Origin of the sequence: Mesorhizobium calcicola (genome assembly GCF_042682105.1) — a bacterium.
Taxonomy (GTDB): Bacteria; Pseudomonadota; Alphaproteobacteria; order Rhizobiales; family Rhizobiaceae; genus Mesorhizobium; species Mesorhizobium calcicola.
Window position 1 is genome coordinate 169075 of the sequence record NZ_JBHUGY010000080.1, and the last position, 54301, is coordinate 223375.

Sequence of the window (54301 nt, forward strand, 5' to 3'; positions counted from 1 at the left end):
GCGTGACGATGCAGGCCTGGGTGATGTCGGCTTCGACGCGACCGCTGACCTTCACGCCATTGCGCTTCCATGACGTCACCAGAAGCTCGGCGCGATAGGCTTCGACCGAAAGCAGCCCGTGCTCCGCCGCCAGCGCCGCGCGCTGCGCGGCGTCGGCCTCGATCACCACCGGCAGACCCTTGTGCGGCAGACGGGCGACGTTTGCGCGAAACGATACCGGGCTTTGCGGGTCAATGTGTTTCATCGATCAACCTCCGTTGGCAACGGGAAACGCCACCGTGCCGGAGACAATCGATTCGGTTGGCTGCGCGGCCAGCTGATTGCAGGCGTCGGTGACATAGTTGGCCAGCAGCGACGCTTCCGGCCAGGCGCCGGCGTCGGGCCGGACATTGCGAGCAAGGGCAGCGGTGAGCCCGTCATGGTCGTTTCTTGCCAGGGCATCGTCATAGGCGGCGGTTCGGCCATAAAACATCTTTGCCAGCTTTTTCATGCGTTTGGGAACGCCAACGTCGCCAATGCCCAACTCCCGCAGCGAATGATCGACGTCGAGGAAGAACTCGTCGATCAGCACCTGGGCAACCTCTTGCGCCGCTCCGTCTTGCCCGCGCAACCGGTGCTGCAGCAGGAACATATGCAGCGACAGCATCTCGAAACGGCCAAGCGGCGTATCGGGCACATTCCAGTGGGAATAAAACACAGTCTGCCGCGCCGCCGCCACGATTTGTGCGTAAAGCGCCTCGGTGATAGCGCGGTTGGCTTGGCGTTCGCGGCCAAAAAAGCGCTGGAACATTGGGGATGGTCTCCCGGGGACCGTTTGTTGAAGTGGCCTTGTTGCATCGGCCGGCAAGCTGGTTTACCGGTTTTGCGGCCCAGCGCAAGTTGCGGCCAGCTAATGGAGTTGTTGTTGCGCGCGCTGAATTTCAAGTCGACCTTCTCGTCCAGGCCTGCCGGCGCGATCTCGCTGCTGGTCATCATTTCGGCGCTCTCCGCCTGCCACACCTCCAAGATGATCGGTGACCTCAGCCCGAGCGAGACCCTGACGCAAGGCTACGTCATCGACCAGCAGGCGATCGACCTGGTGCCGGTCGGCTCGAGCCGCGAGCAGGTGCTTCTGGCGCTCGGCACGCCATCGACGACGGCGACCTTCGACAACGAGGCGTTCTATTACATCTCGCAGACGCGCAAGCGCTACGTTGCCTTCGACAAGCCAAGGCTTGTCGACCAGAAGGTCCTGGCGGTCTATTTCGGCGCCGACGGTCGCGTCACCCAGATCGCCAAATACGGCTTGAAGGACGGCAAGGTGTTCGACTTCATCTCGCGCACCACGCCGACCGGCGGCAAGGACCAGAACTTCCTCAGCCAGATCATCAACGGCGCCAGCAAGCTGGCCCCCGGCATCCCGGGCGGCGGCACTCCCTGATCTCAGACCTGCCTTCCTCCCTGAAGGCGGCAGCACCATCTCAGGCGACCAAAAGCCCGCGGGAGCAATCCTGCGGGTTTTTGTTGCGGGGATCAGTGGGGCAAGGCTAGCGGCGAGAGCCTCGCCAAAGGGGCGAACTGAAGCGCGGCCGGTCATCGCCGCAACAAAAAACCGCGGGAATCGCTCCCCGCGGGTTTTGTCTTGGGGCCGATGGCTTAGCCGTGCGCGAGCACCGCCAGCAGCAGGAGCGCGACGATGTTGGTGATCTTGATCGCCGGGTTGACGGCCGGACCGGCGGTGTCCTTGTAGGGATCGCCGACCGTGTCGCCGGTCACCGAGGCCTTGTGCGCTTCGGAACCCTTGAGGTGCTTGACGCCGTTCTTGTCGACAAAGCCGTCTTCGAAGGACTTCTTGGCGTTGTCCCAGGCGCCGCCGCCAGAGGTCATCGAGATGGCGACGAAGAGGCCATTGACGATGACGCCGAGCAGCGAGGCGCCGAGGGCGGCAAAGGCGGACGCCTTCGAGCCCGAGATCAGCAGCACGCCGAAATAGACGACGAGCGGCGCCAGCACCGGCAGCAGCGACGGGATGATCATCTCGCGGATCGCCGCCTTGGTCAGAAGATCTACCGCGCGGGCATAGTTCGGCTTGGAGGTGCCGGCCATGATGCCCGGATCCTCGCGGAACTGCTTGCGCACCTCCTCGACGATGGCGCCCGCCGCACGGCCGACGGCCGTCATGGCGATGCCGCCGAACAGATACGGGATCAGGCCGCCGAAGATCAGGCCCGCGACGACATAGGGGTTGGAGAGATCGAAGGAGACTTCGCCCATGCCCTGGAAGTACGGAAATTTGTCGCCATTGGCGGCAAAGAACTTCAGGTCGTTCGAGTAGGCGGCAAACAGCACCAATGCGCCGAGACCGGCCGAACCGATGGCGTAGCCCTTGGTCACCGCCTTGGTGGTGTTGCCGACCGCGTCGAGCGCGTCGGTGGACTGGCGCACTTCCTTGGGCAGGCCTGCCATTTCGGCAATGCCGCCGGCATTGTCGGTGACCGGGCCGAAAGCGTCGAGCGCAACGATCATGCCGGCAAGGCCGAGCATCGTCGTGACCGCGATCGCCGTGCCGTAGAGGCCGGCGAGCTGATAGGTCGAGATGATGCCGGCGACGATGACGATCGCCGGCAGCGCGGTCGATTCCAGCGAGACCGCAAGGCCCTGGATGACGTTGGTGCCGTGGCCGGTGACCGACGCCTGGGCGATGGAGTTGACCGGACGCTTGCCGGTGCCGGTGTAGTATTCGGTGATCACCACGATCAGACCGGTCACCACGAGGCCGACCAGGCCGCAGATGAACAGGTTCTTGCCGGTGACAGCCATGCCGGCAACGGTGCCGATCTCGCCCCAGCCCAGGGTAACCGAGGTGGCGACGCCGAGGCCGACGATGGACAACAGGCCGGTGACGATCAGGCCCTTGTAGAGTGCGCCCATGATCGAGCCGTTGGAGCCGAGCTTGACGAAGAAGGTGCCGACGATCGAGGTCAGGATGCAGGCGCCGCAGATGGCGAGCGGATAAAGCATCGCCGCACCCAGGACGGCGGTGCCGCCGAAGAAGATGGCGCCGAGGACCATGGTGGCGACGACCGTCACAGCATAGGTCTCGAACAGGTCGGCGGCCATGCCGGCGCAGTCGCCGACATTGTCGCCGACATTATCGGCGATGGTTGCCGGGTTGCGCGGATCGTCTTCGGGAATACCGGCCTCGACCTTGCCGACCAGATCTCCGCCGACGTCGGCGCCCTTGGTGAAGATGCCGCCGCCGAGACGGGCGAAGATCGAGATCAGCGACGCGCCGAAGCCGAGCGAAACAAGCGAGTCGATGACGATGCGGTCATTGGGCTGAAGGCCCATGAAGTGGGTGAGGATGAGGTAGTAGATCGACACGCCGAGCAACGCCAGGCCCGCGACCAGCATGCCGGTGATGGCGCCCGACTTGAAGGCGATGTCGAGACCGGCGGCGAGGCTGTTGGATGCGGCCTGCGCGGTGCGCACATTGGCCCGCACCGAAACGTGCATGCCGATGAAGCCGGCGGCGCCCGACAGGACGGCGCCGATCAGGAAGCCGATCGCGGCGGTGATGGAAAGCAACCACCAGGCGAGCACGAGCACGACCAAGCCGACGAAGGCGATGGTGGTGTATTGGCGCGCCAGATAGGCCTGCGCGCCTTCGCGGATGGCCGCGGATATTTCCTGCATGCGTGCATTGCCCTGATCGGACGCGAGAACCGAACGTGTCGCCCAGATGGCGTAAAGGACAGAAAGCAGACCGCAGGCGATGACGGCGGAAATAATTGTCATTGCCGGATTTTCCTCGATTGATGGCCCAAAAGAACCCCTCCCTGGGCCGTTGAGACAAAGAACGGATCCCGTGCACGGAATCCGCCTCTTCGCAGCGGTGTATGCGAAACAGGGCTGCGAACGTCAAGATATTGTTCGGTTTTTGCCCGGCTTTCGCCCAAAAGGCATAGGGCCACGAGACCGCCGCACCGGCATTGTCCTATTAGATCGATTGAAATCGTCCTTGACGCAGCACGTGGGCTACTCGGCTTCGCGGCCCATGCGGCGCGCCGTGTAGCGTTCGACCGCCGAAAGACCGTCATAGATCAGCACGGCAAGCGCGGCCACGATCAGGCCGCCCTGCAGGACGAAGGCGAGGTTGTTGGACAACAGCCCGGCGATGATCACCTCGCCCAGCGTCTTGGCGGCAACGGTCGAGCCGATGGTGGCGGTGGCGAGGCCGATGACAACCGACAGCCTGATACCGCCAAGGATGATCGGCGCACTGAGCGGCAGCTCGACCTTGGTGAGCCGTTGCCAGCCGGTCATGCCGGCGCCACGCGCCGCCTCCATCACACTGGCCGGCAGCGTCGTCAGGCCCGTCAGCGCATTCTCGAAGATCGGCAGCAGGCCATAGAGAAACAGCGCGATCAGTGTCGGTTTTTCGCCAAAGCCGACCGCCGGAACGGCAAGCGCCAGCACCGCCACCGGCGGAAAGGTCTGGCCGATATTGACCAGGCTGCGCGACAGCGGCAGGAATTCGGCACCGGCCGGCCTTGTGACCAGGATGGCCAGCGCCACCGCGACGATGGTTGCTGCGACAGTGGCGATCAGGACGGTGCGCAAATGCAGCAAGGTCAGCGTCAGCAGGCTGCCCTGATTGTAGATCACCGGCGCATTGTTCTCGGTCAGCGGCCTCAGCAGCGGTTCGAACCAGCCGGGATTGGTGAGGAAGGCGACGAGCAGCACCACAAGGGCAAGCCGCAGCAGCGCCGGCAGCCAGGCTTTCATGCCGGCCTCGCCGCGCGTCTGACCAGCCCGTCCACCGTGACGCGGCCGATCGGACTGCCATCGGCACCGCTTACCGGCAATGCCGGCCGACCCGACCACAGCAACTCGGCCAGCGCATCGCGCTGGCTGGCATCGCCTGATATCGCCTCGCCTTCGGCCGAACCCTTTTCCACCGCATCGCTTACCCGGCCGAGCGAAAGCAATCGGAACGGCCTTTCGCTGGCGCCGACCAGGGTCTCGACGAAGGCGCTGGCCGGCTTTGCCAGGATCTCCGCGGGTTTGGCGTATTGCACGAGCTTGCCGGCATCCATGACGGCGATCTTGTCGCCCATGTGCACGGCCTCTTCCATGTCATGGGTGACGAGGATGATGGTGGTGCCGAAGCGCTTCTGGATCGCCAGCAGATCCTCCTGCGCCTTGGTGCGGATGATCGGGTCGAGCGCGCCGAACGGTTCGTCCATCAACAGCACGTTCGGCTCGGCGGCGAGCGCGCGGGCAACACCGACACGCTGCTGCTGGCCGCCCGACAATTCATGCGGATAGCGCGGCCCGAACGCTTCGGGATCAAGCTGGTAGAGCATCATCAACTCGTCGACCCGCGCCTTGATGCGGGCCTTGTCCCAGCCGAGCAGCACCGGCACGGTGGCGATGTTCTGCGCCACCGTGCGATGCGGAAACAGGCCGTGGCCCTGGATGGCATAGCCGATGCTGCGGCGCAGCTCGTAGCCGGGCAGCGAGCGATTGTCGGCACCATCGAGCTTGATGATTCCGGCGGTCGGCTCGACCAGCCGGTTTATCATCCTGAGCAGCGTCGTCTTGCCGGAACCGGAAGTGCCGACGATGACGGCGATGGTGCGCGGCTCGATGACCATCGAAACATCATCGACCACCGTTGTTGCGTCATAGCGCTTGGTAATGCCTTCGATCTCGATCATGCCGTTTCAACCCTGCGCCTGGTGGCGGTCATTTCGATCACCGCATCGAGGATGATGGCGGCGGCGAAGGCGAGTGCGACCGTCGGCACGGCGCCGAGCAGCACCAGATCCATCGCCGTCTGGCCAACGCCCTGGAAGACAAACACGCCAAAGCCGCCACCGCCGATCAGCGCGGCGATGGTGGCAAGGCCGATGTTCTGCACGAGCACGATGCGGATGCCGGTGAGGATCACCGGGAAGGCCAGCGGAAACTCGACGCCGAACAGGCGCTGCCTGTCGGTCATGCCCATGCCGCGCGCCGCGTCGTTGGCGGCCCTCGGCACGCCGGCGAGACCGACCACGGTGTTGGCCACCACCGGCAGCAAGGAATAAAGGAACAAGGCGACGAAAGCCGGCGCCGTGCCGATGCCGCGAATGCCGAGCGTGGCGGCTACCGGCACATGCGTGGCGACCCAGCCGAGCGGCGCGATCAGCAGGCCGAACAGCGCGATCGAGGGAATGGTCTGGATGATGTTGAGCACGTTAAGAACGCCGGCACGGAGCCTTTCGACGCGATGGCAGAGAATGCCGAGCGGCAGGCCGACGATCACCGCGGCAGCCAGCGAGCCGAGCGCCAGCGTCACATGCTTGGAGCCTTCGGCCCAGAAACTGTCGGCGCGGTTGGCGTATTCCTTGAGGATGGAAAGGTCGTTCCAGCTTCCCGAAATCAACAGAAGACCGACCGCCGCCGCGGCAAGTGCCAGCACGCCGACGCGCATCCAGGGCGACAGGTTCAGCCTAGTCAGCACGTCGGCCAGCAAAAGCGTGAACGCAAAGATGAGTATCCAGAAGCCGGAGGCCGGTGAAACCCGGGCAAAAGTGTTGCCGGCCGGCGTGAGGAATGTGCCGGCGACGCCGATCAGCACCGCGAGCGCGGCAAGCGCCACCGCGCTGGCTGCAAGGCGCAGCGCAAGCGGTGTCCTGAACAGCGCAACGAGCGCGGCGGCGACAACGATGGCGAGTAGCAACGGCCCGGTCGCCGTCGGCAACGCCTCGAGAATCGAGCGCGCCTGGCCGGGAACGATGCGGTTGGCGCGGAACGTGGCAAAGGGCGCGGCAAAAGCCGCGTAGGCCACGATCGCAGCGATGACCACGCCGAGCTTGTCGAACCGGATGGTCATGAAGCACGCCTGTGCGAAGCGACAGACGCTGGGAGGGATATAGCGCGATTGTAACGTCTGCGCTCGCACCGGTTCTCCACGGTCTCGGGCTGACTACTTCAAAAACCCGTTCTTTTTCAGGAAGTCCTCGGCGACGCCCTTGACGGGCTCGCCGCCGACCTGCACGCGACCGTTCAGCTCCTGCAGCGTGACGAGGTCGAGCTTGGCGAAGACCGGCTTCAGCAGCGTCTCGATCTCCGGATGCTCCTTCAGCACCTTTTCGCGGATGATCGGCGCCGGCTGGTAGACCGGCTGCACGCCCTTGTCGTCGTCGAGCACGACGAGCCCGGACGGTGCGATGCCGCCATCGGTACCATAGACCATGGCGGCGTTCGCTCCGCTGGTCTGGTTGGCGGCTGCTGCGATGGTCGCCGCGGTGTCGCCGCCGGAGAGCGTGATCAGCTGGTCCGGCTTCAGCGTGAAGCGATAGGTGGTCTGGAAAGCCGGCAGTGCTGCCGCCGAATTGACGAACTCGGCGGACGCCGCCAGCACCACCTGGCCACCACCGGTGACATATTTGCCGAAGTCGGTGAGCGTGGCGAGCTTGTTGGTCTCGGCGACCTCCTTGCGCAGCGCGATCGCCCAAGTGTTGTTGGCCGGCGACGGCGACAGCCAGACGATCTTGTTGGCGTCGTAGTCGAGCTTCTTGGCCGTCTCATAGGCCTTGGCGGCATCCTTCCAGACCGGGTCGTCGGCCTTCTCGAAGAAGAAGGCGGCGTTGCCCGTATATTCCGGATAGATGTCGATCTCGCCGGCGGTGATCGCCTTGCGGACAACCGGTGTCCCGCCGAGCTGGATACGGTCTGATGTCTTGATGTTGTTGGCGTTGAGAACGAGCTGGATGATGTTGCCGAGCACGCCGCCCTCGGTGTCGATCTTCGAGGAAACAACCACCTGGGCACTGGCGGAAGCCGCCGCGATGCCGAGCGCCAACGCCGCGCCGGCTAGAACTTTGACTGAAAACATTTGTGAAACCTCTTGCTGTGAACCGGAATGCGGCGGCCGCATATGAGCATGGCTTCAACGACCAGTCGGGGCACACGGTTTCATAACAATAGGCACAGGCGCAATAATTTTGTTTGGGCGCTGTGAATTCGGCCTGCACCATACTGACAGTGCGTGACAGGCAAGCGGCGACTGGATCAGGCGTCGGCTTTGCGCAGACCGGTCAGTTTGAGCGCACCGAGTGCGACGAAGCACAGAACGGTGACCGGAAAGACCATCCAGTTCAGCATCTCCCAACCCCAGGCATTGTAGACCATGCCCGACATCAGCGAAGCGCAGGCGACGGCGCCGAACAGGACGAAGTCGTGGAAGCCCTGCACCTTGCCCTTTTCCGACGGCCGATAGCTGGCGGCGACCATTGCCGTTGCGCCGATGAAGCCGAAATTCCAGCCAAGGCCGAGCAGGATCAGCGACGTCCAGAATTGCCACAGTGCCAGACCCGACAAAGCGACGGTGGCGCAGCCTATGAGCAGGACCAGGCCGGTGGCCACGATGCGTTCGGCGCCGAAGCGATGGATCAGCGAGCCGGTGAAGAAGCTCGGCGCGAACATCGCCATGACGTGCCAGGAAATGCCGAGCGTCGCATCGTCCTCCGACAGGCCACAGCCAACCATCGCCAGCGGAGCGCCAGTCATGACGAAGCTCATCAGCGCATAGCTGCCGACGGCGCAGAACAGCGCGGCGACAAAGCGCGGCTTCGTGACGATTTCCGCCAAGGGCCTGGCGTCGCCGTCGGCAATCTCCACCGTGCCGGCTGCCTTCGCCGGCAGGCGCAGGAACGACAGGATAATGGCGCCGACCGCGGCCAGCGGCAGAATGGAGGCGAACGAACCGGCAAACATCACCGGCGCGAACGATTCGCGGGTGAAGATGACGATCTGCGGCCCGAGGATGGCGGTGACGATGCCGCCGGCCAGCACGAAGGAGATGGCGCGCGCCTTGAACGCCGGCGGTGCGTTGTCCGCGGCGGCGAAACGGAACTGCTGCACGAAGGCGCCGCCGATGCCGATCACCAACAGACCGAAGGCGAACAGCCAGAAGCTGCCATGGAAAAGCGCTGATGTGGCGACCAGGCCGCCAAGCGCGGTGACGATGGTGCCGGTCATGAAGCCCCCACGCTGGCCCATGCTGCGGATGATGGCCGCCGCCGGCAGCGCGCCGAGCGCCACGCCGATGTTGAAGCCGGTGATCGGCGCCGTTGCCAGCGATTTGTCGGGACCAAGCAGATATTGCCCGGCCAGCGCCCCCATGGAAATGGCGATGGGTGCGGCCGAGCCGATGATCGCCTGCGAGGCGGCGAGGATCAAAGCGGTGCGACGCGCCTCCCTGCCCGCCGCTACGGCGATTGCTGTCATGATGCGTCCTTGCCGCGCCCCTCGCCACGCACCCGGCGAGACACACGGTCAAGCACGGCATTGACCAGCTTCGGCTCATCTTCCTCGTAGAAGGCCTTGGCGATGTCGACATATTCGGAGACGATGACGGCGACGGGGACATCCTCGCGCTTCATCAGCTCGTAGACGCCGGCGCGCAGAATGGCGCGCAGCGTCGAATCGAGCCTCGACAGCGGCCAATCCTCGGTCAGTGCCTGGCGGATGATCGGATCGACGGTCTTCTGGTTCTCGACGACACCCGTGAGGATGGCGCGAAACCATTGCGCATCGGCCTCGCGATAGAGTGCGCCGTCGACTTCCTTGCCGAGACGAAAGGCCTCGTATTCGGCGGTGATCTCGAAGACGCCGCTGCCGGCGACATCCATCTGATAGAGTGCCTGCACGGCGGCCAGCCGGGCGGCGCCGCGCTTGTTGGCCTGGCGCACCGGTGGTCGGTCATTGTCTCCGGATTGCGTCACGCCGGTGAGGCTCCAAGCCGTTTCTTCACGGCGATCATGGTGAGTGCGGCACGCGCTGCAAAGCCACCCTTGTCGCCTTCCTTGCGCCGGGCGCGTGTCCAGGCCTGTTCGTCATTCTCAGTGGTCAGGATGCCGTTGCCGATGCAAATCGATTCCTGCACCGACATATCCATCAGGGCACGTGCGGATTCGTTGGCGACGATGTCGAAATGATGCGTCTCGCCGCGGATGACGGTGCCAAGCGCGACATAACCATCATAGTCAGTGCCCTCACCCTCGGCGGCATCGAGCGCGAAGGAGATCACGGCCGGAATTTCCAGCGCGCCCGGCACGGTGACGACGTCGTATTTGGCGCCGGCTTCGTCGAGCGCAGCCTTGGCGCCGTCGAGCAGCGCGTCCGCCAGATCATCATAGAAGCGGGCTTCGATGATCAGCAGCTTGAGTTTCTCGTTCCTGGGCATTTTGCGTCACGTCTCCGGCGGAGCCGGTGACTTAGGCCGAAGCCGGCGAGTTCGCAAGCTTTGTCCGAAGGACAGGTCCAATTTCCGAACTGCGGCTCAATGTCCTATCGATCCTCTCGTGTGTGCCATAGACGCAGCACGTAGATAGTCGATTTCTGGATCTCATAGCGCATTTCGTAATTGCCCGCCAAAAGACGGCGGACTTCACGTGGCTCGAACTCTTCCAGTCTCTCGCCGATCCGCGGATGTTCGATCAGTCGGGCGGGCGCAGCAGTCAGAGATTGTACCGTACGTGCCGCTGCCCGGTCATTTACCAGTGCAAGAAAATCGTGAAGGCGCACCAGATTGGACAAGGCCTTGCTGGTCCACTTCAGCTTCATCAGCGTGGTGACGGAAGTGGTTTTTCATTGTCCAGGCTGTCTGCCCATGCCTGCACTGCCTGATGGTCGATAACGCGGCCAGCATCCACATCAGCAAGTGCTTCGAGTGTCAGTTGCCGGCGCTCTTCCTCCTGGTCAACCCAAGCGGCAAGGGCTTGCTTGACGATCCAGCCTCGTGGCCGCTCAAGGCGGGCCGCCAATTGGTCTACCTTTTGCGCGAGCAATAGAGGCACATGCGCGGTGATCACTTTGGTGTCCATCAGAACCTCCTAATCGGCACTAATCATAGTGATTAAAACTGATTAAGTCGAGGACGAAGGAAATTTGCGCGTCAAAGCCCCTCTTTCGCGGCCTCCACCAGCCGCGCCGCGTAGCGGGCCATGGTGTCGATCTCGAGATTGACGCGGTCGCCGACCTGGCGCCCGCCCCAGGTGGTCACGGTCAGCGAATGATGGATCAAGAGCACGTCGAAGCGCGTGCCTTCCACCTTGTTGACCGTGAGCGAGGTGCCGTCGAGCGCGACCGAGCCCTTGGGTGCAATGAACTTCGCCAGGTCGCGCGGCGCCTCCAGTGTGAAGCGCACCGCGTCGCCTTCGTCCTTGCGCTCGACGATCTGGGCCATGCCATCGACATGGCCCGAAACGATGTGACCGCCGAGTTCGTCGCCGACCTTCAGCGCCCGCTCCAGATTGATCCGCGTGCCCGATTTCCAGCCCATCGCCGTCGTCAGCCTGAGCGCCTCTTCCCAGGCCTCGACCTCGAACCAGCGCGCGTTCGAGCCGCTGTCGGGCAAGGCGGTGACCGTCAGGCAGACGCCGCCACAGGAAATCGAGGCGCCAATGGCGATCGTCCCGGGATCATAGGCGGTGTCGATGCGCAGCCCCACCCCTTCCCTCAGCGGCTTGACGGCCGCGACAGTGCCGACATCGGTGACAATCCCGGTAAACATCAGATGTTCCTTATCCACTCGGCGTAGCTGTCTTCGCCAAAACGCATGTCGCGAAGCTTGCGAAATCCTGCCGGGATATGGTCGGCGTCGATGGGCGATGCAATGCCGTCAGCGCCGATCGCTTCCGGCCCCTGGAACAGCACGATGCGGTCGACCAGCTCCTCGGCCAGGAAAGCACTCGCCACCTTGGCGCCGCCCTCGACCAGAACGCTGGCCATGCCGAGCGCGGCCAGGTCCTCGAGCAATTCCGGCAGTGCGACGCCGCCCTCATGCGTTTCGGTGCCGATGAAGCGCACGCCGGCGCGTTCCAGCACGGTCCGCCGCTGCGGATCGGCCTCCAGGCAAGCGGCGACATAGAGCGGCACCCGGTCCACGCCCGAAACCAGCTTCGAGGCCTCCGGCAACCTGATCTGGCGGTCGAGCACGATGCGCGCCGGCGACCGGTTCTCCAACCCCGGCAGGCGCACCGTCAGAGCCGGATCATCCTCAAGTGCCGTGCCGATGCCGACCAGTATGCCATCGGCCTCGGCCCGCATCAGATACACTTCGCGACGGGCGACATCGCCGGTGATCGACACTTGCCCTTGGCCTTCCCTGCCGATCTTGCCATCGCTGGAAAGCGCAAGCTTGAGAATCACTTCGGGGCGTTTTCTCAACGACCTGATCAAATAGCCGGCCATCTGTTCGGCTGCTTCCGCCGCCAACACCTTCTCGACCACTTCGATCCCGGCGGCACGCAGGATCTCATAACCCTTGCCGGACACGCGCGGATCGGGATCGCTGGCAGCGCCGACGACGCGCGCGACACCGGCGTTGACCAAGGCATTCGCGCAAGGCGGCGTACGGCCATGATGGGCGCAAGGTTCGAGCGTGACATAGGCGGTGGCGCCGTGCGCCAGCGCGCCTGCCTCGGCCAGCGCCTCGGTCTCGGCATGCGGGCGGCCGCCGACAGCGGTGACGCCGGTGCCGACGATCATCGGTCCGGCGCCGTCGTCGCGCACGATCAGCGTGCCTACGGAAGGATTGGTCGCGGTGCGCCCGGCATGCTTCCGCGAAAGGCGGAGCGCCGCGGCCATGAAACGGCGATCAAGGGCGGGCTGCCCGGTCTTGTCGCTTGCGGCCATGCTCAGCTGGCGTCCTCTTCATTCTTGATTTCGTCGCCCTTGAGCTCGCCGAGCAATTCGTGGAAATCCTTGGCCTCGCGAAAATTGCGGTAGACCGAGGCGAAGCGGACATAGGCGACGTCGTCGAGCGACTTCAGCGCGTCCATGACCAGCCGGCCGACCTCGCCGGAGGCCACTTCGGTTTCCCCCGAGCTTTCGAGCTGGCGCACGATGCCGGTCACCGCGCGGTCGATGCGCTCGGGATCGACATTGCGCTTGCGAACGGCGATCTCCACCGAACGCAGCAGCTTGTCGCGGTCAAAGGGTACTTTGCGACCCGATTTCTTGACCACGACGAGATCGCGCAATTGCACGCGCTCGAAGGTGGTGAAGCGGCCGCCGCAATCGGGGCAGACGCGGCGCCTGCGGATCGCGGCGCCATCCTCGGCGGGGCGCGAATCCTTCACCTGCGTATCTTCTGACTGGCAATAGGGACAGCGCATGGAGAAGCCTTTGGTTGGCGAATCTGGTGAGGCGAAAGGCTTAGAGGTTTTTGCAACGATGGCAAAGTATCGGCAACAGCCCCTCGCCCCTCAGAGCCTCGCCCCTGAGAGATAGCGAGGCGCAAGCAAGATTGCCAGCACCGCAGAGCCGGAGAGCGTACCAATGCCGTCAGGGGGCGACGTCGGTGGTCGGAAACCCGCATGATGCGCCGAGACTGCGGTAGGCCTTGGTGAAGCCGTCCATGGATATGCTTCCAACAGGCGCGTCGCCAAAGGAGACATCGAGCGCCGATGCGCGGCGCATGACGCGCAAGAGCGCCAGGCTGGTCTTGGCCTGATTGTCCGCGGTCCAGCTGAGCCGGCCGTTGATGGCGGCGTCGGAATGGAACTTGGCAGTGACGTGGCCCTTCTCATCGCCGAAGGTCGCGGCGACCGACTTGCCGGTCGGCAAAGCCTTGTTGTCGACCGCGACGGTCAGGGACGGGTAAGCATCCGGCGGCAGTGCATCGCCATTCGAGATGATGAGCGTCAGGGTGCCGCTCTCGCCGCCGGCGCCGATAAAGGCGGTCGAGGCAGCGCAGGTCTTGCGGATATCCTGACCAGTGTCGATCTCGTCGACCAGGATCGACCATCTGCCGAAGGTTTCAAGCTTGGGCGCCGCGGGCGCGGCCTGGGCAGGAGCGGGTTGCGTGGGCTCGGCCTGAGCGGGGGCGGTTTGCGCCAAGGCGATGCTGGAGAGCCGCAAGGCGATCAAAGCGGCCAGGACGCCAGCGGCGGCAAGACGAACAATTCGCATCATCAAGGCTCCTGTCGCAGCCTTGCCGCGACGATGCTTATCGCCGCGGCAAGGTGATGAGACGTCCTATCTCGTCAGCCGAGATAAGGATAGAGCGGGAAACGGTCGGTCAGCGCCACCACCTTGGCCTTGACCGCCGCTTCGACAGTGGCATTGCCCTCGTCGGAATTGGCGACTTTCAGACCATCCAGCACTTCGGCGATCAACTTGCCGATCTCACGGAACTCGGCCTGGCCGAAGCCGCGCGTGGTGCCGGCCGGGGTGCCGAGGCGTACGCCCGAGGTGACGAAAGGCTTTTCCGGGTCGAACGGGATGCCGTTCTTGTTGCAGGTGATGTTGGCGCGGCCGAGCGCGGCCTCGGCGCGCTTGCCGGTGGCGTTCTTGGGGCGCAGGTCGACCAGCATCAGATGGTTGTCGGTGCCGCCGGAGACGATATCGAGACCGGTTTCCTTGAGGCTGGAGGCGAGCGCCTTGGCGTTGGCGGCGACGCTCTCGGCGTAGACCTTGAAGCTCGGCTTCAGTGCTTCGCCCAAGGCCACGGCCTTGGCGGCGATGACATGCATCAGCGGGCCACCCTGCAGGCCGGGGAACACGGCGGAATTCATCTTCTTGGCGATGTCCTCGTCATTGCACAGGATCATGCCGCCGCGCGGGCCGCGCAGCGACTTGTGCGTCGTGGTCGTCACCACATGGGCGTGCGGCAGCGGCGACGGATGCACGCCACCCGCCACCAGGCCGGCGATGTGCGCCATGTCGACCATCAGATAAGCGCCAACTGCGTCGGCGATCTCGCGAAAACGCTTCCAGTCCCAGACGCGCGAATAGGCGGTGCCGCCGGCCAGGATCAGCTTTGGCTTGGTCTCGTGGGCGGTCTTCTCGATGGCGTCCATGTCAAGCAGATGGTCCTCCTGGCGCACGCCATAGGACACGACCTTGAACCATTTGCCGCTCATGTTGACAGGCGAGCCGTGGGTCAGATGGCCGCCCGAATTGAGGTCGAGGCCCATGAATGTGTCGCCGGGCTGCAAGAGCGCCAGGAACACCGCCTGATTCATCTGGCTGCCGGAGTTCGGCTGGACGTTGGCGAAGTTGCAGCCGAACAGCTTCTTGGCCCGCTCGATGGCCAGTTCCTCGGCGACGTCGACGAACTGGCAGCCGCCATAGTAGCGCTTGCCGGGATAGCCCTCGGCATATTTGTTGGTCATGATCGAGCCTTGAGCTTCCAGCACGGCGCGCGAGACGATGTTTTCGGAGGCGATCAACTCGATCTCGTGGCGCTGGCGACCAAGTTCGTTGCGGATGGCGCCGAAGATCTCCGGATCGGCATCTTCCAGCGTGGTTTCGAAGAAGGATTCGAATTTGTTCGACACTGCCGCTGCTGTTGCCATGGCCTGAAATCCTTGGGTTCGGGGGGCATTTTTTGATTTATGCATATCGTTGTCCCAAAACCGCTGCACACTTTTGGGCGACATGCATTCGCCGCGCCATTAACACAGTTGTTTTCGCCCCGCCACGTTTGCAGCGCGAAATTTGCTGGCCGGTTTGCGGCAGCGACGCAAAGACGGCGCTATTTCCGCGCCTGCCCGCCCTTCAGCAGGGCCTCTGTGAGCGTGATTTCGGTGAACAGCGCCCGGCCCGCGCAGGAAAGCGTCGTCCACAGCGACATCGACCGCATGCAGGCCGAGACGCTGGGGAAACGAAACACGCCGGAACCGCCGGTGAGCAGGCCGGCGGTGACCGCCGCCAGGATTACGGAAGCTCCGATGTGCTCGGCGCCGAGGTAGGCGATGAAGGGCAGCAGGATCATCACCAGCACCTTCGTCTCTCTGAAACGAAAAGGCCGCCCTGATCGGCGGCCTTTTCTTATAAAAAATCAGATACTTAAAGCGATGACGTGATCTGCAGCTCGTTGGCGCCGTCGAGCGCGTAGACGTCGTCGCGGAACTGCACGACGCCCGGCGCCGTCGACCATGCCGAGAGATAGAGGAAGTGGACCGGAACCGGGTTGGTAATCTGGATCGGCGTGTTTTCGCCGGTCTTGATCGCCGCCTCGAAATGCTGACGGTCCCAGCCCGGCGTGTCGCGCAGGATCCAGGTGACGAGGTCGCGCACATTCTGCACGCGCACGCAGCCCGAGGAATCGAAACGCATCATCTTGCCGAAAAGGCTCTGCTGCGGCGTATCGTGCATGTAGACGCCGTCGGGGCTGGGGAAATTGATCTTGACCGAGGCCATCGCGTTGCCCGCGCCAGGATCCTGGCGGAAGCGATACTTGGCGGCGTCGTCGGTCGACCAGTCGACAGTGAGCGGATCGACCTCGCTGCCGTCCGGCGCGAACAGGCGGATATGGCTGTCCTTCAGATAATCGGGATTCTTGCGCATCAGCGGAATGATGTCCTTGCGCACAATCGAGACCGGCGCGTTCCAGTACGGATTGACGATGATCTCGTTGATCTTGGAATTGACGATCGGCGTCTGGCGATCGATTTTGCCGACGATCGCGGTGTGGCGAAGCACGACCCGGTCGTTCTCGACCGCTTCGATCTGCGCCGCCGGAATGTCGACCAGCACATAGCGGCTGCCCAGCGTGCCGGCCTTTTCGCGCAGCCGCTGCAGATTGGTCTGCAACTGGCCAAGCCGGATCTGCGCCGAAACATTCATCGCCGCGTACGTGTATTTGCCCATGGAGCCGTCAGCGGGCAGGCCGTGACGCAACTGGAAGCGCTTGACCGCCGAGTCGACATAGGAATCGAACGCCGTCGAAATGCCGGCGCTCTGCGACAGGTCGCCAGAGACCATCAGCCGCTTGCGCAACGGCACGACATCGGGATCATCGACGCCGAGCTGCAATTTCTTGGTCGCGGGGACCTCCACCCAGCCGCCCTGGCCGACGATGTTCTGATATTGCGCCACCGCCTGCTCGGTAAAGGCGACGGTCTGCAGGCTGAAGATCGGCAGCGTCGAAGCCACCTTGCCGCCCTCGCTGGCGCGGGCATCGAACTGGTCGTCCCAATTGCCTCGCGCCGAGGATTTCAGGATATCACCGATGACATCCTGCGCATTGGCGCCGCCGGCGACCATCGCGGCTGCGAGCGCTGAGGCTCCGGAGAGGAAAAGACGGCGGCTGGTTCTCATGGACGTTCCAGACATTCTTGTAGCGTTCGATCTGCTGCATTCGGTTATAGGGCGATCTTGCCTGCACTCTAGGGTTGGCAATCTTAACAATTAGCCAACCATGTCCGTATCAGTTCGGCGACAAACGCGCGAAGCGCGACACGGGTTCCGGGTGAACGCACGGCCTTCACCACAGCCTCACCGGCATCCTCGGTTCCATTGGAATATGGCGGCAACGTGGCCTTGGCCCGCGATTTGCATCGGGCGACGCAGCGAAATGAAGAGCCCGTGCTTTTTCGGTACCGATGCGCGATCGGCGGCCCGACATCGACCGATGAACCGCAGGCCGATGATGATACACTGACAAGCCAGTCCAACGCGAGGAACGAGACCATGCCTGGTGTCCTTTCAGTCGTCGCGGCCTTCGCTTTGGCCGGAGGTCCAAACGGCAGCAGCCCAACGCCGGAGGAGACGGTCGCCTATTTCGTGCACGGCCTGGAACAGGGCGCGATCCCCAAATACGGGCAGCAGGCCGACGAACCGATGAAGCAGGTGTCCCGATCGCCGGCTATCTTCACCAGCACAGGCCCGAACGAGGTCGGCGACAAAACCGAAACGCTCAGGTTCATCGTCACCAGGCTGGACGATTGCACCTACAAGGCAGAACAGCAGTTCGAGGAGGACGGCGCCATCTACTACCGCCTGACCTACGAAGTGCGGCTTGGTAACGTGACCGCCCTGTCGTTCGACAGTCCGCCTTTAACCATCTCGCTGAAGGGACTGGTGAAATCCTGCTCAACCGACACCGAGGGCAGCTGCGACCTGACGCGAGAACCCGAAACAATCGGCCCGTTCTTCGGCGAACCAGGCCAGGCCTAACAGGCGCTTGCCTATTTCCACGAGAAATTCTGTCCGCTGAAGCCGTGATCCTATCTGGCTGACTATCGCACGATCCCTCAGCGTGGAGTTGCAACATTTGGGTCCGGACTTGGCTGCGCCCTCAATTCCGAACATCTTTGCAACACCTCATGCTGAGGATAGCGCAGGACCTTGTTATCCTCCAGTTTGAGCAACAGTTCCCGTCTCTTGTCCGTGCTTTCACCATCCGTACACGACATGTCCAGGATGACGACATCCAGGCGGTTGATCTTCTGGACCTTGTCCAACGTGCAGCCCACCTCCCACATCTCCACTGCCTTGTCGGTAAACGTCACGATCGAGTCATTGTTGTCACATGGGGAACTGCCTTCCGCGGCGAAAGAATCCTTCCACCACTCCTCGGCGAAGGCCGTTTGCGGGACCAGCAAAAGCACTGCGGCAACCGAGCAAGTCCTCGAGCGTTTTCTCAGACCCATCATGCGCGCGCCTCCCAGCCGTGACATTAGGCACTGCTGCAGCGAAAGCAAACCTGGCGGGATAGTGCCGACCAGGCGCCTGGGCTTCGGGATCAGGAAAAGAAAAAGGGCCGATGCCTTTCGGCACCAGCCTTGACCAGAGGTCGACATTTCGGCCGCGCTTCTGTGGCGCGGGCCAGATCCGATGCGCCGGCTTACATCCGGTAGGCGATGGTGTCGTTCCAGAAGCGGTCGAGCCGCTGCAGGGCACGGTTCATCTGCTTGAATTCCTCGGTGTTGATGCCGCCGACCTGCTCGATCGAGCCGACATGGCGCTCATAGAGACCGGCGACGACGTCCGCCACTTCGTTGCCCTTCGGGGTCAGCGAGACACGAACCGAACGGCGGTCGATGCGCGAGCGCTGGTGGTTGATGAAGCCGAGATCGACCAGCTTCTTCAGATTGTAGGAAACGTTCGAGCCGAGATAGTAGCCGCGCGAGCGCAGCTCGCCGGCGGTCAGCTCCGAATTGCCGATGTTGAACAGCAACAGCGCCTGGATGGCATTGATGTCGGAACGGCCGTTGCGGTCGAATTCGTCCTTGATCACGTCAAGCAGGCGGCGGTGCAGCCGCTCCACAAGCTGCAGCGATTCCATGTACAGCGAGCGGATAGCCTCGCGGCGGTCGTCGGATACGTTGGCGGTCTTCGCCGCCGGACGCGAATTGATCATTGTCTTTGCCTCTCGTTTGTCGCCCTGGTGATTTTTTGTTTTTCACCTTGATCGCGACACTATCGAATACTCATAAAATTCGACTTAAACGCTAGGGCTAACAAGAGCTTACCGGTAAGAGGTTTCGAAAGACGCTTAACGAACGGTCACCCGAGCAAGGATAATTAACCTAAAGGCTTAGGCAACAATCCCGGGGCGGGATCCAGGCAGCCGCCAGGCCGCCAATGGGCTCAAGGGTTCAGTGCCGCACCGGGCGCTTCTGCAGGTAGATGACGACGCGAAAGACGATGTAGAGCAGCGCCACCGCGGCATGCGAAAAGACGATCAGCGGCCGGTGGCCGAAAAGTTCGGGAAGGCCGGCATACATGACGGTCTCGGTCACGGCGCAGATGAACCAGATCACCGGTCCCCAGGAGGCCAGCATCCACAGGCCGGCGGCGGCAAAGGGGAAGAACACGGCGAGCACCACCGCCGCCACCTGCCAGTGCACGGGCATCAGGTCGAAACGCCATAGCGGGCCGGGATAGAAGCCGATCAGCTTGATCCAGTAGAGGATGCCAAAAAGCAGGCAGTAGCCGGCGACGACGCGCTGGAACCAGGCGAAGATCACCTCCACGCCCGAGGGCTGCAGCACGACGCGTCTCGAGGTCACCTCGCTCACAGGTCGAGCTCCCGTTCGCCGAGCGAAGCGAAATAGGCGCCGACATCCGCTTCGCTGACCGCACCGAGGCTTGCCGGCCGCCATTGCGGCTTCGAGCCCTTGTCGATGATGGCGGCGCGAATGCCTTCGTAGAAATCGTGGCCGGCGAGCATCCGGTTGAGGATGCGGAACTCCATCTTCATGCAGTCGTCCATGGACAGGGTCAGCCCGGCGCTGATCTGACGCCAGGCGACGCGCAGGCTGGTCGGCGAGCGCGTGCGGACCGTCGCCAGCGTCTTTGCCGCGAACTCGTCGTCGCCTGCCGCCCGTTCCAGGCTGTCGATGACGGCCTTTAGGGATGGTTGTGAAAAATGACGGACGATCGCCTCCAGCGTCTGCCGATCGGTCTCTCGCCTTGCCTGGACGAAGAAACCGCGCAGCACCGCTTCCGGATCGCCGGTCAGCGTCAGCCGGTCAAGGAAGCCGCCCTGGTCCTCGGCCTTGATGGTGTGGGTGGCTAGTCCCGACCACAGCGCGTCGCCGTAGCGGATGCGATTGCCGGTCAGCGCCAGATACATCCCGAAGGAGCCGCCGAGATCAGGCAGCAAATGGCTGGCGCCGACATCCGGGAAAAAGCCGATGCCGACCTCCGGCATGGCGAACTGGGCATTCTCGGTCATCACCCGGTGCGAGCCGTGGAAGGAGATGCCGACGCCACCGCCCATGACGATGCCGTCGATCAGTGCGACGTAAGGTTTTCTGAAGCTGTTGATGCGGGCATTGAGCCGGTATTCATCGGCGAAGAAATCGACCGGCGGCTTTCCCGCCCGGCCGGCCTCGTAGATATGCAGGATGTCGCCGCCAGCCGAAAACGCCCTGCCCTCGGCCTTGACGACGACGACATCGACACCCTGGTCGGTCTCCCAGGCGGAAAGAGCAGCGTCGAGCGCCTTGACCATGCGGTGCGTGACCGCATTGAGTGCGTGCGGCCGCGTCAACGTGACGACGCCGGCCCGGCCCAGATGTTCGAAGCGGATCTCGTCGCCTCCGCCAAAATCCATCGTGAAAGAATCCCTCCCCCGCGCCGCCGGGATTGAAGTGCTAAAGCGTGGCGCATGGGTGCGTCAATGCCAAGCCGGCCGGTCGTGGGTCAGTTTGGACCTCGGGAATGGTAAGAGGCCATCCTTTGCGTCCCGGCCAAATGGGTGCAACTTGTCCGCCTGTGAAGCCCAGGACGAACGCATGATCGTTGTAACCGGAGCGTCGGGATATGTCGGGGGCAAGGCGCTTGCCGCGCTGTCGCGGCAGGGCTTGCCGGTCGTCGGCATGGCCAGGAACGCCGGCAAGCGTGCGGCGAGCCTGCCTTCCGAAACGCCGTTGCGGATCGCGGACTACGACGATCCGGAGAGTTTGTCGCGAGAATTCGAAGGTGTCTCGACGCTGCTGCTCGTCTCGAGCGATGGCGACGGCAGAGACGTACTCCGTCACCACGCCAATGCCATAGAGGCTGCCGTTTCCCGAAAAATAGCATCAATCGTCTTCACCAGCATCATCGATATCGATACGGACTCGCCGTTCTATTTCACGCCCGTCTACAGGGACGCTGAGCGCAGGCTGCGGGAAAGCGGGCTGACCTGGACGATCTTGAGATGCGGCCTGTATTCGGATCTGGTTCTGGATAGCTGGATCAGGCCGGCCCTTTCGTCCGGGGTTCTTTCGCTGCCCACGGGCGCCGGGCAGGTTGCGCCCATATCGAGAAACGACGTTGCGTTGGCGGCGGCGGCAGTCGTCGCCTCACCAATGAAGCACGCTGGAAAAACGTATGAATTGACGGGACCGCAGCCGCTGTCGTTTCACGACCTCGCCGAGGCCGGCGGTTCGGCTTTTGACCGTCCTCTCGAGTTCATTGCCTGTTCGTCCGCCGACTATCTTCAGCGCGCCTGGGCGGAAATGGAGGACCCATGGCCGCATGCCTTTTCGACTTTATGCCGATCGATAGAAGAAGGCCGCTACCAACGGGTCACGGATGCGCACCGGCATTTGACCGGGCACCCTCCAACCGACTTCAGGAGATTTGTTGAGGACGCAGCCGCGTTTGGACCCACGGGCTGAAGCCAAACTGAGCGGCGGCGCGTCTTGGCCACCGACGGCGCTCGATGCTAGAGATTGGCCACCTCGAAGCGGACGGTGAGCCATGTCGCGGTTTTTGCGCATTGCCCTTGTTCTGGGTGGCCTGCTGGCCATCTTCGCCGCCAATAGCCTGGCCAGGGCGGCAGGCGTCGATGACCTCTACAAATCACAGACCATCGTCACCGGTCAGGGCGAGCGGAACCGCCAGGCAGGCTTCAAGATCTGCCTTGATGCGGTTCTGGTCCGAGTGTCCGGCGACCAGCGCCTGCTGGCGAAACCTGAGATGACGGCCCTGCGCGACAAGGCCGGCAGCTTTGTCACCGGTTTCCGCTACCGCGACCGCATGGAAGGCATTCCGGTGCATGACGAACAGGGCACGCACGACCGACCGCACGACCTTTATTGCCAATACACGCCGGCGACGATCGGCCCGGTTCTGGCTTCGCTCGGCAGCAAACCTTGGCTGACCGAGCGGCCGCGGCTGGCGGTGTTTTTGTCGACCGAACAAGGCATCCGGCATTTCGCGCTCGATGCCGATGACGAGCGCGGTGTGTTGATGCGCGAATCGTTCGGCAATGCCGCCGCGCCGCTGGCCATGCAGGTGACATTCCCGACGGCAGCGCTGCTGTCGCAAGCCGGGCTGGATGACAAGACGCTGCGCGACGCCGACATGGCGAAGCTCGACATCGCCGCGAAAAAAGCCGGCGCCGACCAGGCGCTTTCCGGCAGCATCGTCTGGAGCGACAAGGAATTGGGCTGGGTCGCCGACTGGCGGCTGGCGATGGCCGGCAAGACCTACGCCTGGCAGGTGCGCGGCGTTTCCTTCGACGAGGCGTTTCGTGTCGCGATGCGCGGCGCGGCGCAGATTCTTTCGGGCAATGGGCAGCCTTGAACCAAGCTTCGGCCTGGCACAATCGTGTCGCATTGGTCAGCGGCAAGGGCTCGTGGTAAAAAGCCGCCGAACGAGAGTTTTGGCGATGAACAAATTTACCCCGACAAAGCCAGTCGGCGCGCGCAGCGTCGACGACATCACCGGCAGCCGCCGCTTGCGCCGCATGCGCAAGGCCGACTGGTCGCGCCGCCTCGTGCAGGAGAACCGGCTTACGGTCGACGATTTGATCTGGCCGATCTTCGTCGTCGACGGCAGACAAGTGCGCGAACCGATCGCCGCCATGCCGGGCGTCTTCCGCCTGTCGATCGATCTCGCCGTCAAGGAGGCTGAACGCGCGGCAAAGCTCGGCATTCCCGCACTCGCCACCTTCCCCAATGTCGACATCGCGCTGCGCGACCAGACCGGCTCGCATATCCTCGACCCCGACAACGTCATCAACCGCGCCACAAGGGCGATCAAGGACGCTGTGCCTGAGATCGGCATCATCACCGATGCCGCGCTCGACCCGTTCACCAGCCACGGCCATGACGGCATCCTGCGCGACGGCATCATCGTCAATGACGAAACGGTCGAACAGGTGGCCGCCGCGGCCGTCATCCAGGCGGCGGCCGGCGCCGACATCATCGCGCCGTCCGACATGATGGACGGCCGCATCGGCGCCATCCGCGACGCGCTCGATGCCAACGGCTTCCAGGACGTGGCGATCATGTCCTACGCGACCAAGTTCGCCTCGGCCTTCTATGGTCCCTATCGCGAGGCGGTCGGCACCGCCGGCCTGCTCAAGGGCGACAAGAAGACCTACTATATCGACCACGCCAATTCCGACGAGGCGGTGCGCGAGGCCGAACAGGATATCGCCGAAGGCGCCGACATGCTGATGGTCAAGCCCGGCCTGCCCTATCTCGACATCATCCGGCGGCTGAAGGACGAATTCCAGATGCCGACCTTCGTCTACCAGGTGTCGGGCGAATATTCGATGATCAAGGCCGCCGCCGCCAATGGCTGGATCGATGGCGAAAAGGCGATGCTGGAATCCCTGCTCGCCTTCAAGCGCGCCGGCTGCGACGGCATTCTGACCTATTTCGCGCCCGAAGTGGCAACGATGCTGAAGGGATAGTTTCTCTTTCCGCGTATGGGCCGGTCGCGGCGATGCCGGCGGCCCCTCGATATCCTTGACTATTTCCGGCTTCCGCCCAGGAGCCCGAAGCGAAGGTCGTTTGACCAATCGCCTGGGGTTTGTTACACCCCAAAATACCGCTTGCAATTCGCAATCAGTTTGCTAACAAGCAACTGCTTGCAAATCACAACTGGTTATGGAGGAGGCTTTCATGTCCAAACTTCGCGTCAATGCTTTCACCCTGTCGCTCGACGGCTATGGCGCCGGTCCGGATCAGGATCTGCAAAACCCGCTCGGTGTCGGCGGGGAAACCCTGCACAAATGGGCCTGGAGCACCCGCACCTTCCGCGAGATGTTCGGCGAAGAGGGCGGCGCGACCGGCACTGACGAGGACTTTGCGGCGCGCAGCTTCGAGAATGTCGGCGCCTGGATCCTCGGCCGCAACATGTTCGGACCGATCCGGGGCGAATGGCCTGACGACAGCTGGAAGGGCTGGTGGGGCGACAACCCGCCCTACCATGTGCCGGTTTTCGTGCTGACCCATCACAAGCGCGAACCGATCGTCATGGAGGGCGGCACGACCTTCCACTTCGTCACCGATGGCATCCATTCGGCGCTGGAACAAGCCAAAGCGGCGGCCGATGGCAAGGACGTGCGGGTCGGCGGCGGCGTCGCCACCATCCGGCAATATCTGCAGGAGAAACTGATCGACGAGATGCATCTGGCGATCGCGCCGGTGCTGCTCGGCGCGGGCGAGAATCTTTTCGCCGGCCTGGACATGCCGAAGCTCGGCTATCAATGCGCCGAACAGGTGGCGACAGCGCTCGCCACGCATGTGGTTATCAATCGGGTTTAAGTCAGGCTCCCCCTTCTCCCCCTGTAGGAGAAGGGGCGTTGGCGTTCTCAATACTTCTCCGGCACGTAGAGTTCGCGCGGCAGCGTCTGGCGCTCGTATTCCGGATTGAAGACGCGCTCGGGCAGCGTGATCTCCTCGTGCGGCACCTCTTCATACTGCATCTGCTTCAGCAGATGGTCGATGCAGTTAAGCTGCGCGCGCTTCTTGTCGTTGCCCTCGACGATGAACCAGGGCGCCTCCGGGATGTTGGTGCGGGCGAAGGTCTCTTCCTTGGCCTTGGTGTACTGCTCCCAGCGCACGCGCGACTGCAGGTCCATCGGCGACAGTTTCCACTGCTTCATCGGATCGTGGATGCGCATCAGGAAGCGCATCTGCTGCTCCTCGTCGGTGATCGAGAACCAGTATTTGACCACGGTGACGCCTGAGCGGACCAGCATGCGCTCGAACTCCGGCACGTCGCGGAAGAATTCCTCGACCTGATCGGGCTCGGCAAAACCCATCACCCGCTCAACCCCGGAGCGGTTGTACCAGGAACGGTCGAACAGCACGATCTCGCCGCCGGCCGGCAGATGCGGGACGTAACGCTGGAAATACCATTGCGACTGTTCGCGCTCGGTCGGCGCCGGAAGGGCGACGACGCGGCAGATGCGCGGATTGAGCCGCTGGGTGATGCGCTTGATGACGCCGCCCTTGCCGGCGGAGTCGCGGCCCTCGAAGATCACCACCAGCTTCTTCTTGTGATAGGCGACCCAGGACTGCAGCTTGATCAATTCGGACTGCAGGCTGATCAGGTCGCGAAAATACTGCATGCGATCGATCGAAGGCGGATGCGAGTTCTTATAGATCTTGGCGATCTCCATCGACAGCGCCGGCTCCGACATTTCGAGCTCATAGTCCTCGTCGAGCGTGTCGGCGAGCTCGGCTTCAAGCCAGTCCTTGGCAGGAGAATTCTGTTTTAGCTCGGTCATATCAGCTGCTCCGCTTGCAAACCCGTCGATCCACGTCCGGCGCCCAAACCCCTGGCCTGCGTTCCGAGTGGCAACACCTGAGCCGACTTCAATATAGACCGGCAATGACGGTTTTATTGCAGCCTGAACGGGATCACCGCCGCTGCAAATCCCGCGAGGCATGATCGATCCGTCGTCGTGGCATGGCGACAGGCGGTCAAAATTGTCCTACAAATACCTGCCACTTTCGGAGGTGCCCTTCCCCAGCACCCCTTCCCCCAAAGCAATCGCGAGGAATGACATGGAATACCGCACCCTCGGCCGTTCCGGCTTGAAAGTTTCGACACTGACCATGGGCACCATGACCTTCGGCGGCGCCGGCGCGTTTTCGGCTGTCGGCAAGACCGACCTCGACGAGGCACGCCGGATGATCGATCTCTGCATCGATGCCGGCATCAACCTCATCGACACCGCCAATGTCTATTCGAACGGCATTTCCGAAGAAATGATCGGCGAGGCGCTCGGCGGCAAGCGCAAGGGCGACGTGCTGATCGCCTCCAAGGCGCGGATGCGGATCGGCAACGGCCCCAACGATGAAGGCCTGTCGCGCTATCACCTGATCCGCGAATGCGAGAAGAGCCTGAAGCGGTTGAAGACCGACGTCATCGACATCTACTTCCTGCACGAATGGGACGGCACGACGCCGCTTGAGGAAACCCTAGCCGCGCTCGACACGCTGGTTGCCCAGGGCAAGATCCGCTATGTCGGCTGCTCCAACTATTCCGGCTGGCAAGTGATGAAGGCGCTCGGTATCAGCGACAGCCATCACCAGCCGCGCTTCGTCACCCAGCAGATCCACTACACGCTGGAAGCGCGCGAGGCGGAATATGAATTGCTGCCGATTTCGGTCGACCAGGGCCTCGGCGTGCTGGTCTGGAGCCCGCTCGCCGGCGGATTGCTGTCCGGCAAATACCGCCGCGACAGCCCCACCGCCCGCCAGCGCGCCGGCTGGTCCGAGCCGCCGATCCGCGACGAGGACCGGCTCTGGCGGATCGTCGATGTCCTTGTCGAGATCGGCACGCAGCACGGCGTGTCGGCAGCGCAGGTGGCACTGGCCTGGCTGCTTGGCCGACCGGCCGTCAGTTCGCTGGTGATCGGCGGCAGGAGCGAAACGCAATTCCGGGACAATATCGCAGCGGCAAGCCTGGTGCTCACCGGCGAGGAGCGTGAACGGCTCGACGCGGTCAGCCGGCCGCCTTTGCTCTATCCCTACTGGCACCAGCAGCTGACGGCAAAGGACCGCTTCGGCGCCGCCGATCTGGTTATTGACCGAAGCGGCGTGTGAAACACCGATCTCCACGGGAAGCCGGCGGACGATGCCCGCCGGCTTCTATCCGATGATATAGCGCCAGACCTCGGCGTCGGGTTTGAACTGCCCGCTGAGCACGAAATATTTGTAGAGCACGAGCAGGGAGATCGCCTGTTCGGCCTGCTCGTTGGCGAATGTCCGGCAATAGGCATTGGCCGCAGCGATGATGCGTTCCGCCGCAGCTGGGTGTCGTTCGAAATAGCGCACCTTTTCGGCAAGATCGGCGAAATCTGGGGCGAGCGGGACATAGTGAACGTTCGCCTCGAGCTCCCTCTCGGCGAACCATGTCTCGTATGTCGGTGGCGGCGTCAGGCAGAGCGAATTCGAGTTCATGATCCATTTGAGGTTGGTCGCCACGTCATTGCCTTCGAGCGAGACGATGTAGCGATAACGCTGCTGCTGGCCAATGCTGAGATAGGGCCTGCTGTACTCGGGCGGCGCGTACGACTTGTGCGAGCCGGCGTCGCAGAAAGGCAGATCGCGCACGGCGTTCAGGAACCTGGTCCGTATCGGATTGTTGAGATCGCCGCGCCAGACCACGGCCGGGAGCTTGTCGACGAATGCAGTTGCGTCGGCAGGCATATGGAAGTGCCGGAACTTGTTGAATTTCAGAATGATCGCATTGCTGTGGTCGGCATGGATCGGCCGATCCTTGACGAGCGAAGGCACCTTCGGCACGTCGATGATGTCGCCGAATTCCAGATCGATGAGCAATCCGGGGTCGAAGTAGCGGGCAAATTCCTTCAGGTCGTAATAGTACATGCTCGGCGCGAACGGCAGATTGTCGATACGAACCGCGGCCGGGCTGGGCGTAAACGCGTCCTGCAGCTTGTTGTAGTGGTTCAGCCGCCGGCGAACCGAGCCGTCCGACAGCTTGGCTTTTTCCAGGCGATCCGCCAGGCGGCGGCGGAAGAGTGCCTGCGGCGCGATATCGCGCAGGACGTTTCGCGCATAGTAGAAAACCTTTGCCGTCGTTCGCTGTATGGTGGCCATGGTTCACTTGATCAAAACAAACGCGCGGCTCGCGATGCGTTGGCGCGTCGGTCCCCTACACCATTGTGCCGCGCATCTTGCAAGCCCCGGACCATCATCGACGCGAACGGCCGGGCACTATCGCTTCAGCTGTTGTGTTTGACGGCTAATGCTCCTAGGCAGGGTCAGAGCCGCTAAAGCAATTCCGGGAAAAAACGTGAAACGGTTTTCCCGGGAAAAGCGCGTAGCGCTTTCCCTCAGGGAATTGCGTTAAACCAAAAGAGATGGGGTGGTTCTGCGTTTCCGTGAAACGATGAACCGGTCCAGGCAGTGAAAAAAGGAGCCGATATGGCGCGACCACCAAACTACGATCAGGAACGCAAGGAACGCGACCGCCAGAAGGCGGCCAAGAAGGCCGAGAAGCTGGCAGCCAAGGTTGCAGCGCGCGAACGTTCGAAGCCCGAGGGCGAGACCGAAACCGAAAGCGAAACCGAAACGACAAAATGACGGCAAAACGGCCCGCGATGCGGGCCGTGCCTTTCCAGATTGTCGCCTTGTATCAGGCCGGGGCCTTGTCGCTGACAAAGACGTCCACTTCGCGCGCCGCCGCGATGAAGGCGCGCCTGGCGTTCATCGCCGGCTTGTCGCCGGCCAGCGCGTCGTGACAGGCCTGCAGGGCCGCGCGATGCTTGGGGCTGCGCTTGCCGGGCCAGCTGTTGAGCAGGTAGTCGGAAGCCTCACGGGCCGTACGCAGGAGCTGAGTGCTCCCCGCCGCGACTGACTTGACGGTCACGGGTGTTTCAAATCGGTTGTTTTCCATCGCCGCTCTTACGCCATTGGTGTCCGCGAAGCGAGGCCGAAAGTGCGCATCCGCCTTTTGCGCCTTCACAACGCCTCAAGCGGCGATGACGGCAAAGCCCCTGGCGCGAAGACCACGCCGATCATTGGCGAGCGACGTCACCAGCCGGTCGCGGCTGCCGACGATGTGGGCCGAAAGCAGGCGCGTGGCTTCATCGGCATCGCCAAGACGTGCCGCTGACAGAATGGCCCGATGTTCCGCCCAGGCGCGAGCAAGGGCCGCCTCGTCGCGAACCTCCAGCCAACGGGCCCGCGACAGGCGTGTCATGGCATCGCGGACCGCCCGGAACAGGAATTCATTGCCCGACAGGCGCGCCAGCTCGATGTGAAAATCCATGCCGACACGATGCCATTCCTCGCGCTGCGTGTCGGTGTCGCAAGAGTCGAGCATCGCCTCGACGACGTCGACGGCGCTCCGGTCCGCCAAGGCGCATGTCAGGCGAAGTGCCGCAAGCTCGACCGCCTCCCTGTAGACGGCGATCTGCTCGAGTTCAGCCAGGTTGATCGGCGACACCGTCCAGCCACGGCCGTCCCTGCCGACCAGGCCCTCGGTCTCGAGCCGCAGCAGCGCGGCCCTGACCGGGGTTCGCGACGCGCCGAAGCGGCTTTCGATCCAGCGCTCGGTCAGTTTCTCGCCGGGACCGATCTCGAGGCCCAGGATCATCTGCCGAAGCTGTTTTTCGACGTTCTGCATCTGCGACATTGTCGTTTCCGTTTTTTCGGCCAACTGCCGGCGATCGGCCTGCTGGCCGCGTTTCCCGATCACGTTTGAGAAGGTCGCATTGACAGCGCCCAAGCTTGCGTCCATGACGGGTACCATCTTGGTATCCCAAATTGGTATCCACAGCAACCTTCTATGCGTTGTTCGCACAGGACGTATGACATGACCCAGGCCCCGGTTACCGACAGCGCCTACAATATCCACTGGCGGCGCAATCTGTTCGTGTGCTTTGCCGGGTCGTTCTCGACGCTTGTCGCGATGACGCTGCTTTTGCCGTTCCTGCCGCTCTATATCGAGCAGCTCGGCGCTCAAGGCCACACGGCGATCGTGCAATGGTCGGGGCTCGCCTTTGGCGCGACCTTCTTCGCGGCGGCGCTGGTGGCGCCGCTGTGGGGACGCCTCGGCGACCGCTACGGCCGCAAGGTGATGCTGGTTCGCGCCAGTCTAGGCATGGCCATATGCATGTCTTTGACCGGCATGGTGCAGACCGTCTGGCAGTTGGTGCTGCTACGGCTGCTGATCGGCTTTGCCGGGGGCTATTCCTCCGGGTCGACCATCCTGGTCGCCATGCAGACGCCAAAGGAGCGTTCCGGCTGGGCGCTGGGCCTGCTGTCGGCCGGCATCACCGGCGGGGCACTGGTCGGCCCGCTGGTCGGCGGCGCCCTGCCGCCGCTGATCGGCATCCGCGCCACCTTCCTGCTGTCCGGCGGCGTCATCTTCCTGGCGTTCCTGGCGACCACCTTTCTGATCAAGGAGGCCCCCCGGCCGACAACGACAGATGCCGCATCGAAGCAGAAGCCGAAAGGCGGCTGGGCACAAATTCCCGACAAACGGCCTGTCATCGCCATGCTGGCGACCGGCATGCTGTTGAGTTTCGCCACCATGTCGATCGAGCCGATCATCACCGTCTATGTGCAGCAGCTCATCGAAGACCAGAGCCGCGTCACGCTGATATCAGGTGTCGTCATGTCGGCGGCCGCCCTCGGCGCCATCCTGTCGGCTTCGCGCCTCGGCAAGCTCGCCGACCGCATCGGCCATTGGAACGTCATCATCGGCGCGCTTGCCGTCTCGGCACTGCTCTTGATCCCGCAGGCCTTCGTCGCGCAGAGCTGGCAACTCATCGGCCTGCGCTTCCTGATGGGCCTGGCGTTGGGCGGGCTCTTGCCCTGCATCACCAGCGTAATCCGCCACAATGTTCCAGACGGCGTCGGCGGCAATGTGCTCGGGCTCTCGATCTCCGCCCAATATGTCGGACAGGTCGCCGGCCCCTTGCTTGGCGGCTTTGCCGGTGGCCATTTCGGCATGCGCTCGGTGTTTCTAGGCACGTCCGTCTTGATGGCCGGTGGCGCGGTGTATAACTGGCTGGCGCAATCGCGCCGCGAGCAGGACATGCTCGCCAACGCCGGCGAGACCTGACCGAATTCGGTCGTATGCCGTGAACGACATGGAGCCCCGGACATGAGCACGGCCGAGCAATCTTACGGCAACAGAGGCCGTATCCTCGTCCTCGCCGGCGGCCTCTGTGGCGCTGCCGGCGTGGCGCTGTCGGCCGCGGCGGCGCATCTGGGCGGCGCCTTCGTCGGCACCGCCGCATCCTTCCTGCTCATGCATGCGCCGGTCTTCCTCGCCGCCGGACTGCTTGGCGCGAACCGGGCGCTGCGCATAGGCAGCCTGATCCTGCTGGTTGGGCTTCTGTTGTTCTGCGGTGATCTGCTCGCCAGGGACTTCCTCGGCTCGCGGCTGTTCCCGCTGTCGGCGCCGATCGGCGGCACCTTGCTCATCGCCGGCTGGCTGGTGATAGCAGCCTCGGCGCTGGTGCGCGCGCGCTCCTGATCAGATGGATCCTGCATCAGCAGCCTTCCGCTGATATCTCCGGGCACCCTGCCCGGCACCCATTCGCGAAAACCGATGCCGGCCTGTCAACGTCGTTCAGTCCTGCCGGCGCTCGGGCGGGACGAGCAATTCGCGATTGCGTCGCCGCAGCCTGATCAAACGAGGCGTCTGCGGCCGGCTGGAAGCCGGCGCGATGCCCCAGTAGTTGCGGTAGATGTCTTCGAACAGATAGCTCACGGGATGCATTGTGTGCACTCCTTTCAAGGTTTTGAATCGATCCAATCGGTGAGCACGAAAAGGCGATGCCGATCAGCTCCGCTTGCGCTCCACCAGGAATCGCAGTTCGCGAACCCATGGGCCTGCCCCGTCGCGGCGCTTCCGCGTCGCGGCGGTCGAACCGATGCTCCAGTGGTTGCGATAGATATCCTGGAAGAGATAGTTGATGGGATGCATGACACGTCTCTCCGGTTGTTATTGAATCGATCCAATTATCAGGGGCATTCCTTCTTGGATCGATTCAAAGCTACATCTCTTCGAGCCTTCGATCAAGTCAAAATTTGAACCGATCCAACGAAAGTGCTAGATGGGATGAATTCAGGAGACGAAGATGGCGCCATTGACCTCTGGAAAGACAAGACCGGTCCGGCTGGCAGACATTGCCAAAGCGGCCGGTGTCTCGCACGGCACCGCGTCCAACGTGTTCGCCCGCCCGGAGATCGTGCGCGAGGAGGTCCGCGAACGGGTCAAGGCGGCTGCCGAGGCGATGGGATATGGCGGACCCGACCCTAAAGGCCGGTTGCTGCGCGCTGGCAAGGTCAACGCCATCGGTGTCGCGACCGCGGAGCCGTTGTCCTATTTCTTCGACGACCCTTTCGCACGGGTGATGATGGCTAGCATCTCGCAAGCCTGCGATGCGACTGGTGCGGGAATCTCGCTGGTCTCCGCCGCCAACAACGAACAGCTCGCCTGGAACATCCAGAGCGCATTGGTCGATGGCTTCATCGTCTTTTGCATCGAAGGCGGCTCAAGGCTGGTCGAACTGGCGCGCGAACGCAAACTGCCCTTTGTCGCGCTCGATCTCGATTCGGAGGACGAGGCGGTGGCGGCGATCGGCGTCGACAACATTGCCGGCGCTGGTCTCGCGGCGCGCCATCTGACCGAGCTTGGGCATCGTCGCTTTGCGGTGCTTACCCTGCCCTGTGCCGATGCCGGCTTCGGCCCGACCACGCAGGCGCAGGTGGAGAAGGCCCTCTATTCCGGGACACGCGACCGCTTGCGCGGCTACTTCGCGGAATTGTCCCGCGTCGACATCGACGTCTCGAAGGTGCCGATCTATGAAACCCTCAATGACGAGAAAAGTGTCCGGGCCGGCCTCGATCATATTTTCGCCGGCGCCGAGACACCGACCGCCATCCTGGCAATGTCGGACAGGATCGCCCTGCATGCGCTGGACTGGCTGCGCCAGCATGACATCACTGTCCCGGGCGACGTTTCGATCGTCGGCTTCGACGGTGTCCCGGAAGGAGCGGTTTCCAAGCCGCCGCTGACCACAATCGTCCAGCCGATCGCCGAGATGGGCCGCCTGGCCGTCAAGGCAATCCTCGAAAACGACGACTCGCTCGGCCGGCAATCGCTGCCGGTCGAGCTTGTGGTGCGGGCCTCATCCGGCCCCTCGCCCGCCTGACGCCTCACCGGCCCATTCTGGTTGCCATCGGCGACATGCCGAAGGACGTCTGGACGGGCAGTGCGGCGTTGTGGGCCGGCCTGCTTTTCGCGGACGATCCAAGGCTCGAAAGCCATTCGAGATAGTAGGCAACCGCAAACTGCATGGCGATGCCGGCGGCAATCAACAAGCTGTCATAAGCAAACCCGCCCGGATTGATCTGCTTCAGTACCTGCGCCGTCAGGGCGAGCACCGTGCCGGCAATGAAAACCGGCAGCGATCGTTTGCCCAATATGGCAAGCGGATGATCGCGCCCGGTGCGGAACAGGTTCGAGATGGCCGGGAATGCCACGATCAGGTAACTCACCGCCAGGATATGCAGCAGCCTCGGCAGTGCCAGGAACGTCTTGTCGAAGCCTGTCAACACCGGAGGCAGGCCCAACCAGGAGATCTGCCCCCAGAGCGGACTATGCACCCAGACCAGCGCCGTGGCGGTGTAGGCCAAAGCCGCGCCAACCAGCCAGCGGTTGACCGGGATGGTGCCGCCGCGACGCACATGCAGCGTGCCTGCCAGGCCGATGTTGAACAGGAACTGCCACGACAGCGGGTTGAGGAACCAGAAGCCGGGCTCGGGATAGTTCGGCGGCGCGATCTGGTAGATCCCGGCGACCAGCCACAGCGCGCCGGATGCGACCAGCGCCGGCAATGGCCGGTAGCTGACGGAGAGCAGGAAGGCCGGCGCCAGCAAGAGCAGCACCGCATAGACCGGCAGGATGTTGTTGTAGCCAAGCTGATGGCCGAGCGTCACGATGCCGATCAACACCTGCGGCGTGTTCTTGATCAACGGCTCGATGTTGATCATCGTCAACAGCTCGGGCCGCCTGGCGAACACCGCCGCCGCGCAGAAGATCGCCATCACCACCATTGTGGTGACGATGTGGGCCGCATAGAGCACGCCCGCGCGCCGCCACATCTTCAACGTTACCAGCAGCCGGTTGCCGGGCTGGAATTTCTTGCCGTAGGCGAGCGCGACCGAGATGCCGGAGATCAGCACGAAGACCTCCGCCGCGTCCGAAAAACCGAAATTCTTGTAGGTCAGATACTCGAAGGCGGTACCCGGCACGTGGTCGACAAAGATGGTCAGCAACGCGAGAGCGCGGATCACATCGATGCGCGTGTCGCGTTCCGAGACGCGCTCGGCGCGATCCGGGACACGTGCATCGCGGTCCGGCGAGAATTGGGTGGTCATCGACAAAAGGCCTCAATGCTGGTTGTTCATGCCGGCAATGCGACCCCCTGCGCACCGCTTCGATTCCTCCCGTGGAATGATATCGGCGAAGAAACGGACCGGAATACGCCCGGTTCAATCAACTTTCGCGGAGCTTGAAAATATTGCGTTTTGAAGCCGGCAAACTGACCGGAACGGTCATGAAATCAAAAGGATGAGGCCATGACCGAAGAGACCTCACAAGATGGTGCGTTGCGGCGTGATCTCGCCTTCCGCTACCGCCTGTACAAGCCGGTGGATTCAACTGGCGAATGCTTCTTCCTGCTGCATGGGTCGGGTGTCGACGAGACGACATTGGTGCCGCTGGCACGAGAGATCGCGCCGCGCGCCATGCTGATCGCGGTGCGCGGCCGCATCGTCCAGGAGGATGGTTTCCGCTGGTTCGCGCGCATCACGCCGACGCGCTTCGAACAGCACAGCATCCGCACCGAAACCAGCACTTTCGCGGGCTTCGTCGCTGACGCCGCGACACGCCACAATCTCGACCTCTCCCGCACGACGTTCCTCGGCTATTCGAACGGCGCCAATCTGGTCTCAAGCCTGATGCTGCTGCATCCTGGCCTTGTCGAACGCGCCGCGCTGCTGCGGCCGATGCCGGTGCTTGACGACGTGCCGGCGACGGATTTGTCAAAGGCACGGGTGCTGATCATCGCCGGCGCCGCCGACCTCACCTACGCGCCCTTCGCACCCGCGCTGGTGACGCTGCTCAGCCAGCACGGCGCCGAACTCGACACGCGGATTGTTCCATCGGGCCATGAATTCGGCAACGCCGACGCGGCGATCGTCAGGCAATGGCTGAAGGCGTCACCTGCCGCGCCTATCGCGCAAAGCTGATTGACGGCGGAAGCCATCATCCTGTGGCCACGCGCACTTCCGGTCCCGCAATCAACAAGGCAAGTCCGCTTTCGCAATGGGCCTGATGACTGCCGGCTCGATAATGCAACAGGGCCGAGAGCAGCAGCGGGTAAGATTGAGCGGCGGCATCCAGCGGCCTCCCCGGTTTTCGGATCGATGACTATCAGCATGACTTATTTCTACACGCGCACCGTTTTTCCGGGCTGGTGGATCTCCGGTGCCGTGCTCTACCTGATATGCCGCACCTGATATGCCGCCCGCGACGGGGTGCCGGCGCCTGTCGCGAATGAACTGTTTGCCTACCCTCGTCCCATCCGGTTCCAGGCATCCAGCCCGGCGATCTTGTAAGCTTCGGCGAGCGTCGGATAGTTGAAGGTGTTGTTGACGAAGAAGTCGACTGTGCCGCCGAGATTGATCACCGCCTGGCCAATGTGGATGAGTTCGGTGGCCCCCTCGCCGACGATATGCGCGCCGAGCAGGCGGCGCGTTTCGATCGAGAACAACAACTTCAGGAAGCCGGTGTTGACGCCCATGATGTGGCCGCGCGAGGTCTCGCGGAAACGCGCCACGCCGACCTCATAGGCGGCCCCACTTTCACGCACCTGCTCCTCGGACTGGCCGACCGTCGAGATTTCCGGCACCGCATAGATGCCATAGGGAAAGGTTTCCGGTGGCGGCGGCAAGGGCACGCCGAAAGCGTGGCAGGCCGCCACCCTGCCCTGCTCCATCGAAGTCGAGGCCAGGCTCGGGAAGCCGATGACGTCGCCGGCGGCGTAGATGTTGGGCACGCTGGTCTGGAACGTATTCGGATCGACCTTGATACGCCCTCTGGAGTCGGCGTCGATGCCGACGACATCCAGGCCGAGGCTGCCGACATTGCCGGTGCGGCCGGCGGCGTAGAGCACGACCTCGGAGCGAATGGTACGGCCATCGGCCAGTTCGACCTCGGCGGCTTCAGGCTTGGAGCGGATTTCCTTCACCGCACTGCCCAGCCGGATCGTCATGCCGCGATCGCGCATCTGATGGATGAAATCGTCGACGATCTCGCGGTCGACGAAATCGAGGATCGAGTTGCGCGGCTCGACCAGCGTCACCGGCACGTCGAGCGCGGAAAAGATCGTCGCGTATTCGACCCCGATGACGCCGGCGCCGATCACGGTCAGCGTGCGCGGCAAGCGGTCAAGTTCCAGCATCTCGTCGCTGTCGAAGATGCGGGTCTTGTCGAAAGGCACGTCGCGCGGCCGGTGCGGCCTCGTGCCGACCGCAATCAGCGCATTGGCGAAGCCGACCTCGCTGTAGTCGCCGGTGTCGCTGGTCAGGCTGACCTTGTTGGGACCGAGAAATTTTACCGCGGCTCGCGCGCTCTTGACCGTGTTGCGCATGAACTGGTGCTGCAGCACCTCGACCTCGTGGTCGAGCGTCTTGTGCAGGCGCTCGACCAGATCGTGGACCGAAATATCCTGCTTGACCCGGTAGCCGCGCCCGTAGAAGCCGCGCTCGCGCCAGCCCGAGAGGTTGAGCACGGTTTCGCGCAGCGTTTTCGATGGAATGGTGCCGGTATGCACCGAAACACCGCCGAGACGCCTGCCGCGATCGACCACCAGCACCGACTTGCCGAGCTTGGCCGACTGCACCGCGGCGCGGCGGCCGGAGGGGCCGCTGCCGATGACCAGCATGTCGTAGTCCATATTGCCCCGTCCCTCTGCCCCTTAGCGCTTTGTTGCGCCGCAGCAAGCTAATGCCATCCACGCCGCAAATTCAACCGATTCGGATTGCGTCTCACGCCACTCGAGCCTTGCGTGCCGCAAAAAGCCCGATCTTGATTCCGCCGCCGGCCTTCACCATTTCATTGCTGAGCGGTCCGCACTCTATGTCGGGGCCCTGTTACGAGGAAATGACATGAACGCGCGCGTTCTCGACGGCGAAATCATGACCACCAGGCTCGACGATGTCAGGGCCTATGACGGCGTGCGCACGCGGCGCATCTTGGCCTTCGTGATCGACTATATCATCGTCGCGCTGCTTACCATTCCATTCGCCATTCTGGTGTTCTTCCTCGGCCTGTTGACCCTCGGTCTTGGCTGGATGCTGTTTGGCGTCCTGGTGCCGGCCGTCGCCATCCTCTACATCTGGAACACGCTGGGCAGTGCCGACCAGGCCACCACGGGCATGAAGGTGATGGGCATCCGGCTCGACCGGCTCGACGGCAGGCCGATCGACGGTCTCACCGCCGTCGTCCATTCGGTGCTGTTCTGGGCCGGCAACGTCATCCTGTCGCCGCTGGTTCTGCTGGTGACCTTGTTTGCCGACCGCAAGCGCACGCTGCACGACCTGTTGCTCGGCACCGTGGTCAGCCGGACGGACCGCTGAAAACGGCACCCTCAAGGGCAGTCACAGCCGATGGAGTGTAAATGTGAAGGCGTCGAATGAACCACGCCCTCACAATCCTGTTGAATTTTTCGCCGTCCGCGCCAAAGGTAGAGCGATTCGAAGGAGTGTTTCCAAGGCTCGATGACGCAGCACCCGACCCAGTCGCCGCAGTTCTTCCTAACCGCGCCGTCGCCGTGCCCCTATCTCGACGGTCAGTTCGAGCGCAAGGTGTTCACGCACCTGGTTGGCGACAAGGCAGCGGAGATGAACGACCTCCTGACGCAAGGCGGCTTCCGGCGCTCGCAGAACATCGCCTACAGGCCGGCATGCGAGACCTGCCGCGCCTGTGTCTCGGTACGCATCCTCGCCCAGGAATTCGTCGCCAGCCGCAACATGAAACGGGTGCTGCAGCATAATTCCGACCTCGTCGGCCATATGCACAATGCCGAGCCCTCGACCGAACAATATTCGCTGTTCCGCAGCTACCTTGACGCTCGCCACCGCCGCGGCGGCATGTCCGACATGACGGTGCTCGACTATGCCATGATGGTCGAGGACACCCATGTCGACACCAAGGTGATCGAGTATCGGCGGCGCGGGCCCGACACCTTCATCACCGGCAAGGGACAGGGCGAGCTGATCGCGGTGGCGCTCACCGACAAGATGGCCGACGGCCTGTCGATGGTCTATTCCTACTTCAATCCGGATTTCGACGAGCGATCGCTCGGCACCTTCATGATACTAGATCACATCGCCCGTGCCCGGGCGATGGGCCTGCCCCATGTCTACCTTGGCTACTGGGTCAACGGCTCGCGCAAGATGAATTATAAGATGCGCTTCATGCCGCAGGAGCATCTCGGCCCGAAAGGCTGGGAGCGCTACACAAACGAAGCGGTTCCACGCTGAGTTTTTCCACGATCCACACTTAAACTGTTTCAAGGCAGGGGACGCTGGTCTTTCAGCCGCTTGGCTGGACAAGTGCGCCATTGCGCCGGTCCCGTCTGCACTTCATTGCGAAAGTTGCCGCATGTCTTCCCATAATGATCACCAGAAGGGGCTTTTGATAACCGCCATCGGCGGCCTGACGCTGACCGTCGACATTCCGCTGATCCGGCTCGCCGATGGCGGCGCCTGGACGATCCTGTTGCTGCGCACCGGCACCACCTTCGTCGCGGCCATGGTCATCTGGTCGGTCTGGCGCGCGCTGAGCCGGAACGCCCCGCAGCTCATCCCCGGCTGGTCCGGCCTCGTCGTGGCGATATGCTACGGGCTGACCTCGATCACCTTCATCACCGCCGTCTATCACACCTCGACCGCCGACCTGGTGTTCATCCTGGCCTTCAGCACCGTGTTCGCGGCACTGCTGTCCTGGATATTCCTGAAGGAGACGCCGCGGCTGGCGACGATCGTGGCGATGCTGGTCATGATCCTCGGCGTGCTGGTCATCGTCGGCGGCTCGGTCGGCAGCGGGCATCTGTTCGGCGATTTCATGGCGCTGTGTTCGGCTTTCTTCATCGCCGTGGCCATCAGCATCTCGCGCGCCAGCGGCAAGGATATGGGCTTCACGGCCCTCGTCGGCGTCCTCCTGCCGCTCGCGCTGGCGGCTTTCATGGTCACCAGTGAAGGTTTTCAGGTGAACGCGCCATGGTGGATCGTCTTCAACGGCGCCGTTGTCATGCCGATCTCGTTCTTTTGCCTCGCCAACGGTCCGAAATACATTTCAGGGCCCGAAGTGGCGATGTTCTACCTGCTCGAAACCGTGCTGGCGCCGGTCTGGGTGTGGATGATCTTTGCCGAGACACCAACCCGCAACAGCCTGATCGGCGGCGTGATCCTGATCGTCACGCTGATCGCCCATTCGCTGTGGCAGTTGCACGAAGGCCGCAAGCGGCGGGCCGACCTTGCGGTGCATCATCCGGCCTAAAGTATCAATATTCAGGTGATGCCGGCCCGCGAACGGCACAGATCAGGCGCTGGCTTTCTTCACCACGCTGGGTTCAAGCAGAACCTCGATCTGCGGGCCGGATTCGATTTCGGCCGGCGAACCCGGCACCATTTCGTCGGTGAGTTCCACCTCGCGCAGCCACTCGCGCCAGATCGCGACCAGCAGGGCCATCAGCACCGGGCCGATGAACAGGCCAAGAAACCCCATGGTCTTGACGCCGCCGATCAGGCCGAAAAACGTCGGCAGGAAGGGCAGTTTTATCGGCCCGCCGACGAGCTTCGGGCGCAGTGTCTTGTCGACGATGAACAGCTCGACCGCGCCCCACAGGAACAGCGCCAGACCGGCCATCGGCGACCCGCTGGCGGCGAGGTAGATCGAGACCAGGGTGAAGGACAGCGGTGCGCCGCCGGGGATGAGCGCCATGACGCCGGTCAGTGCGCCGAGCGTCACCGGCGACGGCACGCCAGCCAGCCAGTAGGCAATGCCGAGCACCAGCCCTTCGCCGATGGCGATGACGGTCATGCCGGTCACGGTCGACGAGATCGTCGCCGGCACGACGCGCGAGATCCGCTCCCATCTCGCCGGCAGGATGCGCTCGCCAAGACGGTCGACCTGGCCGGCAAAATGCTCGCCGTCGCGATAGGCGAAGAACAGCGCGATCATCATGAACAATAGCGTCAAGAGCAGGCCGAAGGCACTGCCGCCGGCGGCAAGGACGCCGCGATAGATACTGCCGATGTTGGCGCCGCTGACCAGCTGGATCAGTTCGCCAATGCCGCCGGGATGGCCAAAATTGGTCGTCCATTGCTCGTTCAGCCACTCGCCCACGACAGGCATGGTGGCGATCCAGTGCGGTGTGACGGCACCGTGCCGGTTGGTCTCGATCGCCCAGCCGACCCACTCGCGCACCTCGTTGATGGCGTAGGTACCGGCAAGCGCGATCGGCACCACCAGGAAGGCGAGGATGAACAGGATTGCAAAGGTCGCGGCGATGGTGCGGTTGCCGCCGACCGCGACAAGCAGGCGCCGGTAGAGCGGCCAGCTGGCGAAAGCGATGACGAGCGCCGCCAGCACCGGGAACAGGAAGCCGTGGAAGAAGTAGACGCCGGCGGCGACGATCAGCACCAGCAGCCAGCGCGCCGCCGACAGCGGCGGAATGACGGCCGACCGCAACGGCGTCGACAGGCCGAACAGGCGCTGCTGCCGTTCCGGCTTCTGGATTCTTGCTTCCTTCAAACGCCCGTCTCTCCCGAACACCTTTCCTGCTTATGCACTGATATAGTGCAGCAATCGTGACGATAGTCCAAATGGTGATGAAAGCACTTTCCCTCTCCCCTTGAAGGAGAAGGTGGATCGGCGTGCAGCGCCGAGACGGATAGGGGTGCTGGGAGAAACGAGGCGTCGGCTGTCATGTCGCCGGTCCGGATAACGATGCGCCAAGCTGGAGCACCCCTCATCCGACCGAGCTTCGCTCGGCCACCGCCCCGGGGCGAGCCACTGGTCTCGCCCGTCCTTCGGACCCCACAGGGGGAGAAGGAAGATCCTGCTACCCAAACTTCCCAGTCCTCGGGAACCCCTTCGGCACCATGCGGCCGGCCGAGGCACGGGCGCCGATCCATTCGGCCAGTTCCTCGCGCGACCGGGTGAAGGTGCGGTCGGCTGAATCCTGCCAGGAGAGGCCGCTCTCCAGCGTGAACGGCTTGAGATCGAGAAGGCCGCCGTCCTTGTATTTCTGCAGCCGAACGCCCTTGCCGCGGCCCATCTCCGGAATTTCGGAGAGCGCGAACACCAGCATCTTGCGATTCTCGCCAACGATGGCGAGATGGTCGCCGGTGACCGGAATGCAGCGCTTGGCCTCGTCGGGCGCCTTGACGTTCATCACTTGCTTGCCCTTGCGGGTGTTGGCGACGACTTCCTCCTCCGGCACGATGAAGCCGTTGGCGTCATGCGAGGCCAGCAGCAGCTTGCGCTTCGGATCGTGAACGAAGGCGGTGACGATGTCCTGGTCATTGTCCATGTCGACGATGATGCGGATCGGTTCGCCATGGCCGCGGCCGCCGGGCAGCCGGTCGGCGCCGATGGTGTAGAACTTGCCACCGGTGGTGAAGACCAGCACCTTGTCGGTGGTTTGGGCATGGAAGGCGAGCTTGAGGCTGTCGCCCTCCTTGAAGGTGAGAGTCGAAAGGTCGGCCAGATGTCCCTTCATCGCCCGCAGCCAGCCCTTTTCCGAGACCACCACGGTGACCGGCTCGCGCTCGATCATGGCGTGCGCAATGTCGGTCAGATCGTGCTCGGGCGCATCGGCGAACTGGGTGCGGCGCTTGCCAAGTTCAGTCTCCGGGCCGAACTTGTCGCGGATGTTGGTGACTTCCCACTTGATCGTCGCCCATTGCTTGTCGTTTGACGCAAGCAGCGCCTCGATCTGCTTCTTCTCGGCGCTCAAGCCGTCGAATTCCTTGCGGATCTCGAATTCTTCCAGCTTGCGCAGAGCGCGCAGCCGCATGTTGAGGATGGCTTCGGCCTGGGTGTCGGTGAGCGACCAGCGGGCCATCATCACCTGTTTGGGCTCATCCTCCTCGCGGATGATCCTGATCACCTCGTCGATGTTGAGATAGGCGATCAGATAGCCGGCGAGGATCTCCAGCCGTCTTTCGATCTCGCCGAGGCGGTGCTTCGAGCGGCGGATCAAAACGTCGCGGCGATGCTCGAGCCATTCCAGCAGCACGCCCTTCAGCGACAGCACGTTGGGCACCTTGCCGCGCGACAGGACGTTCATGTTGAGCGGGAAGCGGCTTTCGAGCTCGGTGAGCTTGAACAGCGATTCCATCAGGATGCCCGGGTCGACCGAGCGGCTCTTCGGCACCAGCACGACACGGATGTCTTCCGCACTTTCGTCCCTGATGTCCTCGAGCAGCGGCAGCTTGCGCGCCATCAAGAGCTCGGCGATCTTCTCGATCAGCCGCGCCTTCTGCACGCCATAGGGGATTTCGGTGACGACGATGCTCCAGGTGCCCCTGCCCTGGTCCTCCTGGATCCACTTCGACCGGACGCGAAAACCGCCACGCCCGGTCTCGTAAGCCTCGAGGATGGAGGCGCGGCTGTCGACGATGATGCCGCCGGTCGGGAAATCCGGGCCCTGGACGAAATCCATCAGCTTCGCCACCGGTGCGTCGCGATGCTCGATCAGGTGAAGGGCCGCGTCGCAAAGCTCGGCCGCATTGTGGGGCGGGATCGATGTCGCCATGCCCACCGCAATGCCGGACGAGCCGTTGGCCAGCAGGTTCGGGAAGGCGCCGGGCAGGACGACCGGTTCCTCGTCCTCTTCATTGTAGGTCGGCCGATAGTCGACGGCATCCTCGGTGATGCCGGACAACAGCTCGGTCGCCACATCGGTCATGCGCGCTTCGGTGTAGCGCATGGCGGCAGCGTTATCGCCGTCGATGTTGCCGAAATTGCCTTGCCCGTCGACCAAGGGGTAGCGCATCGAAAAATCCTGCGCCAGCCGCACCAGCGCATCATAGATCGACTGGTCGCCATGCGGATGGAACTTGCCCATCACCTCGCCGACGATGCGGGCGCATTTGGCAAAGCCCTGGTCGGGGTTCAGCCGCAGCAGGCGCATGGCGTGCATGATCCGGCGATGGACCGGCTTCAGTCCGTCGCGCACGTCGGGCAGCGCCCGGTGCATGATGGTCGACAGCGCATAGGCCAGATAGCGCTCTTCCAGCGCCTTCTTCAGATCGACCGGCTCGATATGATCACCACCGCCATTTTCAGGCGGCAAAAGCCTTTTTCCCATGGGCTGGGACTAGCCGAGCGGGCGATTCGCGGCAAGAGGCCGACAGATATACCCGCCGTTCTGCAACATGAAACCGTACGCCTGGGGATGTCGACCAACATCAGCCTGTTACATCAGGCCTTTATGGCCAAGCGTGATGATATCGGCCAACCGGCTCTTCATGACAAATTCACCGGTTTGCGCCAAGACGGTGGGATCGAGTTTGCCTTTCACTGTGATTTTCGACCATGGTACCGGGATACGCCTTTTTCCCGTCCAGTTCGTCACGGAATGGTGATGGCGCAAAGAATTGAAAAACAATTTCAGGACACTCTCAGGGACCTTGCGATGACAATCAAACGCTCAACTCTCCAGAAACTGGCTTTTTCGACCTTCTTGCTCACGCTGCCGCTGAACGCGGCCCTTGCCCAGGATGCAGCGGTTGCCGACCGGCTGAAGGCGGCACTTGCCGCCCAGGGCATCGACATTTCCTGGACCGGTGTGACCGGCGACAACACCAGCATGGTGCTGCAGGGCGTTGCCATCAAGCCGGCGGCGGAAAAGGAAGCGCTCCCCATCGGCGACGTCAAACTCGAAGGCGTCACCGAGGCCAATGGCGGCTATGATATCGCCACCGTGTCGACGTCCGCATTCGAACACGCGAAGGACGGCGTCACCCTCAATCTCAGCCCCTTCGTCATCCACGACATGACAGTTCCGGCCGAAGGCTCCACCAGCCCGCTGGGCTCGCTGATGATGTACAAGTCGGCCGAACTCTCAAACATGACCGTCAAGGTCGCCGACAAGACCGCCTTCTCGATGGACGGGCTTGCCGTCGAGATCACGCCGCCGGCGGACGGCAAGGCGATGGAATTCACCGCCACCACGGAAAAGTTCAACGCCGACCTGACGCTGGTCGACGATCCCAAGTCCAAGGAAGTCATCAACGCACTCGGCTACCAGACCATCGCCGGCAATCTCGAGATGGCCGGCACCTGGCAGCCGGCGGACGGCAAGATGGAACTGTCGAAATACGACATTTCCGTCGAGAACGCCGGCACGCTCGGCATGACCTTCAACCTCGGCGGCTACACGATGGACTTTATCAAGTCGCTGCAGGAAATGCAGAAGAAGATGGCGGCACAGCCAGAAGGCGCCGACAATTCGGCACAAAGCATGGCCATGCTCGGCCTGTTGCAGCAGCTTTCGTTCAACAGCGCCTCGATCCGCTTCGACGACGATTCGCTGACCAACAAGGTGCTGGAATATGTCGGCAAGCAGCAGGGCATGTCGGCCAAGGACATCGCCAACCAAGCCAAGGCGATCGTGCCGTTCGGCATGGCGCAGCTCAACAATCCGGAACTGACGGCGCAGGTCACGGCCGCCGTCAGCAAGTTTCTCGACGATCCGAAGAGCCTCGAAGTCTCGGCCGAGCCGCCGGCATCGGTGCCGTTCGCGCTGATCATGGCGGGCGCCATGTCCAACCCGCTCGACCTGCCGAAGACGCTCGGCGTCGCCGTCAAGGCGAACGAAGACTGATCGAAGCGACCCTCAATACGCGAAAAGGCCCGGCAGCGATGCCGGGCCTTTTTGTTGGGATTGGCGAATCGAAAGAATCGGTCGGGCGGTTCTTTAAAGCATCGCCCGAAGTGCGATCAGGCGTCCTTCCTGGGCGCCGCAACCCGCAGCGCCAGTTCGCGAAGCTGCTGCGGGCTCGCTTCCGAGGGCGCGCTCATCAACAGGTCGTAGGCCTGCTGGTTCATCGGGAACATGGTGACCTCGCGCAGGTTCTTCGCTCCGACCAGCAGCATGACCACGCGGTCGATGCCGGCGGCCATGCCGCCATGCGGCGGCGCGCCGTACTGGAAGGCACGATAGAGGCCGCCAAAGCGCTCCTCGACCGTGGCGCGATCCAGGCCGACCGTCTCGAACGCCATGACCATGGTCTCCGGCAGATGGTTGCGGATACCGCCGGAGGCGATTTCGAAGCCGTTGCAGACCATGTCGTACTGGAAGGCCTTGATGCCGAGCAGATCCTCGCCATTCAGCGCATCGATGCCGCCCTGCGGCATCGAGAACGGGTTGTGGGCGAAGTCGATCTTCTTCTCCTCCTCGTTCCATTCGAAGAAGGGGAAGTCGACGATCCAGCACAGTTCGAAGCGCTCGCGGTCGACAAGGTTCAGTTCCTCGCCTGCGCGTGTGCGCGCAGCACCCGCGAAAGTCACGAACTTCTTCGGGTCGCCGGCGACGAAGAAGGCGGCGTCGCCATCGGCAAGGCCGAGCTGAAGGCGGATCGCCTCGGTGCGCTCCTCGCCGATGTTCTTGGCGAGCGGGCCGGCGCCCTCGAGCTTGTCGCCCTCCTTGCGCCAGAAGATGTAGCCCAGCCCCGGCTGGCCCTCGCCTTGCGCCCAGGAGTTCATGCGGTCGCAGAAGGCGCGGCTGCCACCGTTCTTGGCCGGAATGCCCCACACCTCGGCCTTCGGGTCGTTGGCCAGGATGTTGGCGAACACCTTGAAGCCGGAATCGCGGAAGTGATCGGAGACGGCCTGCATCTCGATCGGGTTGCGCAGGTCCGGCTTGTCGGAGCCGTATTTGCGCATGGCGACATCATAGGGGATACGCTGGAATTTCTGCGTCACCGGCTTGCCGTTGGCGAAGGTCTCGAAGACCCCGCGCAATACCGGTTCCATGGTCGACAGCACGTCGTCCTGCTCGACGAAGCTCATCTCGAGGTCGAGCTGGTAGAATTCGCCTGGCAGACGATCGGCACGCGGGTCCTCGTCGCGGAAGCAGGGCGCGATCTGGAAATAGCGGTCGAAGCCAGAGACCATGATCAGCTGCTTGTACTGCTGCGGCGCTTGCGGCAGCGCGTAGAAGGTGCCGGGATGGATGCGCGACGGCACCAGGAAGTCGCGCGCGCCTTCCGGCGACGAGGCAGTCAGGATCGGCGTCGAGAATTCGGTGAAGCCGACCTCACCCATGCGCCTGCGCATCTCGGCGATGATCTTTGTCCGCGCCACGATGTTCTTGTGCAGCGTGTCGCGGCGCAGGTCGAGGAAGCGGTATTTCAGCCGGATGTCCTCGGGATAGTCAGGCTCGCCAAACACCGGCAGCGGCAATTCCTTGGCCGCCGACAGCACCTCGATCTCGCGGGCGAAAATCTCGATCTCACCGGTCGGCAGGTTGGCGTTCGTGGTCTCGGGCAAGCGCGCCTTGACCTCGCCGTCGACGCGGATGACCCACTCACCACGCACGGTCTCGGCGACCTTGAAGGCCGGCGAATCCGGATCGGCGACGATCTGGGTCAAGCCATAATGATCGCGCAGGTCGATGAAGAGCAGACCGCCATGATCGCGCACGCGATGCACCCAGCCCGACAGGCGAACGGCCGAGCCGACGTCGCTCTTCCTCAACTGGGCACAGGTATGGCTGCGGTAACGGTGCATTGTCATTGGTAAAGTCCGGGGTGCTGGGTTGCCGGCCGAAGCATGACAGCCCGGCCTGAAAATTTGCGCGAAAAGCGCATGGGAGGCCCGATTTGTCAAGGCAAGCGGCGCCGGGCGCCGCCCGGCAGGCGCAGCAAGCTCTCTGGCTAGCGACAGCGCAACGGATTCAGGCGGCGTCCCCACGGCAAGCCGCATCATAGTCGGCCAGCACCTGGCCGATCGCGGCATGAAGAATGGCCTCGGGCTTCCCGGCAGGCCCGAGCCCTGCCGGCAGCATCGGCAGGAACTGTCGCATCAGCGTTTGGGGAATGCTGGCGCCGTTGAGCACCTCGCGCAGGCGGCCAACGGCAACGCCGGCGGTGGGGTTGCTCCAGTAATAGCGGATCCGGTCGCTGTAGCTGTAGTGCCGCTGCAAATAGAGGCTCGCTTCATCGCCGTGATAGTGGCTGTGCCAATGGCCAGGTGCCGCCAGCATCACGCGCTCCATGGTGCGGGCAAGCGACCTGTCGCCGTAATCCGCGACCATTTCGGACGCGATCTGGTCGAGCCCGTAAAGCGCCTCGCGCAAGGCGAATGTCAGGCCCGGGCCGACCTTGAGGATGAGAAAGCCGTTGCCGACAAGTGCGGTCAGCGCCGCGCGGCTCTGATAGTCGGTGGAATGTGCCTCGTAGACGAGTGACGGTTCGTCATCGAGCAGTCCGGTTAGCGCCTTCGACGCCTCCGGCCTGTAGGCGACGACGTTCTGGCTGCCGAATTCGACGCCCGGCTGCACGACCACGGCGATGACGCGGCCTAACGCTTCGGCCAGGCCTTCGCGGGCGAAGATCTCGCGATGCACGTCGATCGTGCGGCGCGCCGCTGACGCTTCGGTGGGCTTCAGGTCGCTGATCGTGTGATCGACGCCGCCCGGGGCGGGAACCTCGGTGCCGATGATGTAGACCGGCAACGCACCACCGCTCGCGCGCGCCGCCTTTTCGGCCGCCTTGGCCAGCCGCACGGCCCGCATGGCGATCGTCTCGTCGTCCAGGGCCGTCGGCTCGCCGGCACATCCCATCGACGCGTCGAGATGGATCTTGCTGAAACCGGCCCAGACATAGGCGGTGACCATGGCTTCGGCCTTGCTCATCGCTTGCGCGGCAGGCTCCGCGCGCCACGGGTTCGGTCCAAGATGGTCACCGCCGAAGATGATGCGTGAGGCCTCTAGCCCTTCCCTGCCGGCGATCTCCCGCACGAAGGCGATGAACAGGTCCGGGGTCATCCCGGTGTAGCCGCCGAACTGATTGACCTGATTGCAGGTCGCCTCGATCAGCAGCGTGGTTTCCCTGTCCCTGGCGGCCCGCCTCACGGCCGTCTGGATCACCAGCGGATGGGCCGAGCAGATCGAGGTGATGCCGTATGGCGTTCCGTTTCTGCGCGCGGTGGCGAGGCCTGCAAGCGGGTTGGCCATCATGTCGCCCTCGCGGTCCCGGCGATGAAGCCGTCAAGCACATCGAAGCCGGCGATGCCTTCCATGGGGCCGCGCCGCGTGACGTTGCGGGCGCCGGCGGCATTGGCATAGAACAGCGCCTTGCCGGGCTCCATCCCCATGCGCCGGCAAGTCAGATAGGTCGCGCCGAAACAGTCGCCGGCTCCGGTCGGGTCCACTTCCTCCACCAGGAAGCCGGCGCAGTCGATCCTGCTGCCGTCGGCGGCGAACCGGGACGAGCCGGCAGCCCCTCGCTTCAGCACGATCTCGCCGACGCCCCTGGCGATCAGCGCCTTCACCGCATGGCATTCATCGTCGACGCCTGCCGCGGTCAGCAATTCTTCGCCGGAGGGAAGCAGCAGATCCGCATCGTCGACCAGGGCTGAAAATTGCGCGCCGTCAGCGCCATCGTTCAGTTCCTTGCGCACATTCGGATCGAAGGAGGTCGAGCCGCCGCTGGCGCGCACCGCCTTCGTGGCATAGGCAACGATCTCCCTCAGCCCGGCTACGGACAGGGTGGATCCCATGACATGCAGATGGCCCGCCCTGTCCGCCAGTTGGCGCGCTTCGGCGGTGAGGCGGATTTGCCCGGCGGCGGATTCGGCGATGTTGTAGACGAAGTCCCGGCCACCGTCGGGCCGGTAGCGAACGAAAGCGCTTCCCGTGGGGTAGCGGTCGCTGACGGACACGGCGGACACGTCGACGCCGTCGCGCCGGAGCCTGTTCAGATTGACCGTGCCAAAATCGTCGCGGCCGACGCAGCCGATGAGCCCGGCGCCGCCGCCCAGCCTTGCGACCTGGTCGATGAAGATGGCAGGAGCGCCGCTCGGGTAAGGGCCGACCAGCGTCAGCGGTTCGAGGAAACCCAGCCCCCGGTCCGTCGCCATGATCTCAACCAGGATTTCGCCGGCGGCAATGGTCGGCCCCACGGATTCGGACGCGATCTCCCTTGGGCGGGAAAGGTTCATTCCTGCAATTCCTTCTCTCCCAGCCGGAGCGAACGCGGATCGTGTCGGCGTCTGGTTGTACGGTGGCTCCTGATGTAGCCGAGGTAATTCGCGTCGAGAGCGAAGTCAATACAAACTGCACGTACGTTCACTTTATTTGCTACGTATGCGCCTTTCGCGACGCCTCGAATGGCGAGGGTCCATGCCTCGCGCCTGGGCTGAACGCCAAATATCAAGCCCCGTGCAGCTTGACTTGCGTGTTTGCAAGCGCAATAAAATATATACGCATGTTCACTTACACATGCGCATTCGTAAAGGAGGAGACGAAATGCCAATTGGTAAGCGTATTGGAATTCTCGCCGCGTCGGCCACCGCTTCCGCACTGACGGTGAGTGCCGCCCTGTCCGCGGAAATCACGGTTGCGACGGTCAACAATGGCGACATGATCATCATGCAGAAGCTGTCGCCGGAATGGGAGAAGGCGACCGGAAACAAGGTCAACTGGGTGGTGCTGGAGGAAAACGTCCTGCGCGAGCGCGTCACCACCGACATCGCGACCAAGGCTGGCCAGTTCGATGTCCTGACCATCGGCGGCTATGAAACCCCGATCTGGGGCAAAAACGGCTGGCTCACGCCACTCAACGACCTCGGCGACGATTACGACTATGACGATCTGATCGCTCCGGTGCGCAACGGCCTGACGGTCGACGGCAAGCTGTACGCCGTGCCCTTCTATGCCGAAAGCTCGTTCACGCTCTACCGCAAGGATCTGTTCGACGCCGCCGGCCTGAAGATGCCGCAGCAGCCGACCTATGACCAGATCACCGAATTCGCCGACAAACTCACCGACAAGTCGAAGGAGCAATACGGCCTGTGCCTGCGCGGCAAGCCGGGCTGGGGCGAGAACATGGCCTTTGTCGGCACGCTGGTGAACACGTTCGGCGGCCGCTGGTTCGACATGGACTGGAAGCCGCAGATCAATTCGGATGCGTGGAAGCAGGCGATCGGCTGGTATGTCGACACGATGAAGAAGGATGGACCTCCGGGAATAAGCTCCAACGGCTTCAACGAGAACCAGACCTTGTTCGCCTCCGGCCATTGCGCCATGTGGATCGACGCCACGTCGGCGGCGGGTCGTGTCTATGATCCCAAGCAGAGCAAGGTTGCCGACAAGGTCGCCTTTGCCAAGGCGCCGGTGGCGGTGACGCCCAATGGCTCGTCCTGGGGCTGGGCATGGAGCCTGGCCATCCCGGCGACCTCCGCCAAGGCGGATGCCGCCAAGTCGTTCGTGAAATGGGCGACCTCGAAAGCCTACGTCCAGCGCGTCGGCGAGACCGAAGGCTGGGTCGCGGCACCTCCGGGAACGCGCAAATCCACCTATGCCAGCCCGGACTACCAGAAAGCGGCGCCTTTCGCCGCGACGGTGCTTTCGGCGATCGAATCCGCCGATCCGATCAAGCAGACCAAGGATCCGGTTCCTTATACCGGCATCCAGTTCGTCGCCATTCCCGAATTCCAGGGCATCGGAACCGAGGTCGGCCAGGCGGTCGCCGCCGCGGTAACCGGCCAGCAGTCGGTCGACGATGTGCTCAACGGCGCCCAGACCGCCGTGGAGAAGACGATGACGGAGGCAGGCTACATCAAATAGGCGGGTTCTAGCCCACACAGGTGAGCCAGGAGGCGGAATGAGCACAGCCTCCTGGCGATCCGGGCCTGAAAAGCCTCCCATTGCAGCAGGCCTGGAGGATGCACGGATCCGCCACAACGGGTCCGTGCGTTTCTCGGGAGGCGCGTCAAGGATCCGTTGGGCCACGTGTCCCACGACTCACGGAAACTGGAATTGGAAATGAAACTGAACAACAAGATTGCCTTCATCACAGGCGGTGCGCGCGGCATTGGCCTAGGTTTCGCGCAAGCCTATGCGCGCGAAGGCGCCAAAGTGGTGATTGCCGATATCGACATCGAGCGCGCCACGCGGGCTGCCGCCGCGATCGGTCCGGCGGCGAGCGCCATCAAGCTTGACGTCACCGACCTCGGTGCGATCGACAGGGTGGTGGCGGAGGTCGACCGCGATTTCGGCGGCATCGATATCCTCGTCAACAATGCGGCCATCTTCGACATGGCGCCGATAACCGACATCACCGAAGCCAGCTATGACAGGGTGTTCGCCATCAATCTCAAGGCTCCGCTGTTCATGATGAAGGCGGTGGCCAATGTGATGATCGCGCGCGGCCGCGGCGGCAAGATCATCAACATGGCGAGCCAGGCCGGTCGCCGCGGCGAAGCGCTGGTGACGCTTTACTGCGCCTCCAAGGCAGCGATCATTTCGGCCACGCAGTCGGCGGCGCTGGCGCTGGTCAAACACGGCATCAATGTCAACGCGATCGCGCCCGGCGTCGTCGACGGCGAGCATTGGGATGTTGTCGACACGCATTTCGCCCACTGGGAGGGCCTGAAGCCGGGCGAGAAGAAGGCGGCAGTGGCCAAATCGGTGCCGATCGGCCGCTTCGCTCAGCCCGAGGATATTGCAGGACTTGCCGTGTTCCTGGCCTCGCCCGACAGCGATTATATCCTTGCGCAGACCTACAATGTCGACGGCGGCAACTGGATGAGTTGACGCGCTCGAGCCGTGTCATCATCCGGGACGAGGTCGTCCAAACAGGGGAGACTGACATGAAGGCCATCCGATTTACCGCTGCGGGCGTTGCCGGCATGGCCGACATCGACCTGCCAAAGGTCAAACCGGGACACGCCTTGGTGCGTGTCCGCGCCGCCGGGCTTTGCCATACCGACATCGAGGTGCTGCACGGCCGCTACGGCGAAGGCGCGTTTCCGCTGGTCCCCGGTCATGAATATGCGGGCACCGTCGAGGCGGTCGCCAGCGATGTCACCACCGTCAAGCCGGGCGATCGGGTCGCCGTCGATCCCAACATCCCGTGCGGGCATTGCCCGGCCTGCGGGAAGGGCCTGACCAATTTGTGCGCCAGCCTGAGGGCGTATGGCGTGACCGAAAATGGCGGATTTGCCGAGTTCAGCGTGGTTGCCGTCGACCATCTGCACGGGATCGGCAACCTGGCATTCGCCACGGCGGCACTCGCCGAGCCGCTCGCCTGCGTCCTCAATGGTCTCGGTGCCGCCGGGCTCGGGGCCAGCAACAGCACGCCCGGCACCGCGCTGGTCTTCGGCGCCGGGCCGATCGGTCTGCTGCTTGCCCTCTCGCTCAGGGCCAAGGGCGTCAAGAGCGTGGCGGTCGCCGATATCAGCGAACAACGCCTCGCTTTCGCTGAAGCGCTCGGGCTGGAGCCGTTGGTGTCCGGATCGCAGGCGCTGTCCAGGGCGCAGGCTTTCGATTTCGTCGCTGACGCCACCGGTGTCGCCAAGGTGGTCGAAGGCATGATCGGTTTCACCGCCGATGGCGGCACCGCGCTCCTTTTCGGGGTCTGCGCGCCCGATGCCAGGATCTCTGTCGCCCCGTTCGAGATCTTCCGCCGGCAGATCAGATTGGCAGGGTCGCATTCGTTGAACCGGAACATCCCGCAGGCGCTCGACATTCTCAGCCAAGACGACGGCACGATGGCGCGGCTTGTCAGCCACCAGCTGCCGCTTTCCGAACTGTTGCCGTTTTTCGCCAAAGCAAGCGGCGACCCAACGACGATGAAAGTACAGTTTTCCTCGGAGCCGTAATTTCAAACAGTACAGCCGCGCCCATGGGCTACAGGCGGCCTCATCCGTTCGGAAAGAACATTCCACCTCCTTTCCGCGAAAAGGTGACTCAAGTAGACAATGGCGACGGCAGTTCGAGCAGGGAGCCCATGAATGGCAAGGACGATCAGGACGATGGAGGACTTCTCGGCCTTTGTCGGCTTGTCTCGCACGACGGTTTCCAAATATTTCAACGATCCCAGCTCGGTGCGGAAAAACACTCGAAACGTGATCGAGGCCGCGCAAAGGAAGTCCGGCTTCCGGCCGAGCATGTTCGCCGTCAATCTCAATCGCCGCCGCAGCAACATTCTCGGCATCATCATTCCGAATTCGACGGATCCGTTCTACATGGCGCTGACGCGCCGCATTGAAACGATCGCCAACGAAGCCGGCTTCCTGGCGTTTGTGCTGTCTTCCGACGGACGTGCCGAAATGGAAGACCAGGCGATCCAGACGTTCAAGTCGATGAACATTGCCGGCGCCATCATCGCACCGCTCGGCGTGCAGTCCCATCACCGGATCCTGGCCGAACTCGGATCGAGCATCCCGCTGATCTATGTCGACTCGCCGCTTGACGAGACCTCGTCGTTTGTCGGCACCGACAACCGGCAGAGTTTCAGGCTCATTGTCGATTATCTCTGCAGGTCCGGCGAACCGCCCTGCTACTTCGCCATGCCGCTCGTCAACAACAACGCCTCGGCCAGACAGGACGCCTATGTCGAGGCCATGCAGCAGTTCAAAATGACGCCTGAATTCGTGCCCGTCGCCGACCTCAGGTCGTGGGATTTCGAGAAATTCGGCTTTGACGAAGCGCTCCGCATCCTGAAGGGGCAAGGCTTTCCGACCAGGACCGTGCTTTGCGCCAACGACCGTGTTGCCTTCGGCGTGATCGCGGCCGCCTATCAGCTGGGCCTGAAGGTCGGCCACGGGGCGGACTGCGACATGCGGGTCGCGGGGCACGACGACCATCCCCTGTCGCGCTACGCCTGCCCGCCGATCACCACGGTTGCGCAGAACTACAACGAGATCGGCCGCCTGGCCATCGAACTCCTCCTGGAGAGGCTGGACGAAAAATCCTCGTCCAAACCAGACAGCGGCCGCATTCTGCTCAATGCGGAACTGATGCTGCGAAGCTCGGCCTGACAGGCGCAGGCTGGGAGGAAGCGGATCATTGCTTCAGGGCTTAAGTCTTTGCCGGCCTCGGCGCATTGCCGCTAGAAGTGTTTTCTTACGACAGTGCAGCCATCAAACGATTGGAGATGCTTCGTGCCTAAACGCACTCCGCCAGCAGGCATTGGGCCACATAATGGCCGCGAATTGGAAATGATGCTTCGAGGCGACAAGCCAATGGCCTTGTTCTCGGCGGAACCGGGTATGG

Annotated in this window: 56 protein-coding genes (1 of these 56 cut by a window edge); 20 read left to right on the forward strand and 36 right to left on the reverse strand. The window is 63.1% G+C overall.

All coding sequences use genetic code 11. The features are described 5' to 3' along the window. Together ACFSQT_RS39260 and ACFSQT_RS39265 are read right to left on the reverse strand one after the other, a co-directional pair. Positions 1 to 244: the 5' end (the start) of a YceD family protein gene (locus tag ACFSQT_RS39260; RefSeq protein WP_379027372.1), read on the reverse strand. 305 nt of this gene lie to the left of the window's left edge; 244 of the gene's 549 nt are visible here — the first part of the coding sequence; it begins with the start codon at positions 242 to 244; the stop codon falls past the left edge of the window. A 3-nt stretch (positions 245 to 247) separates the two neighbouring features. After that, complete coding sequence (locus tag ACFSQT_RS39265) at positions 248 to 790, reverse strand: ubiquinol-cytochrome C chaperone family protein (RefSeq protein WP_379027373.1); 543 nt, start codon at positions 788 to 790, stop codon at positions 248 to 250. A 114-nt stretch (positions 791 to 904) separates the two neighbouring features. Between ACFSQT_RS39265 and ACFSQT_RS39270 the strand changes: the two genes are divergently transcribed. Next, a complete protein-coding gene (locus ACFSQT_RS39270) occupies positions 905 to 1420 on the forward strand; it encodes an outer membrane protein assembly factor BamE (protein WP_379027375.1) in 516 nt (171 codons plus the stop codon). Between the two features lie 215 nt (positions 1421 to 1635). Here the strand turns inward: ACFSQT_RS39270 and ACFSQT_RS39275 are convergent, their stop codons facing one another. From ACFSQT_RS39275 to ACFSQT_RS39355, 17 genes are all read right to left on the reverse strand, one after another. Beyond that, positions 1636 to 3777 carry a sodium-translocating pyrophosphatase gene (locus tag ACFSQT_RS39275; RefSeq protein ID WP_379027377.1) on the reverse strand — a complete coding sequence of 714 codons (2142 nt, stop codon included), beginning with the start codon at positions 3775 to 3777 and terminating at the stop codon, positions 1636 to 1638. Positions 3778 to 4017: 240 nt separating this feature from the next. Continuing rightward, positions 4018 to 4767 (reverse strand): ABC transporter permease, encoded by a 750-nt coding sequence (locus tag ACFSQT_RS39280; protein ID WP_379027379.1) that lies wholly within the window; start codon positions 4765 to 4767, stop codon positions 4018 to 4020. Then, positions 4764 to 5702, reverse strand: coding sequence for an ABC transporter ATP-binding protein (locus tag ACFSQT_RS39285; RefSeq protein WP_379027381.1), 939 nt, complete (start codon positions 5700 to 5702; stop codon positions 4764 to 4766). Before ACFSQT_RS39285 ends, ACFSQT_RS39280 begins: the two co-directional genes overlap by 4 nt. Beyond that, the gene (locus ACFSQT_RS39290; RefSeq protein WP_379027383.1) at positions 5699 to 6862 is read right to left on the reverse strand and encodes an ABC transporter permease; all 1164 of its coding nucleotides are present in this window, start codon (positions 6860 to 6862) and stop codon (positions 5699 to 5701) included. The genes ACFSQT_RS39285 and ACFSQT_RS39290 overlap by 4 nt, the downstream gene beginning before the upstream one ends. A 93-nt stretch (positions 6863 to 6955) precedes the next feature. Continuing rightward, on the reverse strand, positions 6956 to 7867 hold the full coding sequence (osmF, locus tag ACFSQT_RS39295) for a glycine betaine ABC transporter substrate-binding protein OsmF (protein ID WP_379027385.1): 912 nt from the start codon (positions 7865 to 7867) through the stop codon (positions 6956 to 6958). 176 nt (positions 7868 to 8043) lie between these two features. Further along, positions 8044 to 9261 carry an MFS transporter gene (locus ACFSQT_RS39300; protein ID WP_379027387.1) on the reverse strand — a complete coding sequence of 406 codons (1218 nt, stop codon included), beginning with the start codon at positions 9259 to 9261 and terminating at the stop codon, positions 8044 to 8046. Further along, complete coding sequence (gene nusB, locus ACFSQT_RS39305; RefSeq protein WP_379027389.1) at positions 9258 to 9758, reverse strand: transcription antitermination factor NusB; 501 nt, start codon at positions 9756 to 9758, stop codon at positions 9258 to 9260. The genes ACFSQT_RS39300 and nusB overlap by 4 nt, the downstream gene beginning before the upstream one ends. Then, entirely contained in the window at positions 9755 to 10219 is a 465-nt protein-coding gene (locus tag ACFSQT_RS39310; protein ID WP_379027391.1) for a 6,7-dimethyl-8-ribityllumazine synthase, read from the reverse strand. The genes nusB and ACFSQT_RS39310 overlap by 4 nt, the downstream gene beginning before the upstream one ends. 104 nt (positions 10220 to 10323) lie before the next feature. After that, positions 10324 to 10599, reverse strand: coding sequence for a type II toxin-antitoxin system RelE/ParE family toxin (locus tag ACFSQT_RS39315; RefSeq protein ID WP_379027393.1), 276 nt, complete (start codon positions 10597 to 10599; stop codon positions 10324 to 10326). Further along, a complete protein-coding gene (locus tag ACFSQT_RS39320; RefSeq protein WP_379027395.1) occupies positions 10599 to 10859 on the reverse strand; it encodes a CopG family ribbon-helix-helix protein in 261 nt (86 codons plus the stop codon). The genes ACFSQT_RS39315 and ACFSQT_RS39320 overlap by 1 nt, the downstream gene beginning before the upstream one ends. Positions 10860 to 10930: 71 nt before the next feature. Next, entirely contained in the window at positions 10931 to 11548 is a 618-nt protein-coding gene (locus tag ACFSQT_RS39325) for a riboflavin synthase (RefSeq protein WP_379027396.1), read from the reverse strand. Beyond that, a complete protein-coding gene (ribD, locus tag ACFSQT_RS39330; protein WP_379027398.1) occupies positions 11548 to 12672 on the reverse strand; it encodes a bifunctional diaminohydroxyphosphoribosylaminopyrimidine deaminase/5-amino-6-(5-phosphoribosylamino)uracil reductase RibD in 1125 nt (374 codons plus the stop codon). Before ribD ends, ACFSQT_RS39325 begins: the two co-directional genes overlap by 1 nt. A gap of 2 nt (positions 12673 to 12674) precedes the next feature. Then, positions 12675 to 13154: a transcriptional regulator NrdR gene (gene nrdR / locus ACFSQT_RS39335; protein WP_379027400.1), complete on the reverse strand. Its 480-nt coding sequence runs from the start codon at positions 13152 to 13154 to the stop codon at positions 12675 to 12677. A gap of 169 nt (positions 13155 to 13323) precedes the next feature. After that, positions 13324 to 13953, reverse strand: a complete 630-nt coding sequence (locus tag ACFSQT_RS39340) for a hypothetical protein (protein WP_379027401.1) — start codon at positions 13951 to 13953, stop codon at positions 13324 to 13326. A 71-nt stretch (positions 13954 to 14024) separates the two neighbouring features. Then, positions 14025 to 15338, reverse strand: coding sequence for a serine hydroxymethyltransferase (gene glyA, locus ACFSQT_RS39345; protein WP_379027403.1), 1314 nt, complete (start codon positions 15336 to 15338; stop codon positions 14025 to 14027). 179 nt (positions 15339 to 15517) lie between these two features. Continuing rightward, positions 15518 to 15817 (reverse strand): cation:proton antiporter domain-containing protein, encoded by a 300-nt coding sequence (locus tag ACFSQT_RS39350; protein WP_379027539.1) that lies wholly within the window; start codon positions 15815 to 15817, stop codon positions 15518 to 15520. 14 nt (positions 15818 to 15831) lie between these two features. After that, positions 15832 to 17085 carry a L,D-transpeptidase family protein gene (locus ACFSQT_RS39355; protein ID WP_379027405.1) on the reverse strand — a complete coding sequence of 418 codons (1254 nt, stop codon included), beginning with the start codon at positions 17083 to 17085 and terminating at the stop codon, positions 15832 to 15834. 198 nt (positions 17086 to 17283) lie between these two features. Between ACFSQT_RS39355 and ACFSQT_RS39360 the strand changes: the two genes are divergently transcribed. Further along, a complete protein-coding gene (locus tag ACFSQT_RS39360; protein ID WP_379027407.1) occupies positions 17284 to 17943 on the forward strand; it encodes a hypothetical protein in 660 nt (219 codons plus the stop codon). 77 nt (positions 17944 to 18020) lie between these two features. Here ACFSQT_RS39360 and ACFSQT_RS39365 read toward each other — a convergent pair whose 3' ends face one another. The 4 genes from ACFSQT_RS39365 to ACFSQT_RS39380 form a co-directional block, all read right to left on the reverse strand. Continuing rightward, complete coding sequence (locus ACFSQT_RS39365) at positions 18021 to 18422, reverse strand: hypothetical protein (protein WP_379027409.1); 402 nt, start codon at positions 18420 to 18422, stop codon at positions 18021 to 18023. A gap of 191 nt (positions 18423 to 18613) precedes the next feature. Then, positions 18614 to 19129 (reverse strand): transcriptional regulator LdtR, encoded by a 516-nt coding sequence (gene ldtR / locus ACFSQT_RS39370; protein WP_379027411.1) that lies wholly within the window; start codon positions 19127 to 19129, stop codon positions 18614 to 18616. Positions 19130 to 19367: 238 nt separating this feature from the next. Further along, the gene (locus tag ACFSQT_RS39375) at positions 19368 to 19790 is read right to left on the reverse strand and encodes a DUF6163 family protein (protein ID WP_379027413.1); all 423 of its coding nucleotides are present in this window, start codon (positions 19788 to 19790) and stop codon (positions 19368 to 19370) included. Continuing rightward, positions 19787 to 20830, reverse strand: coding sequence for an enoyl-CoA hydratase/isomerase family protein (locus tag ACFSQT_RS39380; RefSeq protein WP_379027415.1), 1044 nt, complete (start codon positions 20828 to 20830; stop codon positions 19787 to 19789). Before ACFSQT_RS39380 ends, ACFSQT_RS39375 begins: the two co-directional genes overlap by 4 nt. A gap of 181 nt (positions 20831 to 21011) precedes the next feature. Between ACFSQT_RS39380 and ACFSQT_RS39385 the strand changes: the two genes are divergently transcribed. From ACFSQT_RS39385 to ACFSQT_RS39400, 4 genes are all read left to right on the forward strand, one after another. Beyond that, on the forward strand, positions 21012 to 21881 hold the full coding sequence (locus tag ACFSQT_RS39385; RefSeq protein ID WP_379027541.1) for an NAD(P)H-binding protein: 870 nt from the start codon (positions 21012 to 21014) through the stop codon (positions 21879 to 21881). Positions 21882 to 21963: 82 nt separating this feature from the next. Continuing rightward, positions 21964 to 22791 carry a DUF2066 domain-containing protein gene (locus ACFSQT_RS39390; RefSeq protein ID WP_379027417.1) on the forward strand — a complete coding sequence of 276 codons (828 nt, stop codon included), beginning with the start codon at positions 21964 to 21966 and terminating at the stop codon, positions 22789 to 22791. A gap of 85 nt (positions 22792 to 22876) precedes the next feature. Then, on the forward strand, positions 22877 to 23908 hold the full coding sequence (hemB, locus tag ACFSQT_RS39395) for a porphobilinogen synthase (RefSeq protein ID WP_379027419.1): 1032 nt from the start codon (positions 22877 to 22879) through the stop codon (positions 23906 to 23908). Between the two features lie 211 nt (positions 23909 to 24119). Continuing rightward, positions 24120 to 24764, forward strand: coding sequence for a dihydrofolate reductase family protein (locus ACFSQT_RS39400; RefSeq protein WP_379027421.1), 645 nt, complete (start codon positions 24120 to 24122; stop codon positions 24762 to 24764). 47 nt (positions 24765 to 24811) lie between these two features. On the opposite strand, the gene ppk2 is transcribed toward ACFSQT_RS39400, so the two are convergent. Beyond that, positions 24812 to 25732: a polyphosphate kinase 2 gene (ppk2, locus tag ACFSQT_RS39405; RefSeq protein ID WP_379027423.1), complete on the reverse strand. Its 921-nt coding sequence runs from the start codon at positions 25730 to 25732 to the stop codon at positions 24812 to 24814. A gap of 280 nt (positions 25733 to 26012) precedes the next feature. On the opposite strand from ppk2, the gene ACFSQT_RS39410 reads away from it, so the two are divergent. Then, on the forward strand, positions 26013 to 27056 hold the full coding sequence (locus ACFSQT_RS39410) for an aldo/keto reductase (protein WP_379027425.1): 1044 nt from the start codon (positions 26013 to 26015) through the stop codon (positions 27054 to 27056). Between the two features lie 45 nt (positions 27057 to 27101). Here ACFSQT_RS39410 and ACFSQT_RS39415 read toward each other — a convergent pair whose 3' ends face one another. After that, positions 27102 to 28073, reverse strand: coding sequence for a glycosyl transferase family 90 (locus tag ACFSQT_RS39415; protein ID WP_379027427.1), 972 nt, complete (start codon positions 28071 to 28073; stop codon positions 27102 to 27104). A gap of 327 nt (positions 28074 to 28400) precedes the next feature. Between ACFSQT_RS39415 and ACFSQT_RS39420 the strand changes: the two genes are divergently transcribed. Further along, positions 28401 to 28559 (forward strand): hypothetical protein, encoded by a 159-nt coding sequence (locus tag ACFSQT_RS39420; protein ID WP_379027429.1) that lies wholly within the window; start codon positions 28401 to 28403, stop codon positions 28557 to 28559. Positions 28560 to 28611: 52 nt separating this feature from the next. Here ACFSQT_RS39420 and ACFSQT_RS39425 read toward each other — a convergent pair whose 3' ends face one another. Further along, positions 28612 to 28872: a DUF982 domain-containing protein gene (locus ACFSQT_RS39425; RefSeq protein ID WP_013532263.1), complete on the reverse strand. Its 261-nt coding sequence runs from the start codon at positions 28870 to 28872 to the stop codon at positions 28612 to 28614. Between the two features lie 75 nt (positions 28873 to 28947). After that, positions 28948 to 29613 (reverse strand): GntR family transcriptional regulator, encoded by a 666-nt coding sequence (locus ACFSQT_RS39430; RefSeq protein ID WP_379027543.1) that lies wholly within the window; start codon positions 29611 to 29613, stop codon positions 28948 to 28950. Positions 29614 to 29793: 180 nt separating this feature from the next. Here ACFSQT_RS39430 and ACFSQT_RS39435 point away from each other — a divergent pair, with 180 nt between their 5' ends. Next, complete coding sequence (locus ACFSQT_RS39435) at positions 29794 to 31047, forward strand: MFS transporter (RefSeq protein WP_379027431.1); 1254 nt, start codon at positions 29794 to 29796, stop codon at positions 31045 to 31047. A gap of 42 nt (positions 31048 to 31089) precedes the next feature. Then, the gene (locus ACFSQT_RS39440) at positions 31090 to 31464 is read left to right on the forward strand and encodes a DUF423 domain-containing protein (RefSeq protein WP_379027432.1); all 375 of its coding nucleotides are present in this window, start codon (positions 31090 to 31092) and stop codon (positions 31462 to 31464) included. A gap of 96 nt (positions 31465 to 31560) precedes the next feature. On the opposite strand, the gene ACFSQT_RS39445 is transcribed toward ACFSQT_RS39440, so the two are convergent. Continuing rightward, positions 31561 to 31710: a hypothetical protein gene (locus ACFSQT_RS39445; protein WP_379027434.1), complete on the reverse strand. Its 150-nt coding sequence runs from the start codon at positions 31708 to 31710 to the stop codon at positions 31561 to 31563. A 63-nt stretch (positions 31711 to 31773) separates the two neighbouring features. Then, a complete protein-coding gene (locus ACFSQT_RS39450) occupies positions 31774 to 31917 on the reverse strand; it encodes a hypothetical protein (protein WP_379027436.1) in 144 nt (47 codons plus the stop codon). A gap of 154 nt (positions 31918 to 32071) precedes the next feature. Here ACFSQT_RS39450 and ACFSQT_RS39455 point away from each other — a divergent pair, with 154 nt between their 5' ends. Then, positions 32072 to 33148, forward strand: coding sequence for a LacI family DNA-binding transcriptional regulator (locus tag ACFSQT_RS39455; protein WP_379027438.1), 1077 nt, complete (start codon positions 32072 to 32074; stop codon positions 33146 to 33148). Positions 33149 to 33152: 4 nt separating this feature from the next. Here the strand turns inward: ACFSQT_RS39455 and ACFSQT_RS39460 are convergent, their stop codons facing one another. Continuing rightward, complete coding sequence (locus tag ACFSQT_RS39460) at positions 33153 to 34376, reverse strand: OpgC family protein (RefSeq protein ID WP_379027440.1); 1224 nt, start codon at positions 34374 to 34376, stop codon at positions 33153 to 33155. 201 nt (positions 34377 to 34577) lie between these two features. Between ACFSQT_RS39460 and ACFSQT_RS39465 the strand changes: the two genes are divergently transcribed. Further along, the gene (locus ACFSQT_RS39465; RefSeq protein WP_379027442.1) at positions 34578 to 35249 is read left to right on the forward strand and encodes an alpha/beta hydrolase; all 672 of its coding nucleotides are present in this window, start codon (positions 34578 to 34580) and stop codon (positions 35247 to 35249) included. Between the two features lie 320 nt (positions 35250 to 35569). On the opposite strand, the gene sthA is transcribed toward ACFSQT_RS39465, so the two are convergent. Further along, on the reverse strand, positions 35570 to 36958 hold the full coding sequence (gene sthA / locus ACFSQT_RS39470) for a Si-specific NAD(P)(+) transhydrogenase (protein ID WP_379027444.1): 1389 nt from the start codon (positions 36956 to 36958) through the stop codon (positions 35570 to 35572). Between the two features lie 211 nt (positions 36959 to 37169). Between sthA and ACFSQT_RS39475 the strand changes: the two genes are divergently transcribed. The 3 genes from ACFSQT_RS39475 to ACFSQT_RS39485 all read left to right on the forward strand — a co-directional run bounded on the left by ACFSQT_RS39475 (position 37170) and on the right by ACFSQT_RS39485 (position 39564). Continuing rightward, positions 37170 to 37640, forward strand: coding sequence for an RDD family protein (locus ACFSQT_RS39475; RefSeq protein ID WP_379027446.1), 471 nt, complete (start codon positions 37170 to 37172; stop codon positions 37638 to 37640). 141 nt (positions 37641 to 37781) lie between these two features. After that, positions 37782 to 38546 (forward strand): arginyltransferase, encoded by a 765-nt coding sequence (locus tag ACFSQT_RS39480; RefSeq protein WP_379027448.1) that lies wholly within the window; start codon positions 37782 to 37784, stop codon positions 38544 to 38546. Positions 38547 to 38667: 121 nt separating this feature from the next. After that, a complete protein-coding gene (locus tag ACFSQT_RS39485; protein WP_379027450.1) occupies positions 38668 to 39564 on the forward strand; it encodes a DMT family transporter in 897 nt (298 codons plus the stop codon). Positions 39565 to 39606: 42 nt separating this feature from the next. Here ACFSQT_RS39485 and ACFSQT_RS39490 read toward each other — a convergent pair whose 3' ends face one another. Both ACFSQT_RS39490 and parC read right to left on the reverse strand, forming a co-directional pair. Further along, positions 39607 to 40821, reverse strand: coding sequence for an AI-2E family transporter (locus tag ACFSQT_RS39490; protein WP_379027452.1), 1215 nt, complete (start codon positions 40819 to 40821; stop codon positions 39607 to 39609). 310 nt (positions 40822 to 41131) lie between these two features. After that, positions 41132 to 43384, reverse strand: coding sequence for a DNA topoisomerase IV subunit A (parC, locus tag ACFSQT_RS39495; protein ID WP_379027454.1), 2253 nt, complete (start codon positions 43382 to 43384; stop codon positions 41132 to 41134). Between the two features lie 327 nt (positions 43385 to 43711). On the opposite strand from parC, the gene ACFSQT_RS39500 reads away from it, so the two are divergent. Beyond that, complete coding sequence (locus ACFSQT_RS39500; RefSeq protein ID WP_379027456.1) at positions 43712 to 44902, forward strand: hypothetical protein; 1191 nt, start codon at positions 43712 to 43714, stop codon at positions 44900 to 44902. A gap of 116 nt (positions 44903 to 45018) precedes the next feature. On the opposite strand, the gene aspS is transcribed toward ACFSQT_RS39500, so the two are convergent. The 3 genes from aspS to ACFSQT_RS39515 form a co-directional block, all read right to left on the reverse strand. Then, entirely contained in the window at positions 45019 to 46809 is a 1791-nt protein-coding gene (gene aspS, locus ACFSQT_RS39505) for an aspartate--tRNA ligase (protein ID WP_379027545.1), read from the reverse strand. A gap of 166 nt (positions 46810 to 46975) precedes the next feature. Continuing rightward, positions 46976 to 48259, reverse strand: coding sequence for a D-tagatose-bisphosphate aldolase, class II, non-catalytic subunit (locus ACFSQT_RS39510; RefSeq protein WP_379027457.1), 1284 nt, complete (start codon positions 48257 to 48259; stop codon positions 46976 to 46978). Then, positions 48256 to 49242, reverse strand: coding sequence for a tagatose kinase (locus ACFSQT_RS39515; protein ID WP_379027459.1), 987 nt, complete (start codon positions 49240 to 49242; stop codon positions 48256 to 48258). Before ACFSQT_RS39515 ends, ACFSQT_RS39510 begins: the two co-directional genes overlap by 4 nt. Positions 49243 to 49549: 307 nt before the next feature. On the opposite strand from ACFSQT_RS39515, the gene ACFSQT_RS39520 reads away from it, so the two are divergent. The 4 genes from ACFSQT_RS39520 (at position 49550) to ACFSQT_RS39535 (ending at position 54066) form a co-directional block, all read left to right on the forward strand. Further along, positions 49550 to 50869 (forward strand): ABC transporter substrate-binding protein, encoded by a 1320-nt coding sequence (locus ACFSQT_RS39520; protein ID WP_379027461.1) that lies wholly within the window; start codon positions 49550 to 49552, stop codon positions 50867 to 50869. A 198-nt stretch (positions 50870 to 51067) separates the two neighbouring features. Continuing rightward, positions 51068 to 51838 carry an L-iditol 2-dehydrogenase gene (locus ACFSQT_RS39525; protein WP_379027463.1) on the forward strand — a complete coding sequence of 257 codons (771 nt, stop codon included), beginning with the start codon at positions 51068 to 51070 and terminating at the stop codon, positions 51836 to 51838. A gap of 56 nt (positions 51839 to 51894) precedes the next feature. Then, positions 51895 to 52905 carry a zinc-dependent alcohol dehydrogenase family protein gene (locus ACFSQT_RS39530; RefSeq protein WP_379027465.1) on the forward strand — a complete coding sequence of 337 codons (1011 nt, stop codon included), beginning with the start codon at positions 51895 to 51897 and terminating at the stop codon, positions 52903 to 52905. A 153-nt stretch (positions 52906 to 53058) separates the two neighbouring features. Beyond that, on the forward strand, positions 53059 to 54066 hold the full coding sequence (locus ACFSQT_RS39535; protein ID WP_379027546.1) for a LacI family DNA-binding transcriptional regulator: 1008 nt from the start codon (positions 53059 to 53061) through the stop codon (positions 54064 to 54066). The last annotated feature ends 235 nt before the right edge of the window (positions 54067 to 54301 follow it).

Bases quoted from the DNA above. Each gene is read 5' to 3' on its own strand.
- hemB (WP_379027419.1), top strand. From the start codon at position 22,877: ATGAACAAATTTACCCCGACAAAGCCAGTCGGCGCGCGCAGCGTCGAC.
- ACFSQT_RS39320 (WP_379027395.1), bottom strand. From the start codon at position 10,859: ATGGACACCAAAGTGATCACCGCGCATGTGCCTCTATTGCTCGCGCAA.
- ACFSQT_RS39435 (WP_379027431.1), top strand. From the start codon at position 29,794: ATGACCCAGGCCCCGGTTACCGACAGCGCCTACAATATCCACTGGCGG.
- ACFSQT_RS39290 (WP_379027383.1), bottom strand. From the start codon at position 6,862: ATGACCATCCGGTTCGACAAGCTCGGCGTGGTCATCGCTGCGATCGTG.
- ACFSQT_RS39280 (WP_379027379.1), bottom strand. From the start codon at position 4,767: ATGAAAGCCTGGCTGCCGGCGCTGCTGCGGCTTGCCCTTGTGGTGCTG.
- ACFSQT_RS39510 (WP_379027457.1), bottom strand. From the start codon at position 48,259: ATGATGGCCAACCCGCTTGCAGGCCTCGCCACCGCGCGCAGAAACGGA.
- ACFSQT_RS39455 (WP_379027438.1), top strand. From the start codon at position 32,072: ATGGCGCCATTGACCTCTGGAAAGACAAGACCGGTCCGGCTGGCAGAC.
- ACFSQT_RS39420 (WP_379027429.1), top strand. From the start codon at position 28,401: ATGGCGCGACCACCAAACTACGATCAGGAACGCAAGGAACGCGACCGC.
- ACFSQT_RS39500 (WP_379027456.1), top strand. From the start codon at position 43,712: ATGACAATCAAACGCTCAACTCTCCAGAAACTGGCTTTTTCGACCTTC.
- sthA (WP_379027444.1), bottom strand. From the start codon at position 36,958: ATGGACTACGACATGCTGGTCATCGGCAGCGGCCCCTCCGGCCGCCGC.
- ACFSQT_RS39340 (WP_379027401.1), bottom strand. From the start codon at position 13,953: ATGATGCGAATTGTTCGTCTTGCCGCCGCTGGCGTCCTGGCCGCTTTG.
- ldtR (WP_379027411.1), bottom strand. From the start codon at position 19,129: ATGATCAATTCGCGTCCGGCGGCGAAGACCGCCAACGTATCCGACGAC.
- ACFSQT_RS39530 (WP_379027465.1), top strand. From the start codon at position 51,895: ATGAAGGCCATCCGATTTACCGCTGCGGGCGTTGCCGGCATGGCCGAC.
- ACFSQT_RS39355 (WP_379027405.1), bottom strand. From the start codon at position 17,085: ATGAGAACCAGCCGCCGTCTTTTCCTCTCCGGAGCCTCAGCGCTCGCA.
- ACFSQT_RS39460 (WP_379027440.1), bottom strand. From the start codon at position 34,376: ATGACCACCCAATTCTCGCCGGACCGCGATGCACGTGTCCCGGATCGC.
- ACFSQT_RS39285 (WP_379027381.1), bottom strand. From the start codon at position 5,702: ATGATCGAGATCGAAGGCATTACCAAGCGCTATGACGCAACAACGGTG.
- ACFSQT_RS39430 (WP_379027543.1), bottom strand. From the start codon at position 29,613: ATGTCGCAGATGCAGAACGTCGAAAAACAGCTTCGGCAGATGATCCTG.
- ACFSQT_RS39480 (WP_379027448.1), top strand. From the start codon at position 37,782: ATGACGCAGCACCCGACCCAGTCGCCGCAGTTCTTCCTAACCGCGCCG.
- ACFSQT_RS39385 (WP_379027541.1), top strand. From the start codon at position 21,012: ATGATCGTTGTAACCGGAGCGTCGGGATATGTCGGGGGCAAGGCGCTT.
- ACFSQT_RS39390 (WP_379027417.1), top strand. From the start codon at position 21,964: ATGTCGCGGTTTTTGCGCATTGCCCTTGTTCTGGGTGGCCTGCTGGCC.
- ACFSQT_RS39265 (WP_379027373.1), bottom strand. From the start codon at position 790: ATGTTCCAGCGCTTTTTTGGCCGCGAACGCCAAGCCAACCGCGCTATC.
- ACFSQT_RS39465 (WP_379027442.1), top strand. From the start codon at position 34,578: ATGACCGAAGAGACCTCACAAGATGGTGCGTTGCGGCGTGATCTCGCC.
- ACFSQT_RS39415 (WP_379027427.1), bottom strand. From the start codon at position 28,073: ATGGCCACCATACAGCGAACGACGGCAAAGGTTTTCTACTATGCGCGA.
- ACFSQT_RS39520 (WP_379027461.1), top strand. From the start codon at position 49,550: ATGCCAATTGGTAAGCGTATTGGAATTCTCGCCGCGTCGGCCACCGCT.
- ACFSQT_RS39310 (WP_379027391.1), bottom strand. From the start codon at position 10,219: ATGCCCAGGAACGAGAAACTCAAGCTGCTGATCATCGAAGCCCGCTTC.
- ACFSQT_RS39380 (WP_379027415.1), bottom strand. From the start codon at position 20,830: ATGGATTTTGGCGGAGGCGACGAGATCCGCTTCGAACATCTGGGCCGG.
- ribD (WP_379027398.1), bottom strand. From the start codon at position 12,672: ATGGCCGCAAGCGACAAGACCGGGCAGCCCGCCCTTGATCGCCGTTTC.
- ACFSQT_RS39365 (WP_379027409.1), bottom strand. From the start codon at position 18,422: ATGATGGGTCTGAGAAAACGCTCGAGGACTTGCTCGGTTGCCGCAGTG.
- ACFSQT_RS39410 (WP_379027425.1), top strand. From the start codon at position 26,013: ATGGAATACCGCACCCTCGGCCGTTCCGGCTTGAAAGTTTCGACACTG.
- ACFSQT_RS39300 (WP_379027387.1), bottom strand. From the start codon at position 9,261: ATGACAGCAATCGCCGTAGCGGCGGGCAGGGAGGCGCGTCGCACCGCT.
- ACFSQT_RS39425 (WP_013532263.1), bottom strand. From the start codon at position 28,872: ATGGAAAACAACCGATTTGAAACACCCGTGACCGTCAAGTCAGTCGCG.
- glyA (WP_379027403.1), bottom strand. From the start codon at position 15,338: ATGGCAACAGCAGCGGCAGTGTCGAACAAATTCGAATCCTTCTTCGAA.
- ACFSQT_RS39515 (WP_379027459.1), bottom strand. From the start codon at position 49,242: ATGAACCTTTCCCGCCCAAGGGAGATCGCGTCCGAATCCGTGGGGCCG.
- ACFSQT_RS39400 (WP_379027421.1), top strand. From the start codon at position 24,120: ATGTCCAAACTTCGCGTCAATGCTTTCACCCTGTCGCTCGACGGCTAT.
- ACFSQT_RS39535 (WP_379027546.1), top strand. From the start codon at position 53,059: ATGGAGGACTTCTCGGCCTTTGTCGGCTTGTCTCGCACGACGGTTTCC.
- aspS (WP_379027545.1), bottom strand. From the start codon at position 46,809: ATGCACCGTTACCGCAGCCATACCTGTGCCCAGTTGAGGAAGAGCGAC.
- ACFSQT_RS39275 (WP_379027377.1), bottom strand. From the start codon at position 3,777: ATGACAATTATTTCCGCCGTCATCGCCTGCGGTCTGCTTTCTGTCCTT.
- ACFSQT_RS39325 (WP_379027396.1), bottom strand. From the start codon at position 11,548: ATGTTTACCGGGATTGTCACCGATGTCGGCACTGTCGCGGCCGTCAAG.
- ACFSQT_RS39315 (WP_379027393.1), bottom strand. From the start codon at position 10,599: ATGAAGCTGAAGTGGACCAGCAAGGCCTTGTCCAATCTGGTGCGCCTT.
- ACFSQT_RS39485 (WP_379027450.1), top strand. From the start codon at position 38,668: ATGTCTTCCCATAATGATCACCAGAAGGGGCTTTTGATAACCGCCATC.
- ACFSQT_RS39445 (WP_379027434.1), bottom strand. From the start codon at position 31,710: ATGCATCCCGTGAGCTATCTGTTCGAAGACATCTACCGCAACTACTGG.
- ACFSQT_RS39450 (WP_379027436.1), bottom strand. From the start codon at position 31,917: ATGCATCCCATCAACTATCTCTTCCAGGATATCTATCGCAACCACTGG.
- ACFSQT_RS39440 (WP_379027432.1), top strand. From the start codon at position 31,090: ATGAGCACGGCCGAGCAATCTTACGGCAACAGAGGCCGTATCCTCGTC.
- ACFSQT_RS39475 (WP_379027446.1), top strand. From the start codon at position 37,170: ATGAACGCGCGCGTTCTCGACGGCGAAATCATGACCACCAGGCTCGAC.
- parC (WP_379027454.1), bottom strand. From the start codon at position 43,384: ATGGGAAAAAGGCTTTTGCCGCCTGAAAATGGCGGTGGTGATCATATC.
- ACFSQT_RS39525 (WP_379027463.1), top strand. From the start codon at position 51,068: ATGAAACTGAACAACAAGATTGCCTTCATCACAGGCGGTGCGCGCGGC.
- nrdR (WP_379027400.1), bottom strand. From the start codon at position 13,154: ATGCGCTGTCCCTATTGCCAGTCAGAAGATACGCAGGTGAAGGATTCG.
- osmF (WP_379027385.1), bottom strand. From the start codon at position 7,867: ATGTTTTCAGTCAAAGTTCTAGCCGGCGCGGCGTTGGCGCTCGGCATC.
- ppk2 (WP_379027423.1), bottom strand. From the start codon at position 25,732: ATGACCGAGCTAAAACAGAATTCTCCTGCCAAGGACTGGCTTGAAGCC.